At 72.1% G+C, this 54,387-nt stretch carries 58 protein-coding genes (1 of these 58 running past the window's edge); 33 read left to right on the top strand and 25 right to left on the bottom strand.

The features are described 5' to 3' along the window. Positions 1–1,069: the 5' portion of a nicotinate-nucleotide--dimethylbenzimidazole phosphoribosyltransferase gene (gene cobT / locus AB0M30_RS11075; RefSeq protein ID WP_364582569.1), read on the bottom strand. It extends 8 nt beyond the left edge of the window; 1,069 of the gene's 1,077 nt are visible here — the first part of the coding sequence; its start codon is at positions 1,067–1,069; its stop codon lies beyond the left edge, outside the window. A gap of 176 nt (positions 1,070–1,245) precedes the next feature. Between cobT and AB0M30_RS11070 the strand changes: the two genes are divergently transcribed. Beyond that, positions 1,246–1,923 (top strand): IspD/TarI family cytidylyltransferase, encoded by a 678-nt coding sequence (locus tag AB0M30_RS11070; RefSeq protein WP_364582567.1) that lies wholly within the window; start codon positions 1,246–1,248, stop codon positions 1,921–1,923. Here AB0M30_RS11070 and AB0M30_RS11065 read toward each other — a convergent pair. Continuing rightward, a complete protein-coding gene (locus tag AB0M30_RS11065) occupies positions 1,920–2,366 on the bottom strand; it encodes a hypothetical protein (RefSeq protein ID WP_364582564.1) in 447 nt (148 codons plus the stop codon). The genes AB0M30_RS11070 and AB0M30_RS11065 overlap by 4 nt on opposite strands. 138 nt (positions 2,367–2,504) lie before the next feature. Between AB0M30_RS11065 and AB0M30_RS11060 the strand changes: the two genes are divergently transcribed. From AB0M30_RS11060 to AB0M30_RS11050, 3 genes are read left to right on the top strand one after another with little or no spacing between them, the layout of a single operon-like run. Further along, positions 2,505–3,254 (top strand): GntR family transcriptional regulator, encoded by a 750-nt coding sequence (locus tag AB0M30_RS11060; protein ID WP_364582561.1) that lies wholly within the window; start codon positions 2,505–2,507, stop codon positions 3,252–3,254. Further along, entirely contained in the window at positions 3,251–4,093 is an 843-nt protein-coding gene (locus AB0M30_RS11055; protein WP_364582558.1) for a phosphoribosylaminoimidazolesuccinocarboxamide synthase, read from the top strand. The genes AB0M30_RS11060 and AB0M30_RS11055 overlap by 4 nt, the downstream gene beginning before the upstream one ends. Continuing rightward, entirely contained in the window at positions 4,086–4,298 is a 213-nt protein-coding gene (locus tag AB0M30_RS11050) for a hypothetical protein (protein WP_364582557.1), read from the top strand. Before AB0M30_RS11055 ends, AB0M30_RS11050 begins: the two co-directional genes overlap by 8 nt. On the opposite strand, the gene AB0M30_RS11045 is transcribed toward AB0M30_RS11050, so the two are convergent. The 3 genes from AB0M30_RS11045 to AB0M30_RS11035 all read right to left on the bottom strand — a co-directional run bounded on the left by AB0M30_RS11045 (position 4,295) and on the right by AB0M30_RS11035 (position 6,449). Next, positions 4,295–5,284 carry an aldo/keto reductase family protein gene (locus tag AB0M30_RS11045; protein ID WP_364582554.1) on the bottom strand — a complete coding sequence of 330 codons (990 nt, stop codon included), beginning with the start codon at positions 5,282–5,284 and terminating at the stop codon, positions 4,295–4,297. The two genes, AB0M30_RS11050 and AB0M30_RS11045, sit on opposite strands and share 4 nt — an antisense overlap. Before the next feature lie 58 nt (positions 5,285–5,342). Then, a complete protein-coding gene (locus AB0M30_RS11040) occupies positions 5,343–5,558 on the bottom strand; it encodes a hypothetical protein (RefSeq protein WP_364582551.1) in 216 nt (71 codons plus the stop codon). 243 nt (positions 5,559–5,801) lie between these two features. Further along, positions 5,802–6,449, bottom strand: coding sequence for a DUF3043 domain-containing protein (locus tag AB0M30_RS11035; RefSeq protein ID WP_360182932.1), 648 nt, complete (start codon positions 6,447–6,449; stop codon positions 5,802–5,804). Positions 6,450–6,596: 147 nt separating this feature from the next. Here AB0M30_RS11035 and AB0M30_RS11030 point away from each other — a divergent pair, with 147 nt between their 5' ends. Next, positions 6,597–6,974, top strand: coding sequence for an iron-sulfur cluster assembly accessory protein (locus AB0M30_RS11030; protein WP_103342340.1), 378 nt, complete (start codon positions 6,597–6,599; stop codon positions 6,972–6,974). Between the two features lie 72 nt (positions 6,975–7,046). Here the strand turns inward: AB0M30_RS11030 and AB0M30_RS11025 are convergent, their stop codons facing one another. Continuing rightward, positions 7,047–7,217, bottom strand: a complete 171-nt coding sequence (locus tag AB0M30_RS11025; RefSeq protein WP_020644663.1) for a hypothetical protein — start codon at positions 7,215–7,217, stop codon at positions 7,047–7,049. A gap of 148 nt (positions 7,218–7,365) precedes the next feature. Between AB0M30_RS11025 and AB0M30_RS11020 the strand changes: the two genes are divergently transcribed. Next, on the top strand, positions 7,366–8,358 hold the full coding sequence (locus AB0M30_RS11020) for a carbohydrate kinase family protein (protein WP_364582548.1): 993 nt from the start codon (positions 7,366–7,368) through the stop codon (positions 8,356–8,358). Between the two features lie 58 nt (positions 8,359–8,416). Here the strand turns inward: AB0M30_RS11020 and asnB are convergent, their stop codons facing one another. Beyond that, positions 8,417–10,351, bottom strand: coding sequence for an asparagine synthase (glutamine-hydrolyzing) (gene asnB / locus AB0M30_RS11015; protein WP_364582547.1), 1,935 nt, complete (start codon positions 10,349–10,351; stop codon positions 8,417–8,419). A gap of 184 nt (positions 10,352–10,535) precedes the next feature. Here asnB and coxB point away from each other — a divergent pair, with 184 nt between their 5' ends. Next, entirely contained in the window at positions 10,536–11,480 is a 945-nt protein-coding gene (gene coxB / locus AB0M30_RS11010) for a cytochrome c oxidase subunit II (RefSeq protein ID WP_360182924.1), read from the top strand. 32 nt (positions 11,481–11,512) lie between these two features. Next, entirely contained in the window at positions 11,513–11,932 is a 420-nt protein-coding gene (locus AB0M30_RS11005; RefSeq protein ID WP_103342336.1) for a cytochrome c oxidase subunit 4, read from the top strand. Between the two features lie 123 nt (positions 11,933–12,055). Here AB0M30_RS11005 and AB0M30_RS11000 read toward each other — a convergent pair whose 3' ends face one another. Continuing rightward, on the bottom strand, positions 12,056–13,015 hold the full coding sequence (locus AB0M30_RS11000) for a helix-turn-helix domain-containing protein (RefSeq protein ID WP_103342335.1): 960 nt from the start codon (positions 13,013–13,015) through the stop codon (positions 12,056–12,058). An 82-nt stretch (positions 13,016–13,097) separates the two neighbouring features. On the opposite strand from AB0M30_RS11000, the gene AB0M30_RS10995 reads away from it, so the two are divergent. Beyond that, entirely contained in the window at positions 13,098–14,027 is a 930-nt protein-coding gene (locus AB0M30_RS10995) for a DMT family transporter (RefSeq protein ID WP_364582543.1), read from the top strand. On the opposite strand, the gene trpD is transcribed toward AB0M30_RS10995, so the two are convergent. From trpD to AB0M30_RS10980, 3 genes are all read right to left on the bottom strand, one after another. Continuing rightward, positions 14,020–15,054 (bottom strand): anthranilate phosphoribosyltransferase, encoded by a 1,035-nt coding sequence (trpD, locus tag AB0M30_RS10990; protein ID WP_364582541.1) that lies wholly within the window; start codon positions 15,052–15,054, stop codon positions 14,020–14,022. The two genes, AB0M30_RS10995 and trpD, sit on opposite strands and share 8 nt — an antisense overlap. Positions 15,055–15,059: 5 nt before the next feature. After that, entirely contained in the window at positions 15,060–15,470 is a 411-nt protein-coding gene (locus AB0M30_RS10985) for a hypothetical protein (RefSeq protein ID WP_363998388.1), read from the bottom strand. Positions 15,471–15,531: 61 nt separating this feature from the next. Further along, complete coding sequence (locus tag AB0M30_RS10980) at positions 15,532–15,945, bottom strand: hypothetical protein (RefSeq protein ID WP_364582538.1); 414 nt, start codon at positions 15,943–15,945, stop codon at positions 15,532–15,534. Between the two features lie 95 nt (positions 15,946–16,040). Between AB0M30_RS10980 and AB0M30_RS10975 the strand changes: the two genes are divergently transcribed. The 4 genes from AB0M30_RS10975 to AB0M30_RS10960 all read left to right on the top strand — a co-directional run bounded on the left by AB0M30_RS10975 (position 16,041) and on the right by AB0M30_RS10960 (position 20,387). Continuing rightward, positions 16,041–16,664, top strand: a complete 624-nt coding sequence (locus AB0M30_RS10975) for a heme-copper oxidase subunit III (RefSeq protein ID WP_364582535.1) — start codon at positions 16,041–16,043, stop codon at positions 16,662–16,664. Positions 16,665–16,726: 62 nt separating this feature from the next. Continuing rightward, entirely contained in the window at positions 16,727–17,545 is an 819-nt protein-coding gene (locus tag AB0M30_RS10970; RefSeq protein ID WP_364582533.1) for a c-type cytochrome, read from the top strand. Further along, on the top strand, positions 17,542–18,708 hold the full coding sequence (locus AB0M30_RS10965) for a ubiquinol-cytochrome c reductase iron-sulfur subunit (RefSeq protein WP_364582530.1): 1,167 nt from the start codon (positions 17,542–17,544) through the stop codon (positions 18,706–18,708). The genes AB0M30_RS10970 and AB0M30_RS10965 overlap by 4 nt, the downstream gene beginning before the upstream one ends. Beyond that, positions 18,705–20,387 carry a cytochrome bc complex cytochrome b subunit gene (locus AB0M30_RS10960; protein ID WP_364582527.1) on the top strand — a complete coding sequence of 561 codons (1,683 nt, stop codon included), beginning with the start codon at positions 18,705–18,707 and terminating at the stop codon, positions 20,385–20,387. The genes AB0M30_RS10965 and AB0M30_RS10960 overlap by 4 nt, the downstream gene beginning before the upstream one ends. A gap of 56 nt (positions 20,388–20,443) precedes the next feature. Here AB0M30_RS10960 and AB0M30_RS10955 read toward each other — a convergent pair whose 3' ends face one another. From AB0M30_RS10955 to AB0M30_RS10940, 4 genes are all read right to left on the bottom strand, one after another. Beyond that, on the bottom strand, positions 20,444–20,632 hold the full coding sequence (locus tag AB0M30_RS10955) for a YdeI/OmpD-associated family protein (protein ID WP_364582524.1): 189 nt from the start codon (positions 20,630–20,632) through the stop codon (positions 20,444–20,446). Continuing rightward, positions 20,629–20,910, bottom strand: coding sequence for an Lrp/AsnC ligand binding domain-containing protein (locus AB0M30_RS10950; RefSeq protein ID WP_285989461.1), 282 nt, complete (start codon positions 20,908–20,910; stop codon positions 20,629–20,631). The genes AB0M30_RS10955 and AB0M30_RS10950 overlap by 4 nt, the downstream gene beginning before the upstream one ends. Before the next feature lie 45 nt (positions 20,911–20,955). Then, entirely contained in the window at positions 20,956–21,141 is a 186-nt protein-coding gene (locus AB0M30_RS10945) for a hypothetical protein (RefSeq protein ID WP_364582522.1), read from the bottom strand. Positions 21,142–21,600: 459 nt separating this feature from the next. After that, positions 21,601–23,304, bottom strand: a complete 1,704-nt coding sequence (locus AB0M30_RS10940) for a DEDD exonuclease domain-containing protein (RefSeq protein ID WP_364582521.1) — start codon at positions 23,302–23,304, stop codon at positions 21,601–21,603. A 153-nt stretch (positions 23,305–23,457) separates the two neighbouring features. Here AB0M30_RS10940 and AB0M30_RS10935 point away from each other — a divergent pair, with 153 nt between their 5' ends. From AB0M30_RS10935 to AB0M30_RS10920, 4 genes are all read left to right on the top strand, one after another. Beyond that, a complete protein-coding gene (locus AB0M30_RS10935) occupies positions 23,458–24,855 on the top strand; it encodes an NYN domain-containing protein (protein WP_364582518.1) in 1,398 nt (465 codons plus the stop codon). A gap of 65 nt (positions 24,856–24,920) precedes the next feature. Beyond that, positions 24,921–25,178: a hypothetical protein gene (locus tag AB0M30_RS10930; protein WP_103339845.1), complete on the top strand. Its 258-nt coding sequence runs from the start codon at positions 24,921–24,923 to the stop codon at positions 25,176–25,178. Between the two features lie 443 nt (positions 25,179–25,621). Continuing rightward, positions 25,622–26,677: an NlpC/P60 family protein gene (locus tag AB0M30_RS10925; protein WP_364582515.1), complete on the top strand. Its 1,056-nt coding sequence runs from the start codon at positions 25,622–25,624 to the stop codon at positions 26,675–26,677. Between the two features lie 84 nt (positions 26,678–26,761). Further along, a complete protein-coding gene (locus tag AB0M30_RS10920; protein ID WP_103339843.1) occupies positions 26,762–27,919 on the top strand; it encodes a glycosyltransferase family 4 protein in 1,158 nt (385 codons plus the stop codon). Positions 27,920–27,945: 26 nt separating this feature from the next. Here AB0M30_RS10920 and AB0M30_RS10915 read toward each other — a convergent pair whose 3' ends face one another. Next, positions 27,946–28,560 carry a uridine kinase gene (locus tag AB0M30_RS10915; RefSeq protein WP_364582512.1) on the bottom strand — a complete coding sequence of 205 codons (615 nt, stop codon included), beginning with the start codon at positions 28,558–28,560 and terminating at the stop codon, positions 27,946–27,948. A 64-nt stretch (positions 28,561–28,624) separates the two neighbouring features. On the opposite strand from AB0M30_RS10915, the gene AB0M30_RS10910 reads away from it, so the two are divergent. From AB0M30_RS10910 to AB0M30_RS10865, 10 genes are all read left to right on the top strand, one after another. Continuing rightward, the gene (locus AB0M30_RS10910; protein ID WP_364582509.1) at positions 28,625–29,038 is read left to right on the top strand and encodes an SRPBCC domain-containing protein; all 414 of its coding nucleotides are present in this window, start codon (positions 28,625–28,627) and stop codon (positions 29,036–29,038) included. A gap of 23 nt (positions 29,039–29,061) precedes the next feature. Then, positions 29,062–30,273: a cytochrome P450 gene (locus AB0M30_RS10905; protein WP_364582506.1), complete on the top strand. Its 1,212-nt coding sequence runs from the start codon at positions 29,062–29,064 to the stop codon at positions 30,271–30,273. Between the two features lie 125 nt (positions 30,274–30,398). Further along, positions 30,399–31,679 carry an adenosylmethionine--8-amino-7-oxononanoate transaminase gene (locus AB0M30_RS10900; RefSeq protein WP_364582503.1) on the top strand — a complete coding sequence of 427 codons (1,281 nt, stop codon included), beginning with the start codon at positions 30,399–30,401 and terminating at the stop codon, positions 31,677–31,679. 207 nt (positions 31,680–31,886) lie between these two features. After that, entirely contained in the window at positions 31,887–34,118 is a 2,232-nt protein-coding gene (locus AB0M30_RS10895) for a SulP family inorganic anion transporter (protein WP_364582501.1), read from the top strand. A gap of 212 nt (positions 34,119–34,330) precedes the next feature. Next, complete coding sequence (locus AB0M30_RS10890) at positions 34,331–36,514, top strand: SulP family inorganic anion transporter (RefSeq protein ID WP_364582498.1); 2,184 nt, start codon at positions 34,331–34,333, stop codon at positions 36,512–36,514. A gap of 133 nt (positions 36,515–36,647) precedes the next feature. After that, a complete protein-coding gene (gene bioD, locus AB0M30_RS10885) occupies positions 36,648–37,367 on the top strand; it encodes a dethiobiotin synthase (RefSeq protein WP_364582650.1) in 720 nt (239 codons plus the stop codon). Between the two features lie 79 nt (positions 37,368–37,446). Beyond that, positions 37,447–38,460 carry a biotin synthase BioB gene (gene bioB / locus AB0M30_RS10880; protein ID WP_364582495.1) on the top strand — a complete coding sequence of 338 codons (1,014 nt, stop codon included), beginning with the start codon at positions 37,447–37,449 and terminating at the stop codon, positions 38,458–38,460. After that, on the top strand, positions 38,447–38,662 hold the full coding sequence (locus AB0M30_RS10875; protein ID WP_360182881.1) for a hypothetical protein: 216 nt from the start codon (positions 38,447–38,449) through the stop codon (positions 38,660–38,662). Before bioB ends, AB0M30_RS10875 begins: the two co-directional genes overlap by 14 nt. Before the next feature lie 305 nt (positions 38,663–38,967). After that, positions 38,968–39,564, top strand: a complete 597-nt coding sequence (locus tag AB0M30_RS10870; protein WP_364582493.1) for a DUF2567 domain-containing protein — start codon at positions 38,968–38,970, stop codon at positions 39,562–39,564. A gap of 48 nt (positions 39,565–39,612) precedes the next feature. Continuing rightward, positions 39,613–40,653: a M48 family metallopeptidase gene (locus AB0M30_RS10865; protein WP_103339833.1), complete on the top strand. Its 1,041-nt coding sequence runs from the start codon at positions 39,613–39,615 to the stop codon at positions 40,651–40,653. A gap of 1 nt (position 40,654) precedes the next feature. Here AB0M30_RS10865 and AB0M30_RS10860 read toward each other — a convergent pair whose 3' ends face one another. After that, positions 40,655–41,371 carry an LON peptidase substrate-binding domain-containing protein gene (locus AB0M30_RS10860; RefSeq protein ID WP_364582490.1) on the bottom strand — a complete coding sequence of 239 codons (717 nt, stop codon included), beginning with the start codon at positions 41,369–41,371 and terminating at the stop codon, positions 40,655–40,657. Positions 41,372–41,411: 40 nt separating this feature from the next. Continuing rightward, the gene (locus AB0M30_RS10855; protein WP_103339831.1) at positions 41,412–42,044 is read right to left on the bottom strand and encodes an NUDIX domain-containing protein; all 633 of its coding nucleotides are present in this window, start codon (positions 42,042–42,044) and stop codon (positions 41,412–41,414) included. A gap of 112 nt (positions 42,045–42,156) precedes the next feature. Here AB0M30_RS10855 and nadA point away from each other — a divergent pair, with 112 nt between their 5' ends. The 4 genes from nadA to AB0M30_RS10835 all read left to right on the top strand — a co-directional run bounded on the left by nadA (position 42,157) and on the right by AB0M30_RS10835 (position 46,919). Then, positions 42,157–43,167, top strand: a complete 1,011-nt coding sequence (gene nadA / locus AB0M30_RS10850) for a quinolinate synthase NadA (protein ID WP_364582487.1) — start codon at positions 42,157–42,159, stop codon at positions 43,165–43,167. Beyond that, on the top strand, positions 43,164–44,807 hold the full coding sequence (locus tag AB0M30_RS10845) for an L-aspartate oxidase (protein ID WP_364582485.1): 1,644 nt from the start codon (positions 43,164–43,166) through the stop codon (positions 44,805–44,807). The genes nadA and AB0M30_RS10845 overlap by 4 nt, the downstream gene beginning before the upstream one ends. After that, complete coding sequence (nadC, locus tag AB0M30_RS10840) at positions 44,804–45,697, top strand: carboxylating nicotinate-nucleotide diphosphorylase (protein WP_364582482.1); 894 nt, start codon at positions 44,804–44,806, stop codon at positions 45,695–45,697. The genes AB0M30_RS10845 and nadC overlap by 4 nt, the downstream gene beginning before the upstream one ends. Before the next feature lie 88 nt (positions 45,698–45,785). Beyond that, on the top strand, positions 45,786–46,919 hold the full coding sequence (locus AB0M30_RS10835) for a S8 family serine peptidase (RefSeq protein ID WP_364582648.1): 1,134 nt from the start codon (positions 45,786–45,788) through the stop codon (positions 46,917–46,919). A gap of 199 nt (positions 46,920–47,118) precedes the next feature. Here the strand turns inward: AB0M30_RS10835 and AB0M30_RS10830 are convergent, their stop codons facing one another. From AB0M30_RS10830 to AB0M30_RS10805, 6 genes are all read right to left on the bottom strand, one after another. Beyond that, positions 47,119–47,472, bottom strand: coding sequence for a hypothetical protein (locus AB0M30_RS10830; protein ID WP_364582479.1), 354 nt, complete (start codon positions 47,470–47,472; stop codon positions 47,119–47,121). Then, positions 47,469–48,740 (bottom strand): alpha/beta hydrolase, encoded by a 1,272-nt coding sequence (locus AB0M30_RS10825; protein WP_364582476.1) that lies wholly within the window; start codon positions 48,738–48,740, stop codon positions 47,469–47,471. Before AB0M30_RS10825 ends, AB0M30_RS10830 begins: the two co-directional genes overlap by 4 nt. Next, a complete protein-coding gene (locus AB0M30_RS10820) occupies positions 48,740–50,044 on the bottom strand; it encodes a WXG100 family type VII secretion target (protein WP_364582474.1) in 1,305 nt (434 codons plus the stop codon). The genes AB0M30_RS10825 and AB0M30_RS10820 overlap by 1 nt, the downstream gene beginning before the upstream one ends. Then, the gene (locus AB0M30_RS10815; RefSeq protein ID WP_360182861.1) at positions 50,041–50,427 is read right to left on the bottom strand and encodes a hypothetical protein; all 387 of its coding nucleotides are present in this window, start codon (positions 50,425–50,427) and stop codon (positions 50,041–50,043) included. The genes AB0M30_RS10820 and AB0M30_RS10815 overlap by 4 nt, the downstream gene beginning before the upstream one ends. 103 nt (positions 50,428–50,530) lie before the next feature. Next, positions 50,531–50,833, bottom strand: a complete 303-nt coding sequence (locus tag AB0M30_RS10810) for a hypothetical protein (RefSeq protein WP_003057455.1) — start codon at positions 50,831–50,833, stop codon at positions 50,531–50,533. An 18-nt stretch (positions 50,834–50,851) separates the two neighbouring features. Further along, positions 50,852–51,196 carry a WXG100 family type VII secretion target gene (locus AB0M30_RS10805; RefSeq protein ID WP_071831485.1) on the bottom strand — a complete coding sequence of 115 codons (345 nt, stop codon included), beginning with the start codon at positions 51,194–51,196 and terminating at the stop codon, positions 50,852–50,854. 216 nt (positions 51,197–51,412) lie between these two features. On the opposite strand from AB0M30_RS10805, the gene AB0M30_RS10800 reads away from it, so the two are divergent. Together AB0M30_RS10800 and AB0M30_RS10795 are read left to right on the top strand one after the other, a co-directional pair. Then, positions 51,413–52,405: a hypothetical protein gene (locus AB0M30_RS10800; RefSeq protein ID WP_364582471.1), complete on the top strand. Its 993-nt coding sequence runs from the start codon at positions 51,413–51,415 to the stop codon at positions 52,403–52,405. 31 nt (positions 52,406–52,436) lie between these two features. Then, positions 52,437–53,849 (top strand): AMP-binding protein, encoded by a 1,413-nt coding sequence (locus tag AB0M30_RS10795; RefSeq protein WP_364582468.1) that lies wholly within the window; start codon positions 52,437–52,439, stop codon positions 53,847–53,849. On the opposite strand, the gene AB0M30_RS10790 is transcribed toward AB0M30_RS10795, so the two are convergent. After that, positions 53,850–54,293 (bottom strand): YdeI/OmpD-associated family protein, encoded by a 444-nt coding sequence (locus AB0M30_RS10790; RefSeq protein WP_364582465.1) that lies wholly within the window; start codon positions 54,291–54,293, stop codon positions 53,850–53,852. Positions 54,294–54,387: the final 94 nt, after the last annotated feature.

Here is a 54,387-nt window from a genome sequence, read left to right as displayed (position 1 = left end):
CGGGCGCGGCGATCAGCGGGCCGGAGACGCCGGCCTGCTCGTGGGTGGCCGTCTCGGCGAGGACGCGGGCGGCCATCATCAGCAGCGGCAACGCGGTCACGGCGCCGGTGCCTTCGCCGAGCCGGACGTCCAGTTCCAGCAGCGGGCCCAGGTCGAGGTGCTCCAGCGCGAGGCCGTGCGCCGGTTCGGCCGTCCGCTGGCCCGCGACCCACCAGCGCCGCGCGCCCGGGGCGAGGTCCTCGGCGACGAGCGCGGCGGCGCAGGCCACCAGGCCGTCCAGCACCACCGGCGTCCGGCGGACCGCGGCCTGGGCGAGGAATCCGGCCATCGCGGCGATGTCCGCACCGGCCGTGGTGCGCAGCAGGCCGACCGGGTCGGCCAGCACCGCGCGGGCCCGGCGCAGGGCGTCGCGAACGGCGGTGGCCTTGCGCATCCACGCGTCGTCGTCGATGCCGGAGCCGCGGCCGACGACGGCGACCGGCTCGGTGCCGGTCAGGGCCGCCACCAGCACCGACGCCGGCGTGCTGTTGCCGATCCCGAGGTCGCCGGGGATGAGCAGGTCGGCCCCGCCGTCGACTTCGGCGTCGGCGATCGCGATCCCGGCGCGGACAGCGGCCTTGGCTTCGTCGGCGGTCAGCGCGTCTTCGACGTCGATGGAGCCCGAGCCGCGGCGGACCTTGAACTCGCCGATCGAGCGCGTCGCGGGGGCTTCGGTGTCGACGGCCAGGTCGACGACGCGCACGCTCGCGCCCGCGGCGGCGGCCAGCACGTTGATCGCGGCGCCGCCGGTGAGCATGGTGCCCAGCAGCTGCGCGGTGACCTCGGTGGGATAGGCGGAGACGCCCTTCGCGGCAATGCCGTGGTCCCCGGCGAAGACGACGACGCGCGGCCGGGTGAACGGCCGCGGCGGCGACTGCCCCTGGCAGGCGGCGATCCAGACACCCAGCTCTTCCAGCCTGCCCAGCGACCCGGCGGGTTTGACCAGCTTGTCGTGCAGCGCGATGGCGGCGGACCGGGCGTGCTCATCGGGCGGGGTGATCTCGGCGAACTCGATGTTTTCCGGCTCCACACCAGGCCCTTTCTTCGGCACGGCAACGCTGTGGCCAACCTACCGGGCACGGGCGGCGGGCGGTTGTGCGGCCGGTGGGGCGCGGCTCCGGTCCGGGTTCGGCTCGGTCTTGGGTCGCCCGAAAACCGGCCCGCGCGTCCGGCCGTGCTCACCGGCGCCCAGTAGTCTCGCGGCTCGTGGAGACGACGGCGGCCGCGGTGGTGCTGGCCAGCGGCGCGGGGACCCGCGTCGGCGCGAAGGTGAACAAGGTCTACCTGCCCCTGGCCGGGCGGCGGGTGGTCGCGTGGTCGCTGGACGCCTTCCAGCGCGTGCCGGGGATCGGCGTGCTCGTGCTGGTGATCCGGCCGCAGGACCGCGAACTCGCCGAAGAAGTCGCCGGCGAAGACGTCGAGATCGTGTACGGCGGCGACACTCGCCAAGCCTCCGAGCTCAACGCGCTGCGTCACCTCGCCGAGCGCATAAGAGGCGGCCGGGTCGACGCCGTGCTCTTGCACGACGCGGCCCGGCCGCTGGTCCACCCCGAACTGGTCGGTGCGGTTTTGACCCGGACACGCGAGGACGGGGGGGCTGTGCCGGGCCTGGCCGCGGACGACGTCGTCGAGGTGGATGCCGGGCACCTGGTCGCCCAGGTGCCCGGCGCGATCCGCGTCCAGACGCCTCAGGGCTTCCGGGCCGGACCGCTGCTCGAGGCCTACGAGAAGGCCGAGCGCGAAGGTTTCGTGGGGACGGACACTTCGTCGTGCATGGAGCGGTTCTCCTCCCTGCCGATCCGCTGGGTCCCGGGCGCTCCCGAGAACCTCAAGATCACCTACCCCCACGACCTCGTCGTCGCGGAGCGGCTGCTCGCCCGCTAGGCGCACGCGGGCGGGCCACCGTCGTCTCCCTCCCCGTGCGTCCCGGTCGGCCGGATGGTGACGTCGCTGCGCAGTTCGGGCGGGATCCGGCAATCCGGCTGTGGCCGGAGTGCCTGCAGCGGGGCGCCCGGGGTGCCGGGCTCCGCCAGGGTGAGCACCGCCCGCAGCGTCCACACCGGGGTGGCGTGGTACTGCCAGGTGACGACCCGCGGGCTGAACACGTCGGTGCCCGGGAAGGTCGGCACGCGGTACGCGCTGGCCCGGTGCTCGTCGCGGAGGATGATGACGTCCGCGCAGGTCGGCCAGCGGTGTACCGCCGCGTAGATCTCCGGCGCCTCGCGGCCACCGAACAGGTGCAGCACCCATTTGCGGCGCCGGAGTTCCTCGAGGAGTTCCTCGAGGCCCTGGCCGCTGGAGCCGGAATGCGGTGTGGGCGGAGACACACTTTAGAGGGTAACTTGCGTACTAGAGCGCAGTCCAGTGCGTGTACTAGTACACCTGGGTGGTTCTGAACAGGCCTTTGTGTGTCACCCTCCGGCGTGCTAGAACACTTGTGCGTGTTGTCCTCGTGAGGAGCCGCCTTGCCCACCCTCGATCGCCCCGAGCCGCCGTACCTGCAGATCGCGGGCCGGATCCGTGACGACATCCTGTCCGGCCGGCTGCAGGAGGGCGACGCGGTGCCGTCCGCCCGCGAGATCGCGCGCACCTGGACCGTCGCCATGGCGACGGCCACCAAGGTGCTGGCCACGCTCCGCTCGCAGGGCCTCGTGCGGCCCGTGCGCGGGGTCGGCACGGTCGTCGACCGCGGCGGCCTGCACCGCACGGCCCGCGACCGCACCACCTCCTCGGTGCGGACGGGCCGGATCTACCCGCCGGGCCACTACGCGGTGATCCGCTCGGCCGGTCTCGAGCCGGCCTCCGAACGCGCCGCGGCCGCACTCGGCCTGGAGGAGGGCGCCCCGGTGATCCGCCGTCGCCGTACCACCTACGGTCCCGACTCGCGGCCGCTGTCGACCTCGACGTCGTGGTTCGACGGCGTGCTGTCGGCCAAGGCGCCGGCGCTGCTGGTGGCGGAGCGGATCGTCGAGGGCACCGCGGCCCACGCGGCCGCCCGGCTCGGCACGAAGATCGCGACGACGCAGGAACGGCACGCGGCGGGCCGCGCGGGCGAAGAGGAGGCGGCCGAGCTGGGGCTGCCCGCCGGGTCGCCGGTGCTGCTCGGCCGGAGCACCTTCGTGGCGGCCGACGGGACGGTCGTCGAGTACGGTGAATCCGCCGCCTTGCCCGACCACTGGGTTTTCTACGAGTACACGACTGAGGACGGCGAATGAAGCACATCCACGCGGGCAAGGTCCGTGACCTGTACGAACTCGACGGCGGGGACATCCTGCTGGTCGCGTCCGACCGCGTCTCGGTCTACGACGTCTCGCTGCCGACGCCGATCCCGGACAAGGGCAAGCTGCTCAACCAGCTCTCCGCCTGGTGGTTCGACCGGATGGCCGGCGTCGTCCCGAACCACGTCGTGTCGACCACCGACGTGCCGGCCGAGTTCGCCGGCCGCGCGATGCGCTGCAAGCCGCTGAAGATGGTCCAGGTCGAGTGCATCGCGCGCGGCTACCTGGCCGGGCTCGGCCTGCGCGAGTACCAGCGCGACGGCAAGATCTCCGGCGTCGCGCTGCCGCCGGGCCTGGTCGAGGGCGACAAGCTGCCGGAGCCGATCTTCACGCCGACGACGAAGATCTCCGACACCGGCCACGACGAGTTCATGACCTTCGACGAGGTCCTGAACGAGATCGGCGAAGACACCGCGAAGCGGCTTCGCGAGCTGACGCTGGAGATCTACACGAAGGGCGCCGAGCACGCGGCGAAGCAGGGCGTCATCATCGCCGACACGAAGCTGGAGTTCGGCTTCGACGCCGACGGCACGCTGACCCTCGGCGACGAGGTCCTGACGTCGGACTCGTCGCGGTTCTGGCCGGCCGACGAGTGGGAGCCGGGCCGCCCGCAGCACGCGTTCGACAAGCAGTTCGTCCGCGACTGGTCGCGGTCGACGGGCTGGGACCAGACCCCGCCCGGGCCGGAGATCCCCGCGGACATCGTGGAGCAGACGCGCCAGCGCTACACCGAGGTCTACGAGCGGATCACGGGGAAGACCTGGGTCCGTGGGTGAGTACGACCCGTACCGCCTGATCGACGACGTCGAGACCTTGCTCGTCTCGCACGGTCTCACGCCGTCCCGCGTGCCCGGCCGCGGCGGCGACCGGCTCGCCGGGGCCGGCCGCCTCCTGCGTGGGTTCGGCCTGGAGCCCCGGATGGCCCCCGAGGACGCGTTCGGCCTCGGGGTGCCGTTCCAGGGCCGGATCAACCAGGACTAGGGGCTCTTGGTCAGGCTCGCGTCGCGCTCGACGACGTCGCCGAGGACGTCGTCGATGGCTTTGAGGAGATCGGCGTCGAGCTTCTGGCCGGCGGCCTTGACGTTCTCGTGCACCTGCTCCGGCCGCGAAGCCCCGATGATCGCGGAGGCGACGTTCGGGTTCTGCAGCACCCAGGCGACGGCCAGCTGGGCGAGGCTGAGGCCGGCCTGCTTGGCCAGCGGCTCGAGCTGGGCGACGCGCTCGAGGACGTTGTCGTCGAGGAAGCGGGCGACCATGTCGGCGCCACCCTTCTCGTCGGTGGCGCGCGAGCCTTCGGGGTAGGCCTGGCCCGGCTTGTACTTGCCGGTGAGCACGCCCTGGGCGATCGGCGACCAGACGATCTGGCTCAGGCCTTCGCGCTCGGAGGCCGGGATGACCTCCGCTTCGATGACGCGCCAGAGCATGTTGTACTGCGGCTGGTTCGACACGAGCGGGACGTGCAACTCGCGGGCGAGGGCGGCACCGCGGGTGATCTGCTCGGCGGTCCATTCCGAGACACCGACGTAGAGCACCTTGCCCTGGCGCACGAGGTCGGCGAAGGCGGTCATGGTCTCTTCGAGCGGGGTGTGCCGGTCGAACCGGTGCGCCTGGTAGAGGTCGACGTAGTCGGTGCCGAGCCGCTTCAGGCTGGCGTGCGCCGACTCCATGATGTGCTTGCGGGACAGGCCCTTGTCGTTGGGGCCCTTGGGACCGGTGGGCCAGAAGACCTTGGTGAAGATCTCCAGGCTTTCCCGCCGCTGGCCCTTGAGGCCGCGCCCGAGCACGGACTCGGCGGCGGTGTTGGCGTAGGCATCGGCGGTGTCGAAGGTGGTGATGCCGACGTCGAGGGCGGCCTGGATGCAGGCGTGGGCCTGGTCCTCTTCGACCTGGGAACCGTGGGTGAGCCAGTTCCCGTACGAGATCTCACTGACGTTGAGGCCACTGCGGCCGAGACGACGAAACTCCATGGCCGTGAGCTTAGGCGGTAATCGTTTACTTTGCTAACGACCTGGAGTGGCTCCAGCCTCACTTCGGCCGGTCGTCGTCGGCTGGGGGCCCGGTCTCGATCTCGAAGAACGGCATCTTGAGGCGGAAGCGCTCGCCGTCCTGGCGCTTGGCGAGGTGGAGCCGGTAGAGCAGCCAGGCACCGAGGAAGACGATGACGAGGATGGCGGCGATCGCCCAGAGGCTCGCGGCGGACATCCCGGCGATGCGGGACAAGACGACTTCGAACGACGACACGCGCAGCCCTCACCGCCGGCAAGCCCGGAACTTCTTCGCTGGCTGGCTCGGGGTGCAACGCGGTGGAAGGCGGCTCTTGCCGACGCGTGCTTTCGGCGTCCGGTCCCGGGTGGCCTGGTCACGATCAAGCCAGACAAACGCCGGATCAGCCGGTGCGACGGCCAATCCGTTACGGAGGGTACCGCAGTCGCGGACAGCAAGAAGCCGGGCGAGCATCGCTCCACCCGGCTTCTCGAAACCAGCTCAGTTCGGGATCGCGTCCCCGGGCTTCAGCCGCGGCTTCGGCATCCGCAGCCGGCGGATCTGGGACGCCCGGACGAACGCGTACCAGCCGATCGACCGGCCGTTCACCGCTTCCTTCGGGAACTTCTCCCGGACCAGCTTCGCGATCTTCCGGCCGTTCACGAAGCCCTCGATCGCCATCACCAGCAGCATCGCCGTGCACAGGAGCGTGATGTACGACTGGACCTGGGGCATCGGCACCAGCAGCGCCAGGAACACCACGATGGCCAGCGGCATGAACAGGCCGAGCAGGTTGCGGCGGCTGTCGACCAGGTCGCGGACGTACGCCTTGACCGGCCCGCGGTCGCGGGGGAGTAGGGCCTTGTCGTCGCCGCGCATCATCGCCTCGCGGCGGGCCTTCGCCGCCGCGCGGCGGTCTTCCTTGGTCTGCGGGTTCGCCTTGCGCAGCTCTTTGTTGCGCTTCATCGCCTCACGCATGGTGGTGGGCGGCGGCGCCACCGGACCCCGCCGCTTCGCCTCCGCTTCGCGGCGCTTCGGCGTAGCTTTGCCCTTACCGGGCGTGTACGCCTTGCCGGCGACGTCGACGGCTTCGGCCGACTCCGGCTCGTCGGCGGCGGTGTCTGTGGTGCTTCGGCGCAGGAACCTCACGTCATCAGGGTATTGCAGGCGTCACGCCGCCGGTAACCAGGGCGATCCATGTGCGACGATGGTGGGGGAACAGATCGGACGCTCCGGGTGTTGAACACGTCAGCACGAGGAGTATCCGCAGCGAGTTCGACTTTATGAGGGAGTGCCATGACGACCGCTGAGCACGCCGGCGCGACGCAGGCCGAGACCGCCGAGGAGACCCACGGGGTCACGTTGACCGACACCGCGGCCGCCAAGGCGAAGGCTCTGCTCGAGCAGGAGGGCCGCGACGACATGCACCTGCGTATCGCCGTCCAGCCCGGTGGCTGCGCGGGCCTGCGCTATCAGCTGTTCTTCGACGAGCGCACGCTCGACGGCGACCTGTTCCGCGACTTCGACGGCCTCAAGGTCGCCGTGGACCGGATGAGCGCGCCGTACGTGTCGGAAGCCGTCATCGACTTCGTGGACACGATCGAGAAGCAGGGCTTCACGATCGACAACCCGAACGCCACCGGCTCCTGCGCCTGCGGCGACTCGTTCCACTGAGCCGTCCGCGAGAACACGCGAAGAAGGCCCCGTCTCCCGGTGGGAGGCGGGGCCTTCTTCGTCGCTGCGGACCTACACGTACGCGTCGAGCTCGGCCACCTGGGCGTGGCACGCCTCGTCGACCTGCCACGGCTTGGCCGTGACGCGGGGCAGCGGCAGGCTCTCGGCCTGCAACGTCGCCGGGATGAGCGCGCAGTCGGCGATCAGCTCGGACAGGGTCTCGGGTTCGGTGACGGCGTTCACGATTCGTAACGCTATTGATCCGCTCTCGACTGGAGAAGGAGTACCAGCCGGTAGTGTCGGCTGGGCGCGCGCGAACTACCCGGATGGGTCATGACCCGGAGGTAACTTCGCGCCTTTTGCCGTGAGGTCGAACACGAAGGAGCAGCCGGTGGCAGACAGGGCCAGGATCGCGGTGTCCGGCAGTATCGCGACCGACCACCTCATGCATTTCCCGGGCAGGTTCGCCGAGCAGCTGGTCGCCGAGCAGCTGCACCGCGTCTCGCTGAGCTTCCTCGCCGACGACCTCGTGGTCCGGCGCGGCGGCATCGGCGCGAACATCGCCTTCGGCCTGGGGGTGCTCGGCGTGCAGCCGGTCCTCGTGGGTGCCGTGGGCGCCGACTTCGCCGACTACCGGTCCTGGCTGGAGCGGCACGGGGTGGACACCTCGGGCGTGCACGTGTCCGAGGTCGCGCACACCGCGCGGTTCGTCTGCACCACCGACGAAGACCTCTGCCAGATCGCGACGTTCTACGCCGGCGCGATGGCCGAGTCCCGCAACATCGAGCTGCTGCCGATCGCCGAGCGGGCCGGCGCGCTGAGCCTGGTGCTGATCAGCCCGGACGACCCCGAGGGCATGATCCGCCGCGCCGCGGAGTGCCGGCAGCGCGGGTACGCCTTCGCCGTCGACCCCTCGCAGCAGCTGGCCCGGATGACCGGTGAGCAGGCGCGCGAGTTCGTCGCCGGCGCGAAGTACCTGTTCAGCAACGACTACGAGTGGGAGCTGCTGCTCCAGAAGACCGGCTGGACCGAGGCCGACGTCCTCGACCAGGTCGGCCTGCGGATCACGACGCTGGGGGAGAAGGGCGTCGAGATCGTCGGCAAGGACGGCGTCGCCCTGCAGATCGGCGCGGTCCCCGAGCGGGTGAAGGCCGACCCGACCGGCGTCGGCGACGGCTTCCGCGCGGGCTTCCTGGCCGCCCTCGACGGCGGCCTGAACGTGGAGCGCGCCGCCCAGCTCGGCTCGCTGATCGCGGTGCTGGTGCTGGAGACGGTCGGCACGCAGGAGTGGACGTTCGACCGCGCGGAGGCGCTGGCCCGCATCGGCGAGGCCTTCGGCCCGGACGCGGCGGAGGAGATCTCGGTGGTCCTGCCCGCCGCCTGACGCTTCGACGGCGAAGGCCCCGCACCGGATCGGTGCGGGGCCTTCGCCGTGAAGAGCGTCAGAGCTTGACCGGGTACACCGGCTCCGGGATCTCGGGCTTGATCCGGTGCTCGACGAAGATCCCGTGCCACAGCATGAACACGATCAGCGCCCACAGCTGGCGGCTGCGGTCCAGCTGGCCCGCCTTGTGCTCCTCCAGCAGCGCCAGGATCGCCTTCTTGTCCAGCAGCTCCTCGGTCTTCGAGTCGGTGATGATGCCCTTCGCCCAGTCGTACATCTCGTTGCGCAGCCACAGCCGGATCGGGACCGGGAAGCCGAGCTTGCGGCGGTTGAGCACGTGCGCCGGGATGATCTTCGCCAGCGCCTGGCGCAGCGCGTACTTCGTCGTCCCGTGGGCGAGCTTCTGGTCCAGCGGGATCGACGCCGCGACCTTGAACACCTCGGCGTCGAGGAACGGCACCCGCAGTTCCAGCGAGTTCGCCATGGTCACCTTGTCCGCCTTGACCAGGATGTCGCCGCGCAGCCACGTGTAGAGGTCGACGTGCTGCATGCGGGCCACCGGGTCCCAGCCGCGCGAGACGTCGTACCAGGGCGCCGTGACGTCCTTGAAGCCCACGCCTTCCTGGTACGTGCGCAGGACGTTGCGCAGCTGGTCGTCGCGGAAGTTGCGGGCGTTGCCGTAGTAGCGGTCCTCGAGCGGGAGCGCGCCGCGGCGCAGCAGGTCCTTGCCGCGGGTGCCCTCGGGGATCTTCGTCGACACCTTGCCGATGAGCTTCCGCATGCCGCCGGGGATCTTTTCGAACGGCGCCAGCGAAATCGGCTCGTTGTAGATCGTGTAGCCGCCGAACAGCTCGTCCGCGCCCTCGCCGGACAGCACCGCCTTGACGTGCTTGCGGGCCTCGCGGGCGATGAACCACAGCGGGACCAGCGCGGGGTCGGCCACCGGGTCGTCGAGGTACCAGACGATGAGCGGCAGCGCCTCCATCATCTCGTCCGCCGACACCGTGCGGACCACGTGCTTCACGCCGATCGCGGCGGCCGACTCGGCGGCGACGTCCACCTCGGAGTAGCCCTCGCGCTCGAACCCGGTGGTGAACGCGATCAGGTTCGGGTTGTGCTCCTTGGCCAGCGTGGCGGTGGCGGTGGAGTCGATGCCGCCGGACAGGAACGCGCCGACGGTGACGTCGGGGTCGGAGATCATGTGCTTGCCGACCGAGTCGCGCATCACGTCGGCGATGCGCTGGTGCAGCTCTTCGGCTTCGGCTTGCGTGGTGACCGGCTTCGCGCTGAACTGCGGGTGGAAGTAGCGGGTGAACTTCACCTCACCGCCGGGCACGACCTCGAACGAGGTGCCGGACTCGACGCGGCGGATCGCGGTGTGCAGCGACTCGGGCTCGGGCACGTACTGCAGGACCAGGTAGTGCTGCAGGGCCTTCCGGTCCAGCTCCTGCGCGACGCCGAGGACGTCCGACAGCTCCAGCAGGCTCTTCTTCTCGCTGGAGAACGCCACCCCGCCGGGGCCGGCCGAGTAGAACAGCGGCTTGATGCCGAACGGGTCGCGGGCGCCGAAGACGCGCTTCTCCTGGGAGTCCCAGATCATGAAGGCGAACATCCCGCGCAGGCGCTTCACCCAGTCCGCGCCGAGGTAGTGGAAGCCGGCGACGATGGCCTCGCCGTCACCCTCGGTCTCGAACTTCGCGCCGTGCTTCTCGGCGAGCTCCGCCCGCAGCTCCAGGTAGTTGTAGATCTCCCCGTTGAAGTTCATCGTGTAGCGGCCCGGCGCCTCGGGCGGGCCCCACACCAGCGGCTGGTGCGCGTGCTCGACGTCGATGAAAGCGAGCCGGTTGAAGCCGTAGACGACCTCGGCGTCGGCCCAGGTGTCCTGCTCGTCCGGGCCGCGGTGGCGCTGGCAGCGCATGGCCGCGCCGACGGCGTCACGCGCGTTCGCCGCGCCGGTCTCGGTCGCGCAGATCAGTCCAAGCAGGCCGCACACGGGTACTCACACACCTTTAGGGTCTTCTTCGGGCTGGGAAGGTGCCCAGTATGCCGGGGCCGCCGTGGCGAGTACCACGCGCGTCGATGGTTACCCCTTGGTCAGCGGAGCGCGCCAACTCGGCTAGGCTCCGCCTGTCACGAAGATCGGTCGTAGGAGGCTCTGGGTGAAAGGGCGAGGCGCAGTGGGACAACCCGAGCGCACCCTGGGGAAGCGGACCGTGCGGATCGCCGCGCTGGCCGTGCTGGTCGCGCTGACCGCGACGGGCTGCTCCGGCGACGAGATCCTGCGGTTCGGCTGGCCGGTCGGTGTCACCGAGCAGGCGAACCAGATGCGCACGCTGTGGACCTGGGCCGTGGTGGCCGCGCTGGTCGTCGGCGTCATCGTGTGGGCGCTGATCTTCTGGACCGCGACGTTCCACCGCAAGAAGAAGACCGCCGACGGCGAGCCGGAGGAGCTGCCCCGGCAGTTCCAGTACAACATCCCGCTGGAGCTGTTCACGGTCGTCGTCCCGACGATCATGGTCTGCGTCCTGTTCTTCTTCACCGCGACGACGGAATCGAAGGTCCTCGACAAGATCCCCAACCCGGACGTCAAGGTCCAGGTCGTGGCCTTCCAGTGGAACTGGGAGTTCAAGTACGAGGACGCCAACGCGGCGAGGCCCGACGGCAGCGGCCAGGTCAGCACCGTCGGCTCGTCCGGCGAGATCCCGCTGCTGGTGCTGCCGGTCGGCAAGACCATCCAGTACGACCTGGTCTCCACGGACGTCATCCACTCCTTCTGGGTGCCGGAGTTCCACTTCAAGCGGGACGTCTTCCCGAACCCCGAGAAGAACAACCAGGACAGTTCCTTCCAGAACAAGATCGACCGCGAAGGCTCCTTCGTCGGCCGGTGCGCGGAACTGTGCGGTACCTACCACTCGGTGATGAACTTCGAGGTCCGCGCGCTCTCGGCGGACAAGTTCGACCAGTACATCTCGCTGCGCAAGCAGGTGAACCCGGCGACGGGCCAGGCGTTCACCGCGGCCGAAGCGCTGGCGAAGATGAACTGTGGCGAGCTGTGCACCCCGCACGCGGTGACCACCCAGCCGTTCAACACCGACCGCACGGCGCGGACCGCGTCCAACTGATCTCCCAGGAACAACAGGAGTAGAGGAAGACCATGAAGGTCGAAGCCCGCATCTTCTTCATCGTGGCGATCTTCGCCGTGTTCATGGCGGGGGTCTACTGGGTGTGGACCGCGCTGGCCGCGACCCACGGTGCCGAGCCGGTGGGCATCGTCGCGCTGTTCCTCACCGGCGGTCTCGCGTTCCTGGCCGGCAGCTACATGCAGTTCGTCGCCCGCCGCATCGAACCGCGCCCGGAAGACCGCGAGGACGCCGAAATCAGCGACGGCGCGGGCGAGCTGGGCTTCTTCAGCCCGGGCAGCTACTGGCCGATCGGCATGGCGGCCACCGCGGCGCTCGCTGCCCTGGCGCTGGCGTTCTTCCACATCTGGCTGCTGGTCATCGCGCTGGTCGCGCTGCTCATCACGATCGGTGGCCTGGTGTTCGAGTACCACACGGGCCCGTCGCACGACTGAGCCTTTCCGAAGCCGGCCGTCACGCACCCGCGTGGCGGCCGTTTTCGTGTCTGCCGCAGCTCTCGTGAGTGGTAAGGCGGGTTAGAACCCGCCTTGCCACTCACGACCGGTGCGGCAGGGTGCTCAGCCCCGGAACGCCGTCCGGTAGGACGACGGGCTCGTTCCCCGCAGGCGGCTGAACTGGTGCCGCAGCGCCGCGGCCGACGCGTACCCGCACGCCGTCGCGATGTCCTCCACCGACAGGCCGCCCTCCTCCAGCAGGGCCTGGGCGCGGTCCAGCCGCCGTTCGGTCAGCCAGCGGTGCGGGGTGGTGCCCGTCGCCGCCGAGAAGCGGCGCAGGAACGTCCGCTCGCCCAAGCCGCTGCGCCGGGCCAGCTCCGCCACCGTGAACGGCTGGTCCAGCCGCCGCTCCACCCACTCCAGGGCTTCCGCGACCACGGCGTCGTCACCCGCCGCCGTCGCCGGGACGGGCGCCTGGACGAACTGCGCCTGGCCGCCCGCGCGGTGCGGTGCCGCCACCATCCGCCGGGCCAGCGTCGTGGCCGCGGCGACCCCGCGCAGCCGCCGGACCAGGTGCAGGCACAGGTCGACCGCCGCGACCGTGCCCGCGCTGGTCAGGATGCCGCCGTCGTCGGCGTAAAGCGCCTGCGGATCCACCTCGGCGGCCGGGAACCGCCGCCGGAACTCCGCCTCGTACACCCAGTGGACCGTGCAGCGGCGGCCGTCGAGCAAGCCCGCGTACCCCAGCGAGAACACGCCCGCGCAGAACCCCGCCACCCACGCGCCCCGCCCGGCCGCGTCGCGCAGGACGTCCAGCACCGGTTCGGGCGGCGGTGCGGTCCGGGGCGCGCACGTCGGCACGATCAGCAGGTCCGCCGACGCCGCGAAGTCCAGGTCCCGCAGGCCGGACAGCCCGAAGCCGGACCAGCTCCCGACCGGGGCGCCACCGGGGGAGCAGACGCCGAAGTCCCAGCCCTCGATGCCGTCGGCGCTGCGGTCGGTGCCGAACACCTCGCACGCGACGCCCAGCTCGAACGGCGAAACGTGGTCGGCGAGCACCACGGCGACCCGGTTGACGTCCATGGCGGCCAGTGTGTCACAAGTTTTGCGGTCATTGTCATCTCTGACACTGGTTGGCCGGTCCGCGGACGGCGAACCTGGGCGCATGACGAATTCGGAAACCCGCCCGCTGCTCCAGTGGTCCGCGGCGATGGCGATGTCGGGCACGATCGGCGCCGTCGTCCTCGAGAGCGGCGCGGCCGCCCCCGCCGTGGCCTTCGCCCGCTGCTTCGTCGGCGGCGCCCTGCTCGTGCTCTGGTGCCTCTCCCGCGGCTGGCTGCAGGCCTGGCGGCCGTCGCGCCGCGACCTCGGCCTCGCCGTGCTGGGCGGGCTGTTCCTGGTCGGCAACTGGGTGCTGCTGTTCGCCTCGTACGCGCTGTCGTCGATCTCGGTCAGCACGGTCGTCTACCACACCCAGCCGCTGATCCTGGTCGGCCTGGCGGCGGCCTTCCTCGGTGAGAAGGTCGCCAAGAGCCACCTGGCCCGGGCCGCCATCGCGTTCGGCGGCGTGGCGTTGATCTCACTCTCCGCTCACGGCGAGGACGGCAAGCCCGTCCAGCTCGCCGGGATCGCCCTGGCCCTCGGCGCGGCGTTCCTCTACGCCGGCGCGTCCTTCATCGCGAAGCAGCTGAAGCACATCCGCCCGCACCTCCTAGCCGCCGTGCAGACGACCGTGGGCGCGCTGGTGCTGGCGCCCGCGCTGCTGATCACGCCGCTGCCGTCGACGACTTCGGGGCTGCTCTGGCTGGTGCTGCTGGGCACGGTGCACACGGCCCTGATGTACGTGCTGATCTACGCGAGCATCGGCAAGCTGCCGACCACGAAGGTGGCGCTGCTGTCCTACGTCTACCCGGTGGTCGCGGTCCTGGTCGACATCGCCTTCTACGGCCACCGCCCGACCTGGCCGGAGGCGCTGGGCATGCTCGCGGTCCTGGCCGCGGCGCTGGCGCCCCAGCGCGGCCGCAAGCCCGCGGCCACGCCGGAGGAGGCGTCCGGTGCGGTGGCCGGACCGGTCGCCCCCCAACGGCTCAGCTGAAGGCGATCCAGCGGTCCAGCAGCGCGGCCGCGGCGCCCGAATCGATCGCCTCGGCCGCCCGGGTCAGCCCCGCGCGGAGGTCGTCTTCCAGGGACGCCGAGAAGCCCGTGAAGGCGGTCAACGCGGCGGCCGCGTTGATCAGGACGGCGTCGCGGACCGGGCCCGGCTTGCCGCCCACCAGGTCGCGGACCACCTCGGCGTTCGCCGCCGCGTCGCCGCCGCGCAGGTCGTCCGCCGTCGCCCGGGCGATGCCCACGGAAGCCGGGTCGAAGCTGCGCTCGGTGACCTCGCCGTCCGAAACCACCCACACGGTCGACGTCGTCGTCGTGGTGATCTCGTCGAGGCCGTCGTCGCCGCGGACCACCAGGGCGCGGGTGCCGCGGCGGGCGAACGTCTCCGCCAGCACCCGCGTCTTGTCGGCGTACGCGCAGCCGATCAGCGCGGCACCGGGCTGGGCCGGGTTCGTCAGCGGGCCGAGCAGGTTGAACGTCGTCGGGATGCCGAGCTCGCTGCGCACCGGGCCGGCGTGGCGCAGCGCCGGGTGGAACGCCGAAGCCAGGAAGAACCCGATGCCGACCTCGGCGAGGCTGCGCTGGACGTCTTCCGGCGGCAGGCTGATCCGGACGCCGAGCGCTTCGAGGACGTCCGCCGCGCCGGACTTCGACGACGCGCTGCGGTTGCCGTGCTTGGCCACCGGCGCGCCCGCCGCCGCCGTGACGATCGTCGCCATCGTGGAGATGTTCACCGAGTTGGAGCCGTCGCCGCCGGTACCGACGATGTCGACCGCCGGGCGGTCCAGCTCGACCCGCCGGGCGTGCGCCAGCATCGTGGCCGCCATGCCGGCGATCTCCTCGGGCGTCTCGCCCTTGGCGCGCAGCGCCACCGCGAACCCGGCGATCCGGGCCGGGCTCGCCGCGCCGCTCATGATCTGGTCCATCGCCCACGCCGTGTCCTCCGCGGAGAGGTCGACGCCCGCGACGAGCTGCTTGAGCAGGGGTGGCCAGGTGCGGGGGACCGGCGTGGTCACCGGGCTCAGCCGTTCACGACGGGGACCCGTCGCGCGCGCAGCACGTCGGCGACGGTCTCCGCGGCGGTCAGCGGGTCCAGCGGGTGCACCAGCACGGCGTCCGCCTGCGACCACGTCGCCAGCCACCGGTCGTCCCGGCGCCGCACGGCGACCACGATCGGGGGACAGTCGGTGATTTCGTTCTTGAGCTGGCGGCAGAGGCCGATGCCGCCGGTCGGCTGCGCCTCGCCGTCGAGGATCGCCAGGTCGACGTTCCCCGCGTCCACCTCGGACAGCACATCGGCGATGCCGGCCGCCTCGACGTAGTCCACGCGCGCCAGATCGGCGGCGGGCCGCCGGCCGACCGCGTTCACGATCGCCTCGCGCACCTCCGCCTTGTGGCTGAACACCAGGACCCGCATCGACCGCTCGCCCATCAGGCACGCCTCCATACTCGTCACCGCACGTCTCCCGCGATCGTATCGGCCGAGACGGACATCACGCGGGCGCCTCCGGCTGGAGCGCGTCCCAGCCCAGCGCGTCGCCGCCCAGCCGCTGCGCCAGGCCCGCCATCCGGGACCGTTCCTGGGCGCAGTGCAGGGCGTCCAGCACCTGCACCCGGACCGCGAGCACGCGCGCCGGATCCGCCGACGGGGACTGTTCCCGCAGCTCGTAGCCGTCCTGGGCGAGGATCGCCGCGGCCTCGGCGAGCCGGTCCGGCGGGAGCAGCAGGTGGTGCCGCAGGACGGCCGGTGCCGTGCTGACCCAGGCGGGTGAACCGGCGAGGACGGCGGAGTCCGCGACGACCGGGTCGAAGGCCTCGGCGACGATCTTCAGGCCGGGCGCGCCGGCGCTCAGACCGGGCGTTTCCCGCTTCTTGACCAGGTCAAGCAGGCGGTCGAGTAAACCCATGAGTAGCTCTCACCTTCCCGGGCATCCGGTGTGATCGGTTACGCAGACGGCTCGCCGTGGACCCACCCGGCGGAGCGGCGGTGCGAGAGGACATAATGCGACGCGTGACAACGGCAGCTCCCACCATCAGTCAGCGGGTCCACTCGCTGAACCGGCCGAACATGGTCAGTGTCGGCACCATCGTGTGGCTGTCCAGCGAGCTGATGTTCTTCGCCGGACTGTTCGCGATGTTCTTCACCGTCAAGGCGCAGAACTCGTCCGGCCAGTGGCCGCCGCCGCTGCACGGCGAGGAGTTCAAGCTCAACGTGGCGTACGCGATCCCGTTCACGGTGATCCTCGTGCTGTCCTCGCTGACCTGCCAGTTCGGCGTGTTCGCCGCCGAGCGCGGCGACGTCTACGGGCTGCGCCGCTGGTACATCATCACGTTGATCATGGGCGCGATCTTCGTCGGTGGCCAGGCCAACGAGTACCACAACCTGGTCGAAGAGGGGATGACGATCCCGTCCGGCCCGTTCGGCACGGTCTTCTACCTCGCGACCGGTTTCCACGGCCTGCACGTCATCGGCGGGCTCATCGCCTTCGTGTACCTGCTCATCCGCACGAAACTGAGCAAGTTCACGCCCGCCCAGGCCACGTCGGCGATCGTCGTGTCCTACTACTGGCACTTCGTCGACATCGTGTGGGTCGGCCTCTTCGGTGTGATCTACCTCCTTCCGTAGGTCCGCCTCAGCCGCCACCACCTTCACCATCGGCCTGAACTGACAGCAAGGGTTGCCGCAAGATGACCACCAGCACGAAATCCTCGGAGCGCCGCTACCGCGCGCGGTCGAAGCTGCGGAGGCGGTTCGCCGGCCTGCTCGCGCTCGGCATCGCGCTGGTGGGCGCCGGCGCCCTGTACGCCGTGTTCGCCCCGGAGCCGCAGACCGCGCAGGCCCAGGGCACGCCGGCGCAGCTGCGCCTCGGCGAGCAGGTCTACAACAACACCTGCATCGCCTGCCACGGCGCGAACCTCGAGGGCGTGCAGGACCGCGGGCCGAGCCTGATCGGCATCGGCGACGCCGCGGTGTACTTCCAGACTTCTTCGGGCCGGATGCCCGCCGCGCGCCAGGAGGCGCAGATCGAGCGGAAGCCGCCGAAGCTGACCGAGGCCGAGATCGACGCCGTCGGCGCCTACATCCAGGCGCATGGCGGCGGCGTCCAGCGTCCCGCCGAGAAGGGCGAGGCCCTGCGCGGCGACGACCCGGCCCGCGGTGGCGAACTGTTCCGCCTCAACTGCGCGTCGTGCCACAACTTCACCGGCCGCGGTGGCGCGCTGTCCGCCGGCAAGTACGCGCCGAACCTGGACCCGGCGAGCGAAGAGCAGATCTACACGGCCATGCTCACCGGCCCGCAGAACATGCCGAAGTTCTCCGACCGGCAGCTGTCGCCGGAGGAGAAGAAGGACATCGTCGCCTACGTGAAGTCGGTGTCGGACGGCAACAACAACCCGGGTGGTAACGGCCTCGGCGGGGTCGGCCCCGCTTCGGAGGGCGTCATCGCCTTCATCGTCGGGATCGCCGCGCTGATCGGCGTGACGTTGTGGATTGGATCGAAGGCATGAGTGCCGAGGGGCCGAAGCCGCCGTCGGAGGCGGAGCTGGCTGAGATGGACCGTGACCAGCTGGTGAAGCTGGGCGGTGCGCTCGACGGCGTCGAGATCGTCGAGTACCCGACTCCGTGGCCCGTGGAGGGCACCCGCGCGGAGAAGCGGGCCGAGCGCCTGGTCGCGTTCTGGTTCGGCCTGTCCGCGCTGGCCGGGATCGGGTTCGTCGTTTCGCTGATCTGGTGGCCGTGGCAGTACGAGGCGCCGGACAACGAGAGCGGCCACTTCTGGTACAGCCTCTACACCCCGATGCTCGGCCTCACGCTCGGCCTGGCCATCCTCGGCCTGGGCATCGGCGTGATCCTGTACACGAAGAAGTTCGTGCCCGCCGAGGTCGCGGTGCAGCAGCGCAGCGACTCGGGCGGCGAAGGGTCGCCCGAGGTCGACCGCGCGACGATCCTCGCGCACCTGGCCGACGCCGGGAGCCGCAGCACCATCGCCCGCCGGTCGCTGGTCAAGCGCTCGGCGATCGCCGGGGCGGGTGCGCTCGGTCTCGCGGCCGCGGCGCTGCCGATCGCGTCCTTCATCAAGGACCCCTGGAAGAACACCGAGACCCGGGATTCGCTGTGGCACACCGGCTGGCAGCCGAACTTCCCCGGTGAGAAGGTCTACCTGCGCCGCAACACCGGCAAGCCGGTCGAGGTGGAGCACGGCAAGGAGACCGAGATCTCCCTGGTCAAGGCCGAGGACCTCGACGCGGGCGCGATGGAGACGGTGTTCCCGTTCCGCGAGTCCGAGCGGAACGACGCGGAGGCGCTGGCCAAGGCGCTGACCCGCGTCGACAACCCGGTCATGCTGATCCGCCTGCGCTCGACCGACGCCGCCAAGGTGGTCAAGCGGGCCGGCCAGGAGGACTACAACTTCGGCGACTACTACGCGTACACGAAGATCTGCAGCCACGTCGGCTGCCCGACCTCCCTGTACGAGCAGCGGACCAACCGGATCCTGTGCCCGTGCCACCAGTCGCAGTTCGACGCGCTCCACTACGCCAAGCCGATCTTCGGCCCGGCGACCCGTCCGCTGGCCCAGCTACCGATCACGGTGGACGAAGAGGGATACTTGATCGCGCGAGGCGATTTCAACGAGGCCATCGGTCCGGCCTTTTGGGAGCGTAAGTCATGAGTTCACTCACCACGCCGACCAAGGGGTCGAGCCCGGTCGAGAAGGCGCTGGGCGACGCCGCGAACAACGCCGACCAGCGGTACCACCTGGCCAAGGGCCTGCGGCACCAGCTGAACAAGGTGTTCCCGACCCACTGGTCGTTCCTGCTGGGCGAGATCGCGCTCTACAGCTTCATCATCCTGCTGCTCACCGGTGTGTACCTGACGCTGTTCTTCGACCCCTCCATGCAGGAGGTCGTCTACCACGGCAGCTTCAAGAACATGCAGGGCCTGGAGATGTCGCAGGCGTTCCGCACGACGCTGGACATCTCGTTCGACGTCCGCGGCGGCCTGTTCATGCGCCAGCTGCACCACTGGGCCGCGCTGATCTTCGTCGCGTCCATGGCCGTCCACATGCTCCGGATCTTCTTCACCGGCGCGTTCCGGCGGCCGCGTGAGGCGAACTGGGTGATCGGCGGCCTGCTGCTGATCCTGGGGTGCTTCGAAGGCTTCTTCGGCTACTCGCTCCCGGACGACCTGCTGTCCGGTACCGGTATCCGCGCGACGCTGTCGGGCATCGTGCTCTCGGTGCCGGTGGCCGGCACCTGGATCCACTGGGCGCTGTTCGGCGGGGAGTTCCCCGGCGACCAGATCATCCCGCGCCTGTACACGCTGCACATCCTGCTGCTGCCGGGCATCATGCTCGCGCTGGTCGGGGCGCACCTGGCGCTGGTCTGGTACCAGAAGCACACGCAGTTCCCCGGCGTGCGCCGCAAGGAGACCAACGTCGTCGGCGTCCGGATCATGCCGTACTTCGCGCTGAAGGGCGGGGCGTTCTTCACGCTGGTCATCGGCGTGCTGGCGCTGATGTCGGGCCTGTTCCAGATCAACCCGGTGTGGAACTTCGGCCCGTACAACCCGGCGCAGGTGTCCGCGGGCTCGCAGCCCGACTGGTACATGGCCTGGGCCGACGGCATGCTCCGGATCTGGCCGGCGTGGGAGGTCTACCTCGGGAACTACACGATCCCGGCGGTGTTCTTCCCCGGCGCGGTCGGCATGCCGGTCCTGATCGGGCTGCTGCTGGCCTACCCGTTCCTCGAGCGGAAGCTGTCCAAGGACACCGCGCACCACAACCTGCTCCAGCGGCCCCGGGACGTCCCGGTCCGCACGGCGCTGGGCGCGATGGCGCTGGGCTTCTTCATGGTGATCGAGCTGTCGGGCTTCAACGACATCATCGCCGACCAGTTCGACATCTCCCTGAACGCGACGACGTGGGCGGGCCGCATCGGCGTGCTCCTCGTGCCGCCGGTCGCCTACTACCTGACCTACCGGCTCTGCCTGGGTCTGCAGCGGGCCGACCGCGAGGTGCTGGAGCACGGCGTCGAGACGGGCATCATCAAGCGGCTGCCGCACGGTGAGTTCATCGAGATCCACCAGCCGCTGGCCGGCGTGGACAGCCACGGGCACGCCATCCCGCTCGAGTACCAGGGCGCGTCGGTGCCGAAGAAGATGAACAAGCTGGGTTCGGCCGGCCACGCGGTGCCGGGCACGTTCTGGTCCCCGGACCCGGCCGAGGAGACCGCGGCGCTGCAGCGGGCCAACGGCAACGGTCACGGGAACGGGCACTCGATCACCCAGGGTGAACCGGGCGAGTTCGAGAGCATCGAGACGGCCGAAGCCGCCAAGCGCTCCGAGCACTAGTCGTCACCGACGTCGAAGGCCCACCTCGCGAGAGGTGGGCCTTCGGTGTTTCCGGGCTACTCCTGGCCGGCGCGGAGCCGGGAGACGGCCTTCTCCGCCCTCGAGACGCGCGTCTCGGGCTTCTTGGCCTCGGCAACCCAGCGGACGTACTCACGCCGGTGGGAGGGCGGCAGCGCCTCGAACAGCGCCACGGCGTCCGGGGCGGCCGCGAGGGCAGCGGCCAGCTCCGCGGGGAGCTCGCTCAATCCTCCACGCCGATCGAGAAGGCCGATTCGGTGTCGGCGCGGCTGTAGGACCGGAACGCGATGTGCGTGACGGTGTCCAGCACGCCCGGCACCTTCCCGATCCGGCCGGGGATCAGGTCGGCCAGCTCCTCGTGCGTGGACACCTTCACGGTGGCGATGAGGTCGACGTCCCCGGCGCACGAGTAGACCTCGCCGACACCGTCGATGTCGGCGATCGCCTGCGCCGCGTCCGGGATCGCGTCCGCCTCTACCTGGATCAACACGATCGCGGTGATCACCTGGGTCCTCCAAGACTCGTGTGCGGGTGTCGCCCGCGATCCTAGCTACGCCGCGGTGTGGGCCAGCCAGTGCGCGGAGAGTGCATCGTCGCCGGTGACGGTGACGCGGTCCGCGGGCAGGCGCCGGGTCAGCACGAGCAGGAGGTCCTGGACGGGCCGGCCAGCGTCACGTCCGCGGTGCCGGTCTCCCGCGTCCACCGGACGCCGCCGGGGTGGCGGGTCGCCTCCCATGCCTGGACGGGCCGCCTCGCGTACCTGGACGGTCGCCTCCCGTACCTGGACGGTCGGCTGGCGTATCCGGCCGAGCTGCTCGTGTGCGTGGCGGGTCGGCTCGCGTACCGGGGAGGGTCGCCTCGCGTACCCGGGCGGTCGGCTTGCGTACCCACACGGTCGGCTTGCGTGCCTGGAGGGTCGGTTCGCGTGTTGGGCGGTCGGTTCGCGTGCGCGGATGGTCGGCCACGGACCGGCCTTCCCGGTTGCGGCGGCCAACCCTCCGGGTACGCCAGTCGACCGGCTGGGTACGCGACCGGCTGGGTACGCGAGCCGACCTGCTGGGTGCGCCGGCCGACCGTCCGGGTACGCCAGCCGACCCTCCGGGTACGCCAGCCGACTCCCTGGGTACGTGGGCCGACTGGCTGGGTACGCGGGCCGACCGGGTAGGCCAGGCGGGGCGCGGGGGAGGCGGGGGCGTCAGTCGGCGTGTTCCAGGGTGTGTGCGTTTGCCACCAGGTCCAGCCAACCTCGCCAGCCCGCCACCGCGGCCGGCTCGGACCAGGGGCGGGTCGTGCGGACCAGGCGTACCCCCGGGCGGGCCAGCCAGCGCAGCAGCACCCCCACCTCCTCCGGGGGCGCGCCGTGGAGGGGGCCCGGGTCCGGGAGCACCGTCTCGGCCGAGGCCACCAGTGCCTCCACCACCGGCATCGGCGGCACTCCGCGGCGGGCCACGCCGGCCGAGGCCAGGCGGCCGTAGCGGATCACCGACAGCTCCCAGCCGCCCTCGCCGTCCGGGGCCGCCGCGATCAGCTCGGCGATCGAGGCCAGGGCTCCCTGCCGGTGGGCGCGGCCCAGCGCCCGGATCAGGCCCGCCAGCTCGTCGCGGTGGCGGGCCGCCTGCTCGAAGTGCCGGCCCGCCGCCAGGTGCTCCACGTGCGCGGCCGCCGTGTGCAGGGGACGGCCGTCCAGGCCCGCGATGAGCCCCGACACCGACTCGACCGCCGGGCTGTACGCCTCCACGCTCTGGCGTCCCGCGCACGGCGCTCCGCACCGCCCCAGCTCCGCCAGCACGCACGGTGTCCCGTTCGCCGACCGCGGCGAGATCCGCTGCGTGCACGTCCGCAGGCCCGACGCCCCGGCCAGGGTGTCCGCCGTCGTGCGGGCGTCCGCCTGGTTGCGGAACGGGCCCAGCACCCCCGGCCGCGGCAGCCGCACCACCGACAGCCGGGGGAACGCCTCGTCCGTCAAGCCGATCCACCAGCCCTGGTGCCGGTTCTTCGACCGCCGGTTGTACGCGGGCCGGTGCGCCGAAATCAGCCGCAGCTCCCGCACCTCCGCCTCCAGCGCGTGCGCGCACACGACGTGGTCGACGCGCTCGGCCAGCGCGACCATCTCCCGGATCCGGCTGCGGTTCTCCGAGCCCGTGAAGTAACTCCGCACCCGCCGCCGCAGGTCCTTCGCCGTGCCGACGTACAGGACCTCCTCCTTCGGCCCCTTGAAGAGGTAGACGCCCGGGGCCGACGGCAGGTCCGCCGCCAGGTGCCGTTTCGCCCGCTGGGCGACGGTCACCTCCGGCAGGTACCCCATCAGCTCCTCGAGCGAGTGCACGCCCACGTTCCCGACCCGCTCCAGCAGGCCGTGCAGGACGTCGACGGTCGCCCGCGCGTCGTCCAGCGCCCGGTGCGTCGGCCGCGTCCGCGCGCCGAACAGCAGCGCCAGCGCCGTCAGGTTGTAGCGCCCGACCTCGTCCCGCGGCACCACCCGCCGCGCCAGGCGGACCGTGCACACCACCGTCAGCTTCGGCCACACGTACCCGTGCCCCTCGCACGCCGCCCGCATGTGGGAGGTGTCGAAGCCGGAGTTGTGCGCCACCAGCACCGCACCCCCGATGAACTCGAGGAACGCCGGCAGCACCTCCTCGATCGGCGGCGCGTCGTAGACCATGGCCTGCGTGATCCCGGTCAATGAGACGATCTGCGGCGGGATCGGCGAGCCCGGGTTCACCAGCGTCGCGAACTCGCCCAGCACCTCGCCGGCGCGCACCTTCACCGCCCCGATCTCGGTGATCACCGACGGACCCGGCGGAGCCCCGGTGGTCTCGAGGTCGAAGACGACGAAAGTGGTGTCCCGCAAGGGAGTTCCGAGCTCGTCGAACGCGAGCTGAGCCTGGACCGGACGCATGGGCGGGACTCTAGGCGCGACCCCCGACAGTTTTGCCGGTGCAGTGCCGGTGCAGTGCCCGGTGCAGTGGCCGGCGCGGTGCCCGCGCCGGCCCCCGGCGCGGTCCGTGTGGCGCGCGGGGCGGGATGCGGGGGCGGGGCCTACCCTGGACCAATGCACCCGCAGCCGCTCGTGCCGGAGCCACCCGGGGACCCCGTCGGTCCCTCGGGTGTCGCGTCGCGCACCGAGCCGGCCGAGGAGCCCGCTGACCAGGCCGGACATCCCGAACCCGCCACCTGGCCGGCGCTGCCCGAACCGGTGCGCGACCGCATCGCCGAGCTCGCCGCGGCCGCCGTCGCCAAGCTGCCCGCCACCGACGTGCCCCGCCAGCTGCGGCCGGTCGCCAAGTTCGCCCCGGCCAAGCGCGCCAAGCTCGGCGGCGCCGCCCTGCTCGCGGCCCTCGGCGACTCCTCCCAGTTCCGGACCGCCGTCATCGAGTGGCTGCGCGAGCACCGCACCGACGCCCTCGACCCCAACGCCACCGAATCCGTCGCCGCGGCGGCCGCCGCCGTCCTGCTCGGCGAGTCCGGGGCCGCCGGGCGCGTCCGGCTGGTCGCCCGGAACGCCGAGGAAAACGCCCTGCGCGCCGAACGCGACGCCGCGCTCGCCCGCACCCAGCGGCTCGAGACCGAGCTCGCCCAGGTCCGCGCCGAACTCGCCGAGGCGAAACAAGCCGCCGAGAACGCCCGGGGCGAGCGCGAGGGCGAAGTCGAGAAGCTCCTGAAGCGCCTTCGCGAACAAGGCGTCCAGTTGCGCCAGGCCCGGGACGCGACCGAAGCGGCCGCCGCCGACGCCGAACGCGGTTCCGCCGCGCGCAACGCCGAGATCGCCGCCCTCACCGCCCAGCTCGAGCGCGAACGCCAGCGCGTCGCCGGCGAGCGCGCCCGCGCCGAACGCGCGGTCACCGACGCCGAGATCGCCCGCCAATCCGCGCGCGAGGCCCGGCAGGCCGACGAGGTGCGGCTCGCCCTGCTCATCGACACCATCGACGGCGCCGTCACCGGCCTGCGCCGCGAGCTCGCCCTCGGCGCGCGCGGCGCCCGCCCGGCGGACATGGTCCGCGGCGCGAGCGCCGGCACCGGCCAGGGCGGCAAGATCGCCGACGTGACGGCCTTGGACCGCTACCTCGCGCTGCCCAACGTGCACCTGATCGTCGACGGCTACAACGTCACCAAGACCGGCTACCCGGAACTCGCCCTCGCCGACCAGCGCGACCGGCTGATCCACCAGCTCTCCGCGCTGGCCGCGCGCACCGCCGCCGAGGTCACCGTCGTGTTCGACGGCGCCGGCGTGCTGTCCGTCCCCGCCTCGGTGCCCCGCGGGGTGCGGGTGCTGTTCTCCGACCGCGGGGTGCTGGCCGACGACGTCATCCGCAACCTCGTGGCGGCCGAGCCCGCCGGGCGGCCGATGGTCGTCGCGACGTCCGACCGTGCGGTGGCGGACTCCGTGCGCGGCCGCGGCGCCCATCCCGCGCCGTCATCGGTGCTGGTCAGCCGGCTCTCCCGGGTTTGACCGCCCGAAACTGTCGGTGGTGGCCCCTACCGTGTGGAGCAGCAGTTCCCACGTGAGGAGGACACATGACCGGCATCCCCGAGCTGTCCGAAGTGGACGTCTCGCACATCGCCGTTTCGGACATCGAGAACCTGGTGGTCGATTGTGACCGCTGCGCCGTGCGCGGCATCTCGTGCCACGACTGCGTCGTGAGCGTGCTGCTCGGCGCGCCACCCGCCGTGGTGTGGGACGCCGACGAGCGGCGCGCGGTCGACGCGCTGGCCGAGGCCGGGATGGTGCCACACCTCCGGTTGATCGAAGAACCGATCCGGCACACCGCCTGATTTCCACCGTTTCGTGGCGGCGCGCCGAATGGTCGATTGAATCGGTGAACGGTCGGTAGTCGAAAAGCGCCGCGGAGAAACCCCAGCGTGTAACGCCCATCACATGTTTATCCTTGCCCTGGTCCGATGGTGGTCCGCGGCGTCACTCAGCGTTTTTGGCGATGAGGTGGTGGACGTGGTGGCGCTCTTTTCGTAACCTGTCCGAGATCTCGTGGCCCCCGGCCGTCTGTGGAGGCGGCGACACGGGATCGCCGCCGGACGCAGCTTTGTCGGGAAGCTGGGAACCGGAACCACCACCGCGTGCTTCACCTGTTGCGGCTCGTGCATGGCTAAAGTGCACGGCTCGGGCGCGTGGTGGCGGGACAGCGGCGAAGAGGAACTCCCCGACCTCTTCGTGCCCCGGTCCCTTCGGCGGCCGAGACGCAAAGGAGACCCGCGCGACCGTGCAGTCGCATTCCCTCAGGCGCGTGGTTTCAGGTGCCCTCGCGGCGGCCTCGGTGATCACCCTCGTCACCGTGGCCCAGCCGATGGCCACCGCCGCCCCCGTCCCCGTTCTCCAGACCCCGCCCACCGGCTCCGACGCCCTCAACAAGTACCGCGACCTCGCGGCGCAGGCCGAGAAGCTCAACGAAGACCTGCTTTCGGCTCAGGACGACCTGAAGAAGAAGCAGGGCGAGCTCGACAAGGCCACCGGCGACGTCAACGCGGCGAAGCAGCAGGCTGCCCAGGCGTCCGAAAGCCAGAAGAAGTACCAGACCGAGGTCGACAAGTTCGCCGGCGCGTCGTTCACCAGCGGTGTCCAGCTCAACAAGCTGTCGGCGCTGCTGGCCGGCACGTCCACGCAGGACTTCCTCGACCGCTCTTCGGCCCTCGAGGTCATCGCGACCGGCAAGAACGCCGCGATGGGCAACCTCACCGGTGCCGTCCAGCAAGCCACCGACGCCGCCGCCAAGGCCGGCGACGCGGCGAAGCGCGCGCAGGACGCGCGGGACACGGCAGCCAAGCTGACCGAGGACATCAAGGCCAAGCAGAAGACGCTGCAGGATCAGCTCGGCCAGCTCGAGGTGGCCAACAAGAGCCTCAGCACGCAGGACAAGGCCGCCCGGAAGGACACCGGCGGGGCCGCGCCCACCAACATCCAGGCGCCCACCGCGGCCGCCCAGGCGGCGGTCAACGCCGCGCTGGGCAAGCTCGGCAGCGCGTACGTCTACGGGGCCACCGGCCCGACCAACTTCGACTGCTCGGGCCTGACGCGGTGGGCCTACGGGCAGGCCGGGATCACCCTGCCGCGGACCAGCCGCGAGCAGTCGACCTTCGGCACCGCGGTGCCGCGGGACCAGCTCCAGCCGGGCGACCTCGTGTTCTTCTACTCGCCGGTTTCGCACGTCGGCATGTACATCGGCGACGGCAAGATGGTGCACGCGCCCGACACGGGTGACGTCGTGAAGATCTCGCCGCTGCAGAGCCAGTACTCGGGAGCGCGCCGCCCGACGGCGTGACCCTCGATCAGCGGCACGGAGGGGCGGTACCGCACACGCGGTGCCGCCCCTCCGGCGTCGGTGACCCCCGCTAGCCTCTGGGGCGTGCTCAAGACCCTGCTCGTGACCAACGACTTCCCGCCCCGGCCCGGGGGGATCCAGAACTACCTGAACTCCCTCGCCACCCGGCTGCCGGCGGACGACCTGGTCGTCTACGCGCCGTCGTGGGAGTCGCGGACGGGGTCGCACGAGGAGTTCGACGCCGAGGCGCCGTTCGAGGTCGTCCGGCACCCGACGTCGCTGATGCTGCCGACGCCGGACGTGCTCCGCCGGGCGAAGCAGATCATGCGGGCGCGGGACTGCGAAGCCGTCTGGTTCGGTGCCGCGGCGCCGCTCGCACTGCTGGGACACCCGCTGCGCCGGGCCGGGGCGCGCCGCGTCGTCGCGTCGACGCACGGCCACGAGGTCGGCTGGTCGATGCTCCCGGCTTCGCGGCAGGCGCTGCGGCGGATCGGCGACACCGCCGACGTCGTCACCTACGTCAGCCGGTACACCCGCGCCCGCTTCGCCGCGGCGTTCGGCGCGATGGCCGGGCTGGAGCTGCTGCCCTCCGGCGTCGACACCGAGGTGTTCCGGCCGGATCCGGCCGCGCGCGCGGAGATCCGCGCCCGCCACGGCCTCGGCGACCGGCCGACCGTCGTCTGCGTGTCGCGGCTGGTCCCGCGCAAGGGCCAGGACCAGCTGATCCGCGCGCTGCCGGCGATCCGCGAGCGCGTCCCGGACGCGGCCCTGCTGCTCGTCGGCGGCGGCCCCTACCGCAAGAAGCTCACCGAACTGGTCACCGAGCTGGGCCTGGAGCGCGACGTCGTGCTCACCGGCTCGGTGCCGTGGGCCGAGCTCCCGGCGCACTACACCGCCGGTGACGTCTTCGCGATGCCCGCGCGCACCCGGGGCAAGGGCCTCGACGTCGAAGGCCTCGGGATCGTCTACCTGGAGGCCTCGGCGACCGGGCTGCCGGTGGTCGCCGGCAACTCCGGCGGGGCGCCCGAAGCGGTGCTCGACGAGGTCACCGGGCACGTCGTCGAAGGCCGGGACGTCGTCCAGCTGAGCGAGACCCTGACCAGCCTGCTGGCCGACCCGGTGCGCGCGCGCCGGATGGGCCAGGCCGGCCGGGAGTGGGTGACGGCGAACTGGCGCTGGGACGTCATGGCGCGACGGCTGTCCGGCCTGCTCGACGGCGATCCGGTGGCCGCGGTCCGCTGAGCCGTGGTTCGCTGAGCCGTGGCCCGCTAAGGCGTGTAGAGCGCCGGGTGCCGGGGATCGTCGACGCGCACCACGACGTCGGCGAGCGAGCTCGGATCCACCTCCTCCTCGTAGCGCTCGTAGGCCGGGATCGCCCAGACGTCCGGCACGCGGCGGCGCAGGGCGGCTGGGGAGAGCCACAGGTGCACGGCCAGGTCGACGGCCAGCCCGGCGCCGAGTAGCAGTTCACCGTCGAGGAGCACGACCCCGCCTTCGGGCAGCGGCACCCGTTCGGCGCGGGTGGCGCGGTCGCGTTCGGCGTCCCACAGCGACGGCAGGACCTCGCCGGAACCCTTCAGCGGCTCCAGGACTTCGCGGCGGAGGGCGCCGAGGTCGAGCCAGTCCGTGTAGCGGGCGTCGGGGTTCGTGCGGCCGTGTTCGAAGCGCAGGGACGCGGGGCGCAGGAAGTCGCGGGCCGACACTCGCAGCGTCGCGCGGCCGCGCAGACGCAGCGGATCGACCAGGGCGTCGGCGAGTTCCGCGGTGCCGGTGGCGCCCGCCGCGCCGTCGACGGCCACCGCGATCCGCGGCGAGGTCAGTGCGTCGATGCGGTCGGTGAGTTCTTCGGCGAGGACGGCGGGGGAGATCGGGCGATAGCGCACGGGTTCCCATCCTCCACCCGGGCCGCCCGGCGTTTTTGTCGTACCCCGGTGGGAGGATGAGGACATGACTTCTTCAGTGGGGAAGACGGCCGATGTCGGGTGGAACATCGGCGTTTCGCGCACCTTGCCGTACCCGGCCGAGGTGGTGTGGGACTTCCTGGTCAGCCGCGAGGGCGTCACGATCTGGCTCGGCCCCGGTGTCGAACTGCCCCGGGAACCGGGCGCGGAGTACGAAACGGCGAACGGCACGGTCGGCGAAATCCGCGGCTTCGCCGAAGGCGACCGCGTCCGGCTCACGTGGCGGCCGAGCGACTGGGACCACGACTCGACCGTGCAGGTGCGGCTGAGCGGCGCGGGAGCCAAGACCACGCTGCGGTTCCACCAGGAATGGCTCGCGGACGCGGAAGAGCGCGAGCAACAGCGGGCATACTGGCAGGACGTGACCGAGCGCGTCGTGGCGGCACTCGCCGAACGCTGACGCCGTGAGTGCTGGGGGCTGAGATGACGACCGGCGAAACCGTCGAGGTGGCCGAAGACTTCGCGCAGGACGCGCACCTGTTCGCGGAACTGCTGCGCGGCGGCGGCCCGGTCCGCCGGGTGCGGCTGCCACCGCGGGGGCTGCCGTGCTACCTGGTCACCGGGTTCGCGGAGGCGCGGGCGCTGCTGGCCGATCCGCGGCTGCGGAAGAACAGCCAGGGCATCCGCGAGGTGTTCGAACGCAAGCTGCCGCCGGAGCTGCTGCAGAACGGTCTCGGGCAGGATTTGAGCTGGCACATGCTGAACTCGGACCCGCCGGACCACACGCGGCTGCGGAAGCTGGTGAACAAGGCGTTCACCGCGCGGACGGTGTCGCGGCTGCGGCCGCGGGTCGAGGAGATCACCGCGGAGCTGCTCGACGCGCTGGCCGGGCAGGAGCGGGCCGACCTGGTGGCGTCGTTCGCCGCGCCGCTGCCGATCACGGTGATCTGCGAGCTGCTGGGCGTGCGCGAAGAGGACCGCGCGGAGTTTTCCGGCTGGTCCAAGACGCTGCTGAGCGCGTCGGTCCGGCCGGAGCCGGTGCAGGCCGCGGCGGCGAGCATGTTCGCCTACCTGACCGGCCTGATCGCCCAGAAGCGCGCCGAACCGGCCGAAGACCTGCTGTCGGACCTGGTGCACGCGAGCGACGACGGCGATTCGCTGTCTGAGCCCGAGCTGGTGTCGATGGCGTTCCTGCTGCTGGTGGCGGGCCACGAGACCACGGTCAACCTGATCGCGAACGCCGTGCTGGCGCTGCTGCGCGAGCCGGAGCAGCTCGCCCGGCTGCGCGCGGAGCCGGCGCTGCTGCCGGGCGCGGTGGAGGAGTTCCTGCGGTTCGACGGCCCGATCCACCTGGCGACGCTGCGGTTCACCGCGGAGCCGGTGGAGGTGGCCGGGGTGACGATCCCGGAGGGCGAGTTCGTCCTGGTTTCCCTGCTGGGCGCCAACCGCGACGCGGAACGGTATCCGGAGCCCGACAAGCTGGACATCACGCGCGCGGCCGGGGGACACCTGGCGTTCGGGCACGGGATCCACTACTGCGTGGGGGCGCCGCTGGCCCGGCTGGAGGCGGAGATCGCGCTCGGCGGGCTGCTGGAGCGGTTCCCGGGGCTGGCGCTGGACGCGAAGGCGGACGAACTGGTCTACCGGCCGAGTTCGCTGGTGCACGGGTTGGAGACGCTGCCGGTCCGGTTGTGAGGGCGCTTCGGGCCGGGAGCGAGGGTTAGGCCAGGGCGGGGGAGCGAGGGACGGGGCGGCCCGGCCGGTTCCACCCGCCGCCGAGGCGGGGGAACCCGGCTGAGGCGGTGTCGTAGGGTCGGCGGATGGACTCCGCCGACCTGCTCGCCTTGGACGCCCAGCACGTCTGGCACCCCTACGCGCCGATGCCGGCGAAGGTGCCGGCCCTGCTGGTGACCGAGGCGAGCGGCGTCCGGCTGAAGCTCTCCGACGGCCGGGAACTCGTCGACGGCATGTCTTCGTGGTGGTCGGCCATCCACGGCTACCGGCACCCCGTGCTCGACGCCGCCCTCACCGCGCAAGCCGGGCGGATGAGCCACGTCATGTTCGGGGGCCTCACCCACGAACCCGCCATCACCCTCGCGAAGACCTTGGCCGACCTCAGCCCCGACGGCCTCGAGCACGTCTTCCTCTGCGACTCCGGGTCCGTCTCGGTCGAAGTCGCCGCGAAGATGTGCCTGCAGTACCAACGCTCTCGCGGGCTCCCCGGGAAACGGCGGCTGCTCACCTGGCGCGGCGGCTACCACGGGGACACCTTCACCCCGATGAGCGTCTGCGACCCCGACGGCGGCATGCACTCCCTGTGGCGCGGGGTGCTGCCCGAACAGGTCTTCGTGCCCGCGCCGCCGTCCGGCTTCGACACCCCGCCCGATCAGTCCTATGTGGACCTCCTGGCCGCGGAAATCGAGCGGCACGAGGAGGAACTCGCCGCGGTGATCGTCGAACCCGTGGTGCAGGGCGCCGGCGGGATGCGGTTCCACCACCCCGCCTACCTGCGCGCCCTGCGGGAACTCACCGAAGCGCACGACGTGCTGCTGATCTTCGACGAGATCGCGACCGGCTTCGGCCGCACCGGCGTGCTGTTCGCCGCCGAGCACGCCGGTGTCACGCCGGACGTCATGTGCGTCGGCAAGGCGCTCACCGGGGGCTACCTGAGCATGGCGGCCGCCCTGTGCACCCCGGAGGTCGCCGCCGGCATCGCGCGCGGCGAACTGCCCGTGCTCGCGCACGGCCCGACCTTCATGGGCAACCCGCTCGCCTCGGCCGTCGCCAACGCCTCCCTCGGCCTGCTGGCCGGCGGCGGCTGGCGCACCGACGTCACCCGGCTCGAGAAAGGCCTGCTCGACGGCCTGGCCCCGGCGCGCGACCTGCCCGCCGTCACCGACGTGCGGGTGCTGGGCGGGATCGGCGTGCTGCAGCTCGACCACCCCGTCGACATGGCCGTCGCCACGGACGTCGTCACCGCGCACGGGGCTTGGCTGCGGCCGTTCCGGGACCTCGTCTACGCCATGCCGCCGTACGTTTCGACTGACGACGACCTGGCCGTGATCACCCGCGCGATGCTCGCGGTCGCCGAAAAGGCCTGAATTCAGCACATCGGGTGTGACCACCGGCACACCGAGACCCGAAGGTGCCTCACCGTCGCGCTGCGTGGCAGAGCATGATCGAAACCACGCGAACGGCGGAGGGGTAAGTGTGACGAGACAGCTCCCGCCGGTCCATCCTGTGCCCGGCCGAACGCGAGAAATGCTTGCGTAGCAGACATTTCGCGTGGTTTCGGCGATCCTGCCCCCATGATCGAGATCGTTCGTGGCGAGCACGACACCGGACCCCCGAAGCACTCCGAGCACCTGGAGAACCTCAAGCACGATTTCCTCGCGTCGATAGTCGTCTTCCTCGTCGCCGTCCCCCTGTCCCTGGGCGTGGCCTTCGCGGCCGGGGCACCGCTGCTCTCGGGCCTCATCTCCGCCGTCGTCGGCGGGCTGGTCGCGAGCCTCTTCGGCGGATCGCCGCTGCAGGTCAGCGGCCCCTCCGCCGCCCTCACCGTGGTGCTGGCCGACACGATCGCCACCCACGGCTGGCCGGTCACCTGCGCGATCACCGTCGCCGCGGGCCTGCTCCAGATCCTCTTCGGCCTCACCCGGGCCGCCCGCGCCGCGCTCGCCGTGTCCCCGGCGATCGTGCACGGCTTGCTCGCCGGCATCGGCGTCACGCTCGTGCTCGGCCAGCTGCACGTCGTCCTCGGCGGCTCGGCCCAGGGTTCCGCGCTGGCCAACGTCCTGGCGCTGCCCGGCCAGGTCGCCGCGCACCACGACCAGGCCGTGCTGATCGGCGTCGTCACCCTCGGCGTCCTGCTGGCCTGGCCGCGGCTGCCGAACCTCGTCCGCCGCGTGCCCGCCCCGCTGGCCGCCGTCGCGCTGGCCACCGGCCTCTCCATCGCGACCGGCATGAGCCTGCCGCGCGTCGACCTCCCCGCCGGGCTGCCCTCGCTGCACCTCGTGCCGCGGCTGCCGGACGGCGGCTGGAGCGGCTTCGCCGTCGCCGCGGTCACCATCGCGCTCATCGCCGGCCTGGAGAGCCTGCTGTCCGCGGTCTCGGTGGACAAGCTCCGCGGCGGCCCGCGCACCGACCTCGACCGCGAACTCATCGGGCAGGGCGCGGCGAACGTCGCCGCCGGCGCGCTCGGCGGCTTCCCTGTCACCGGCGTCATCGTGCGCAGCATGACCAACTTCGAGGCCGGCGCGCGCACCCGGGCGTCGGCGATCCTGCACTGCGGCTGGATCCTCGCCGCCTGCCTGCTGCTCACCGGCGTGCTGCGGCTGATCCCGCTGGCGGCGCTGGCCGCGCTGCTGGTGTACGTCGGGACGAAGCTGGTGAACCTCCACGGGCTCAAGGAGGTGCGGCGCCACGGCGACCTGCCGGTGTACGCCGTCACCCTGGCCGGTGCGGTGGCCGTCAACCTGCTCACCGGGGTCGCGGCGGGGGTCCTGCTGGCCCTGGCGATGATGCTGCGCCGGATGATCTTCTCCGGCATCCACGTCGAACGGGCGGGTGACCGGCACCGCGTCGTCATCGAAGGCGCGCTGACGTTCCTGTCCGTGCCGCGGCTGACCCGGGTGCTCGCCGAGGTGCCCCCGCACGCCGAGGTCACCCTCGAACTGCACGTCGACTACCTCGACCACGCCGCGTTCGACTGCCTGCGCGGCTGGCAGCAGGCGCACGCCGGGTGCGTCACGGTCGACGAGATCGGGCACCCGTGGTTCGGCCGCGGCCGCGCGGGGGAGCCGACCGTGCGCCGCAGCGTCGCCGCGCGCGTCGTGCCGCGGTGGCTCGCGCCGTGGTCGGAGTGGCAGGCCGAGCACGTCGTGCTGCCCGCCCAGCGCACCGCCAGTTCCCTGCTGTGCCGCGGTGCTTCGGAGTTCCAGCGCCGCACGGCGCCGCTGCTGCGCGACACGTGGAGCGGGCTGGCGCACGGTCAGCAGCCGCACACGCTGTTCATCACCTGCGGCGACGCGCGGATCGTGCCGAACCTGATCACCACCAGCGGGCCGGGCGACCTGTTCACGGTGCGGAACATCGGCAACCTCGTGCCGCCGGCCGACGGCACGGACTCGTCGGTCGGCGCGGCGATCGAGTACGCCGTCGGGGTGCTCGAGGTCGCCGAAATCGTGGTGTGCGGCCATTCCGGCTGCGGCGCGATGAAAGCGCTGCTCGGCCGGGCCCCGGCCGGGCTCGACCAGCTCGGCAGCTGGCTGCGCCACGGCGAAGCGACGCTCCGGCGCCGCAGCCGCGAGGCGCCGCTGCTGCTCGGTGGCGAGCGGCCGGCCGCCGAGGCCGACCAGCTGGCCCTGCAGAACGTGGTGCAGCAGCTGGAAATGCTGCGCGGCTACCCGGTGGTCGCGGCGGCCCTGGAGCGGGGTGCGCTGCGGCTGACCGGGATGTACTTCGACGTCGGCGCGGCGCAAGTGTCCCTTTTGGACGAAGCCGCGCGCGGGTTCGTCCCCGCGGGGGCGCTGGAGCACTGACGCACCGCCGGCGGCCACCTCCGTTGCCCACGGGGGTGGCCACCGGCGCGCAAAGCCTTGTGTCGTACGAAATTCAACTGTCACGTGACAGGCGGCCGCGCGTGAACGGCGTGTTAACCAGCTGCCCGATTTGTGACATCCGGGCTAATTATGGCGATTTATTCACTCGATCGGGTGGAACATAGCGGACATTTCACTCGATTTCCGGTTGCATGGTGATCATGAGACCCCTCGCCGTGCTCCGACACGACCTGCCGGCCTCACTGGTCGTCTTCCTCGTAGCCGTCCCCTTGTCCCTCGGCATCGCCCTCGCTTCGGGCGCCCCGGTCGCCGCCGGGCTGGTGGCCGCCGTCGTCGGCGGCGTGGTCGCCGGCGCCCTCGGCGGCTCCGCGCTGCAAGTCAGCGGGCCCGCCGCCGGCCTGACCGTGGTCATGGCCGAAACCATCCAGACGTTCGGCTGGGTCGTCACCTGCGCGATCACCGTCGCTGCCGGGGCGCTCCAGATCCTGCTGGGGCTGAGCCGCATCGCCCGCGCCGCGTTGGCCATCTCGCCGGCGATCGTGCACGGCATGCTGGCCGGCATCGGCGTCACGATCGTGCTCGGCCAGCTGCACGTCATCCTCGGCGGCAAAGCCCAGAGCTCGGCCGTGGAGAACGTCGCCGAGCTGCCCGCCCAGATCATCGCCCACCACGACTCCGCCACCATCGTCGGCCTGCTCACCATCGGCCTCCTGCTGATCTGGCCGAAGCTGCCGGCGGCGGTCCGCAAGGTGCCGGGGCCGCTGGCCGCGATCGCGGTGGCCACGGTGGTGTCGGTCGCGTTCGGGATGACGCTCCCGCGCGTCGAACTGCCCGGTGACCTGCTGAACATCCACCTCGTCCCGCAGCTGCCGGACGGCGGCTGGAGCGGGTTCGCCCTGGCCGTCGTCACGATCGCGCTGATCGCCAGCGTGGAGAGCCTGCTCTCGGCGGTGGCGGTCGACCGCATGCACACCGGGCCGCGCGCCAACCTCGACCGCGAACTGGTCGGCCAGGGCGCGGCCAACATGCTCTCCGGAGCGCTGGGCGGCCTGCCCGTCACCGGCGTCATCGTCCGCAGCTCCACCAACGTCACCGCCGGGGCGAAGTCCCGGGCGTCGGCGGTGCTGCACGGCCTCTGGGTGCTGCTGTTCGTCGTCCTGCTCGCCGGGCTGATCCAGAGCATCCCGCTGGCCGCGCTGGCCGGGCTGCTCGTGCACGTCGGCGCGAAGCTGGTCAACCCCGGGCACATGAAGACCGTGCTGGCCCACGGCGACCTGCCCGTGTACCTGCTCACCCTCGCCGGCGTCGTCGTGTTCGACCTGCTCACCGGCGTGCTGGCGGGCATCGGGCTGGCGGTGGTGCTGATGCTGCGCCGCACGGTCTGGTCGGGCATCCACATCGAACGGGAGGGTGACGACTGGCGCGTCGTCGTCGAAGGCGTCCTGACGTTCCTGTCGGTGCCGCGGCTGTCGAAGGTGCTCGGGACCGTCCCGGGCGGCGTCACCGTGCGGCTGGAGCTGGTCGTCGACTACCTCGACCACGCCGCGTTCGAGAGCCTGCACACCTGGCAGCAGGCGTACGAGCGCGCCGGCGGCACGGTGGAGGTCGACGAGGTCGGCCACCCCTGGTTCGGCGAGGGCAAGGCGGGCCGCCCGACGCGGTCCCGGGTCGCCGCCAGCCGGGCGGTGCCGCGCTGGCTAGCGCCGTGGTCGGAGTGGCAGGCGGCGGAAGGGGTCGAGATCCCGGCCCAGCAGACCCGCCGCGGCGCCACGGAGTTCCACCGCCGCGCGGCCCCGCTGCTGCGCGACACGTTGTCCGGCCTGGCCGACGGCCAGCGGCCGCGCACCCTGTTCATCACCTGCGGCGATTCCCGGATCGTGCCGAACCTGATCACGACGAGCGGGCCGGGCGACCTGTTCACCATCCGCAACATCGGCAACCTGGTCCCGCCGGGCCAGGCGGACGCGTCGATGAACGCGTCCATCGAGTACGCGGTGGGCGTCCTCGGGGTCGAGGAGATCGTGGTGTGCGGCCACTCGAGCTGCGGCGCGATGGCCGCACTGGCCGACGGCCCGCCGCCGGGGCCGCTGTCGGCCTGGCTGCACCATGCCGAACCGAGCGCGCACCGGCTGGGCTCGGCCACCCTCGACGGCGGCGTCCCGGACCGGGAAGGCGATCGGCTGGCGCTGCACAACGTGCTCCAGCAGCTGGAGCACCTGCGCGAGTACCCGGCGGTGGCGGCGGCCGAGTCGGCCGGGAAGCTGCAGCTGACGGCGATGTACTTCCACGTCGGCGACGCCCAGGTGTACTTGTTCGACGCGGCCGAGCGGACGTTCCGCCCGGCCGGGGCGCCGGTGGTGGTGCCGGGCGCCTGACCCGCCGTCCGGCTCGTGAGTGGTAAGGCGGGTTCTAACCCGCTTTACCACTCACGATGGGCTGTGGCAGGGCTTTGACCACGGCCCGCGTGCGCACCCGGGCCCGGAGTCACTATGTTGATGGCCCGTGACCATGCTGGTGATGACGGGGACCGGGACCGGGGTCGGCAAGACGATCACCACGGCGGCGATCGCGGCCGTGGCGGTGGCCGGGGGACAGCGGGTGGCCGTGCTGAAGCCGGCCCAGACCGGGGTGCGGCTCGATGAGCCCGGTGACCTCCAGGACGTCGTCCGGCTCGCCGGGCCCGACGTCACCACGCGCGAACTGCGCCGCTACCCGGATCCGCTGTCCCCGGAAGCCGCCGCCCGGCGCAGCGGGCTGCCGGCGCTCGACCCCGGCGAAATCGCCCAGGCCGCCTCCGACCTCGACACCGCGCACGACCTCACCCTCATCGAGGGCGCCGGCGGCCTGCTCGTGCGCTTCGACCGCACGGGCGCGAGCCTCGCCGACGTCGCCTGGTCACTCGGCTCGCTCGTGATCATCGTGGCCGAGGCCGGTCTCGGGACGCTCAACGCCACCGCGCTCACCGCCGAGGTCGCCGGCAAGCGCGGGCTGACCGTCGCCGGCGTGATCATCGGCGCGTGGCCGGCCGAACCGGACCTCGCGGCGCTGTCCAACCTCGAAGACCTGCCGGTCGCGGCCGGGGCGCCCCTGCTCGGCGTGCTGCCCGCCGGCCTCGGCCAGTCCTCCCGGGAAGACTTCCTGGCCGCGGCCCGGGCCGGGCTCTCGCCGTGGTTCGGCGGCGAATTCGACCCGGAGCTTTTCGCCGGTTGCGCTTCTGCCGGGAAGTGACCTGCATCGCTGTCGCCTCGACGTACCTTCGTGCACGATGAGGGACGCTTTCCGCACCACCTCGATCAAGGAGCCGCCCGTGACCGCAGTCCCGGACACCGATGTCCTCGCCCTCGCGCGCGAGCAGGTTTTGGAAAACGGCGTCGGCCTCGGTGAACAGCAGGTCCTCGACGTGCTCCGGCTGCCCGACGACCGGCTGCCGGACCTCCTCGCCCTGGCGCACGAGGTGCGGATGCGCTGGTGCGGGCCGGAGGTCGAGGTCGAAGGCATCATCAGCCTGAAGACCGGCGGCTGCCCCGAGGACTGCCACTTCTGCTCCCAGTCCGGCCGCTTCCCGACGCCGGTGCGCTCGGCGTGGCTCGACATCCCGAACCTGGTCAAGGCCGCCCGGCAGACCGCCGAAACCGGCGCGACGGAGTTCTGCATCGTCGCCGCCGTCCGCGGCCCGGACCAGCGGCTGCTCTCGCAGGTCCGGGAGGGCGTTCGCGCGATCCGCGAGGACGGGAACGACATCCAGATCGCCTGCTCGCTGGGCATGCTGACGCAGGAGCAGGTCGACGAGCTCGTCGAGATGGGCGTCCACCGCTACAACCACAACCTCGAGACGGCGCGCTCGCACTTCCCGTCGGTGGTCACGACGCACACGTGGGAAGAGCGCTGGGACACCCTGCGCATGGTCGCCGACGCGGGCATGGAGGTCTGCTGCGGCGGGATCATCGGCATGGGGGAGACGGTCGAGCAGCGCGCGGAGTTCGCCGTGCAGCTGGCGTCGCTGAACCCGGACGAAGTGCCGATGAACTTCCTCATCCCGCAGCCGGGCACGCCGTACGAGCACTACGAGATCGTCGAAGGGCGCGACGCGCTGCGGACGGTGGCGGCGTTCCGGCTCGCGATGCCGCGCACGATGCTGCGCTTCGCCGGCGGCCGCGAGCTCACGCTGGGCGACCTCGGCGCGGAGCAGGGCATGCTCGGCGGGATCAACGCGATCATCGTCGGCAACTACCTGACCAACCTGGGCCGGCCGGCTTCGGCGGACCTGGAGATGCTGGACGAGCTCAAGATGCCCATCAAGGCGCTCAGTGACAGCCTCTGACGCTGCGACAGCCGCTGCCTTTTGTGTCCATTGTGGACAGGAGTCGCCGGGTGGGGCGGACCACCCGGCGTGCCACAACCCCCGGACGGCGCTGGAACCGCCGCGGTACTGCACGTTCTGCGCGCGCCGGTTGGTGGTTCAGGTGAGCCCGCTCGGCTGGACGGCCCGCTGCAGCCGGCACGGCGAGACCGCGAGCGGCTGACGGCCGAGTGGGGTAACGAACCAGATCGTTCATTGGGTTGGCCGGGCGCGGCGCGGTAACGGACCGGATCGTTCATTGGCTTGCGTCGCTGCGAGGCAGTAACGAACCAGACCGTTCATTGGACCGGCTGGCGCAGCGGGGGTAACGGACCGGATAGTTCATTTGCTCGCGCCGCCGCGAGGACGTAACTAACCAGATCGTTCACTACGGCCCGCACCGCCCGCCCGGCCGACACGGCGAGCAGCTCACCGCGTCCCCGCATCGACCGGTTACGCTCGGTGGCACTGTCGCAGGAGGGAGTCCGGGTGAGTGAGTCGTCGGGGCCCGCGCACCGGCCGTCGGCCGTTGCCGGCCCGTGGTCCGTGCCCGTGCTGTTCCGGGAGCGGCGGCCGCGCGTCGTCGTGAAGGCCGACCTGCTGCCCGCCATCAGCGTGCTCGGCACCCTGAGCCTGCTGAGCTTCCCGCTCGCCTTCGCGTGGTCGCGGCTCGCCCCGCCGGAACGCGTGCGCATCGTCGCCGCCGACGGCACCCAGGGTGCCCTGGAGCTGGAAAGCTGGCACCGGTTCGACGACTTGGCCGTCTTCGGGTTCCTCACGCTCGGGCTGGGGATCGTCGTCGGCGTCGTCTGCTGGCTGCTGCGCGAACGGCGCGGGCCGGTGGTGTTCCTCGCCGCGGTGCTCGGCGTCGCGCTCGCCGGCGCGCTCGCGATGCTGCTCGGCGTCGGCTGGGCGAACAGCCACTACGCCATCTCCAGCCCGCCCGCGCTGGGGTCGGTGATCGAGCTGGCGCCGCGCCTGGAGTCGTGGTGGGTGCTGCTGACCGGCCCGCTCGGCGTGTCGATCGCCTACAGCCTGCTGGCCACCTGGAACGGGTGCGACGACCTGGGCCGCCGCCTCGGCTGACCGGTTTCCCCTAAGGTGGTGTCCGTCACCTACAGGGGGGAACCAGCAGTGACCGAGGACATCGAGGTTTCGCGGCACAACGCCGTCCGCTTTCCCGGCATCAGCCCACGCGCTTACGAGCACCCGGTGGACCGCGGCGCGCTCGCCACGCTGCGCGCGGTGCCGGGCTTCGCCCAGGTCGTGAAGGCGGTTTCGGGCTTCTACAACGAGCGCGGCGAGCGGCTGATGGCGCTGGCGTCGTCGATCCGCGTCGGGCCGAAGCAGTACCCGGAGCTCGACCGGCTGCGCCACGAATGCGCCGAGACGCTGGACCTGCCCGCGGTGCCGAACGTGTTCGTCTTCCAGAACGCGCAGATCCAGGCGCAGACGGTCGGCATGGACGAGCCGTTCATCGCGATCAGCACCGGGCTCGTCGAGCTGATGAACCAGGAGTCCCTGCGGTTCGTGCTCGGCCACGAGATGGGGCACGTGCTCTCCGGGCACGCGGTCTACCGCACGATCATGGTGCGGCTGATCAGCCTGCAGCTGGCGATGTCCTGGACGCCGGTCAGCGCGCTGGGCATCCGGGCGATCATCGCGGCGCTGCGCGAGTGGTTCCGCAAGGCCGAGCTGTCGTGCGACCGTGCCGGCCTGCTGTGCAGCCAGAACCCGACGGCGGCGCTGCGCGCCCAGATCCAGGTGGCGGGCGGCATCGACCCGGCGCGCATCGACGTCCCGTCGTTCCTGCAGCAGGCCGCGGAATACGAGTCGGTCGAGGACATCCGCGACAGCTTCCTCAAGCTGAGGTCGGTCGAGACGGAGTCGCACCCGTTCGCGGTGGTCCGCGCGGCGCAGCTGCAGAAGTGGGCGGCATCGGAGAACTACCGCGCGATCCTGGCCGGCGACTACCTGCGCCGGGACGCCGAAAGCCCGTCGTCGGACTGGAAGGACGACCTGAAGTCGGCGGCCCAGTCGTACAAGGAATCGTGGAACTCGTCGACGGACCCGCTGACGAAGGTGTTCAGCGACGTCGGTGAAGCGGTTTCGGGCGCCGCGGGCAAGGTGTGGAACAAGTTCGGCAACGGGAACGGGAACGGCGCCGCGGACTGAGTCAGTTCAAGCTGGCCGGTCGGCTCAGATCGGTCAGCTCGCCCGGGGGCAGCGGCACCGCGCCCAGCGTGTGCAGGAAGCCCGCCTCCCGCGTCAGCAGCCGGCACGCGATGCGCAGCCGGCGCAGCGGGTGGCGTTCTTCCAGCAACCGCTGGCGGTCCTCCAGCGGCAGCAGGCAGTCCGCCGCCAGCACGTAGGCCAGCTCGGTGATCGTCGTGTCCGCGTCCGGGGCGTGCCAGTCATCGCTGCGCCACGCCGTTTCGCAGTACCGCTGGTGCGCCGCGCGGGCGACCGTCGCCAGGCGCTCGGCCATGCCGCCGGCCGGGGTCACCGGGTCGTCGTCGACCCACTCAACCGAGGCGATCAGGTACGGCGCCGAAACACAGTCGAGGTCGCGCAGGCGGAAGCGGCGCTGGGCCTGCGTCACCACGTCGAACCGGCCGTCCGGCAGGCGTTTCGCCTCGCGCAGCACCGTGCTGCAGCCGATTTCGTACAACTGGTCCAGACCACGGACCTCGCGGGTCAGTGACGATCGCAGCGCGACCACGCCGAACTCGCGGCCCGGCACCGTGCCGCCCACCAGGTCCGCCATCAGCTGCCGGTACCGCGGTTCGAAGATGTGCAGCGGAAGATTGGTGCCGGGCAGCAGCACGGTCTGGAGCGGGAACAACGGCAGGATCGTCGTCGTCGCGTCACTATCCGATTCCGGCTCGGTCACGCGTCAACCGTACGGGCAGAACGCCTTCGCCGCAGGATGGTCACCGGTTGGGTGGTTTGAACACCGCAAAGGGGTCGGTGATCTGCATGCCCTTGCCGGCGAAGGAGAACAACGCCGCGGGACGGCCGCCCGCGCGGCCCGGCGGGGCCGTGTGGCCGGTCGGCACCAGCAGCCCGCGGCGGGACAGCACCCGCTGGAGGTTGGTCGCCGACACGCGGTAGCCCAGCGCCGCCGAATACAGGCCGCGCAGCGCCGAAATCGTGAACTCGTCGGGCGCCAGCGCGAAGCCGAGGTTCGTGTACGAAAGCTTCGACCGCAGCCGGTCGCGGGCGCGCAGCACGATCGCCTCGTGGTCGAACGCCGTGCGCGGCAGCTTCGCGACGTCGTGCCACTCGGTGTCTTCGGGCACCTCGGGGTCGACGTCGGACGGGACCAGGCCGAGGAACGCCGTCGCCACCACGCGCGGGCCCGGCACCCGGTCCGGATCGCTGAACACCGCGAGCTGCTCGACGTGCTTGAGCTGGCGGACGTCCACCTTCTCGGCGAGCTGGCGCCGGATCGACGTCTCGACGTCCTCGTCGGGCCGCAGCCGCCCGCCCGGCAGCGACCAGCGGCCGAGGTGCGGGTCGAGCGCGCGCCGCCACAACAGCACCCGCAGTGTGTCCGAGCGCACTTGAAGGACCGCGCCCAAAACCTCGTGGGCCAGGGGAGCCTGGGTGTTAAGATGACTTCGCACGGTTTTCGATTGTAAGGCGAAAACCGGAGACAGGTCCAGGAGGGCCAGCATGACTTCGACGCTCGAACAAGATCTCACCCCCTACGGCGGGGTCGAGGCGAACGCGGCCTGGGCGGAGGAGGTGCGGCGCCTGGCGAAGCAGCGCGACGCGGTCCTGCTCGCGCACAACTACCAGGTCCCGGAGATCCAGGACATCGCCGACCACACCGGCGACTCCCTCGCGCTCAGCCGGATCGCGGCGAGCAGTGACGCGTCCACCATCGTCTTCTGCGGCGTGCACTTCATGGCCGAAACCGCGAAGATCCTGGCGCCGGAAAAGACGGTCCTGATCCCGGACGCGCGGGCCGGCTGCTCGCTGGCCGACTCCATCACCGGCGCCGAGCTGCGCGCCTGGAAGGCCGAGCACCCGGGCGCGGTGGTCGTCTCCTACGTCAACACCACGGCCGAGGTCAAGGCCGAGACCGACATCTGCTGCACGTCCTCGAACGCCGTGGACGTCGTCGCGTCCATCCCCGCCGACCAGGAGGTTCTCTTCCTCCCGGACCAGTTCCTCGGTGCCCACGTCAAGCGCGTCACCGGCCGGGAGAACGTGCACGTCTGGGCCGGGGAGTGCCACGTCCACGCGGGCATCAACGGCGCCGAGCTGGCCGAGCGCGCGGCCGCGGAGCCGGACGCCGACCTGTTCATCCACCCCGAATGCGGCTGCGCGACGTCGGCGCTCTACCTGGCCGGCGAGGGCGCCGTGGCGCCGGAGCGGGTCAAGATCCTCTCCACCGGCGACATGGTCCACGAGGCGCGCGACACCAAGGCCAAGACCGTCCTGGTGGCCACCGAAATCGGCATGATCCACCAGCTCCGCAAGGCCGCGCCGGGCATCGACTTCCGGGCGGTGAACGACCGCGCGTCCTGCCGGTACATGAAGATGATCACGCCCGCGGCGCTGCTGCGCTGCCTGCGTGACGGCCTCGACGAGGTCCACGTCGACGTCGAGACGGCCGCTCGCGCGCGGGCCTCGGTGCAGCGGATGATCGAGATCCGGCAGCCCGGCGGCGGCGAATGACGCCGCCGGTTAGTGACCCACGGGCGAAAACCCCGGTTTGGGAAGCACGCGCCGACCTGGTCGTGATCGGCAGCGGCGTCGCGGGGCTGACCGCGGCGCTGCGGGCGCAGGCCCTCGGGCTGCACGTCCTGGTGATCACCAAGGCCGCCGTCGCGGACGGCAACACGCGCTGGGCCCAGGGCGGCGTCGCCGTGGTCCTGGAAGACCAGCACGACCTCGACGACTCCGTCGCCAAGCACGCGGAGGACACGTTCACCGCGGGCGCCGGCCTGTGCGACGAGGCGGCGGTGCGCTCGATCCTCGACGGCGGGCCGGCCGCGGTCGCCCGGCTGCGGGCCGACGGCGCGCGGTTCGACGCGTCCGGGAACGGCCTGCTCGCCCGGGCCCGCGAGGGCGGGCACAGCGCGTTCCGCGTGATCCACGCGGGTGGCGACGCGACCGGCGCCGAGGTCGAACGCGCCCTGGTCGCGCAGGCCGGGCAGGCGGGGGTGCCGGTGCTGGAGCACCACATCGCCGTCGACGCGCTGCGCACCCCCGGCGGGCGGGTGGCCGGGGTGACGGTGCTGGACCGCCACGGCGTGCCCGGCGTCGTCCGCGCTTCGGCCGTGCTGGTGGCCAGCGGCGGGATCGGGCAGCTCTACCAGGCGACGTCGAACCCGGAGATCGCCACCGGCGACGGGCTCGCGCTCGCGCTGCGGGCCGGCGCGACCGTCGCGGACATCGAGTTCGTGCAGTTCCACCCGACCGTGCTCTACACCCCGGGCGCGCGCGGCCGCTGCCCGCTGGTCACCGAGGCGGTGCGCGGGGAGGGCGCGACGCTGGTCGACGGCGCCGGCCTGCCGGTGATGCGGGGCGTGCACCCGCTCGGCGACCTCGCGCCGCGCGACGTCGTCTCGGCGGCGATCACGCGGCGGATGGCGACCGCGCCGGGCGGCGTCGACGACCACGTCTTCCTCGACGCGACTTCGATCGCGGGGTTCGCGCGGCGGTTCCCGACGGTGTTCGCGGCGTGCGCGGCGCTGGGGCTCGACCCCACCGTGGACCCGATCCCGGTGACCCCGGCGGCGCACTTCTCGTGCGGTGGGGTGGTGACCACTGTGGACGGACGTTCGTCGGTGGGCGGGCTGTACGCGGCCGGCGAGGTCGCGCGGACCGGGCTGCACGGCGCGAACCGGTTGGCGTCCAACAGCTTGCTCGAAGGCCTGGTCGTCGGGCAGCGCGTCGCGGAGGCCGTCGCGGCGGACCTCGCGGCCGGGCTGCTGGCCGATCCCGCGCGCGGCCGCCTGCCGTCGTCGGCCACCGCGGCGGCGGCGGACCGCGACTCGCTGCAGCGCGTGATGAGCCGGTACGCGGCGATCGGCCGTGACGCCGACGGGCTGGCGGCGGCCGGTTCGGTGCTCGATCTGTCGCTTTCGGACACTCCCTTGTGGACGCACGCGGCGGTCGAGGACGCAGCGTTGACGGTGGTGGCGCAGGCGTTGCTGGCCGCGGCCGTCCGGCGCACCGAGTCGCGGGGCTGCCACGTGCGGACCGACTTCCCGGGGCGCGACGACGGCTGGCGGCGCAGCCAGCACATCCGGCTCAGCCCGTCCGGCCAGCCCGTGCTGGCCGACCCGATCCCCTTGGAGGGCGTGGCATGACGTTCCCGATCTCCGAAGCCGTCCGGCGCCTGATCGCGGCGGCGGGCCTCGACGTCGACGACGTCACGCGCGTGGTCAGCACGGCGCTCGGCGAGGACCTGCGGTACGGGCCCGACGCGACGACGGCGTCGACCGTGCCCGCTTCGGCGGTGGCCGTCGCCGAGCTGACCCCGCGCGTCGACGGCGTGGTCGCCGGCCTGCCGGTGGCGCTCGCGGTGTTCGACATGGTGCTGGGCGACGGCTACGAGGTGCTGGCCCGGCGCGAAGACGGCGATCGGCTGGTCGCCGGCGAGCCGGCGCTGGTGCTGGCCGGCCCGGTGCGCGGGCTGCTCACCGCCGAGCGCACGGCGCTGAACCTGCTGTGCCACCTCTCCGGCGTCGCCACCGCGACCGCCGCCTGGGTGTCCGAAGTGGACGGTACCGGCTGCGCGATCCGGGACTCCCGCAAGACGTTGCCGGGGCTGCGGCTGCTGCAGAAGTACGCCGTCCGCTGCGGTGGTGGCGTCAACCACCGGCTGGGCCTCGGGGACGCGGTGCTGATCAAGGACAACCACGTCGTCGCCGCCGGTTCGGTCACGGCGGCGCTGGCCGCGGCCCGGGCGCACGCGCCGGAGCTGGCCTGCGAGGTCGAGGTGGACACGCTGGAGCAGCTCGAGGAGGCGCTGGCCGCCGGGGCGGACGAGGTGCTGCTGGACAACTTCACGCCCCAGGAGTGCCGCCGGGCGGTGGCGCGCCGCGACGAAGTCTCCCCGAAGACGCGGCTGGAATCCTCTGGTGGGCTGACCCTCGACCGTGGTAAGGCCTACGCACTGTCCGGTGTGGACTATCTGTCGGTGGGCGGGCTGACCCATTCGTCGCCCGCGCTGGATCTCGGCATGGACCTTCGCTGAGAGGGCGTTCCGGGCTAGACTGACGGTGGCGGACTTCCTTGTCCGCCACCGTCTTTCGGCTTCGGGGGTGCGGGTGCGGTTACCGGCGTTGCTCGCGGTGGCGGGCCTCGTGGCGGCGTCGGGCTATTGCGCGCCGGCCGCTTCGGCGCAGGGCTGTGCGAACCCGTCCGGCACCTACGCCGGCGAGGTCCCGTGGGGCCAGCGCCTGGTCGACCCGGCGCGGCTGTGGCCGCTGACGCGCGGCGGCGGCCAGCTGGTGGCCGTGGTCGGCACGGGCGTCGACGCGCAGAACACGCAGTTCGCCCCCGGCCAGCTCGACAGCGGCGCCGGCACCGAGCGCACCGACTGCGACGGCCGCGGCACGATCGCGGCCGGGATCGTCGGCGCCCAGCCGGATCCGTCGACGACGTTCGCCGGCGTCGCGCCCGGCGTACGGCTGCTGCCGATCCGGTACACCGCCGGCGACGGCGGTGATCCGGGCAAGCTCGCCGAGGCGATCGACCGGGCGGCGGACCGCCGGGCGGGCGTGATCCTGGTCGCCGTGCCCGCGACGGCCGACAGCCCGGCGTTGTCGGCGGCGGTTTCGCGGGCGCGCGCGAAAGGGGCGGTGGTCGTCTCGGCGGCGTCGGCGACCCAGCAGGGCGCGCGGACGTACCCGACGGCGACGTCCGGTGTCCTCGCCGTCGGCTCGGTGAACCGCGCGGGCGAGCCGGTGCAGACCGAAGCGGGCGACTACGTCGGCGTCGCGGCACCGGGCGCGGAGCTGGTGAGCACGTCGGCGGGAGCGGGCGGCGCGGTGGCGCACCGCTGGCCGGTGACCGACCCGGGCCTCGCGGCGGCCTACGTCGCCGGCGTCGCGGCGCTGGTGCGGGCGTACCACCCGTCGCTTTCCGGAGACCAGGTCGTCACGCGCTTGACGTTGACGGCCCACCGTCCGCCGTCCGGAGGCCACGACCCCCGGCTGGGCTGGGGAGTCCTGGACGCCTACGCGGCGGTGTCCTCGACCCTGCCCGCCGACGTCCCCCCGCCGGGCGCGGTTCCGCAGGCGGCCCCGGCACCGGCGGTGGTCCCGGCCGCAGCCCCGGCACCCCGCCCGCCGGACGTCCCCGCGGGCACGATCGCCCTGGCCGGGGTCGCCTTGGCCGCGGCCGCCGGAGTGACGGTGGCGGCGGTCCGCCGCGCCCGCCGCCGAGCCTGGCGCCCCACCCGCTTCACCCCGTAAGCCGTGTCGACCCCGCAATCACGAGTGATGCCCCTCCAATCACGGGTGATGCCCGCTCAATCACGCGAGAAGCCTTGCTCCGCCCGCGATTCGGTGTACCGGAACGGCGAACTCGCGTACCTGGAGGGTCGGTTCGCGTGTCTGGAGGGTCGGTTCGTGTGATTGGAGGGTCATCTCGCGTGATTGGGGGGTCGACACGTCAGGCGGGGACCGGGCGGGTGGAGCCGACGATCGTCACCGCGGTGGCGACGTGGATCGTGAAGTCCGTGCCGTGGCGGGTGAAGCGGGTGATCTGCTCGGCGGGGGTGCTGCGGTCGTGGGATTCCCAGCCGTCGGCGTGCAACGCCGGGAGGAGCGACGGCAGGCGGGTTTCCGGCGAAGCCGGGTGCTCCACGCGGACGCCGTACTGCCAGCACAGCAGCCGGCCCGGGGTGGTCGGGTCACAGTCCAGCTCGCCGTCCAACGTCCGGTCCGGGAGGCCGCCGAAGGACGCCGCGACAGAGTCGATCACCGTGGTCAGCTCGGCCGCGAGGCGGCGCAGTTCCGGGGTCACGGGGCCACGCTCCCACCGCCGGTGAGGACGCGGTAGATGTTCGTCCACGAATCGGACCCCGGCTTCAGCACGTCGTTGTGCGACGACACGCCCCACGACGGCGAGCCGTCCGCCTGGTCGCCGGTGCCCAGCTCGGTGACGCCCGGGAAGACGTCCGGGTCCGCGCCGTGGCCGATGCCGGTCCACTCCAGGCCCCACGCGTTGCCCTGCGCGAGCACGATCGGGTCGAGCGGAGCCGTCATCGAGAACCGCTGGACGCCCGCCTGGCTCGGCGGCAGGTCGGCCGGCGACCACACGCCGTGGCCCATGCCGGCCGACTCGACGTGCAGGACGCGGTCGACGTCGAGGCCGTGCGTCTCGGCGAGCCCGACCGTCGCGCCGCCGTAGCTGTGCCCGATCGCGGTCAGCGTGACGTCGGAGCCGGCGTGGCTCGCGATCTCGCCGCGCAGGTCGTCGGCGAAGTGCTTGAGGTCCGGCGCCATCGCCCGCGCGTACCCCGCGTCCGGCCCCTGCGCCACCGGGCCCTGCGGGAACACCCCGTCGGCCCAGACGACGACCGCCGTGCGCCCGGCCGGGTCCGCGGCCACCAGGCTGCGGCCGAGGCCGGCGTAGGCGTCGAAGTTCGACAGCTGCGTGTTGACGCCGGGCACGAACAGCCCGACGTTCCGCGTCCCCGGCTCGATGTGCCCGACCAGCTCGGCGATCCGGCCGTTTCCCGACGGGTCGAACCGCAGGATCTGCCGGTCGTGCGCGAGGATGTCTTCGTACAGCTTGACCCGCGCCTGCGACCGCGCGATCTCGCCGGGGTCGGTCAACGCGGCCAGCCGCGCACGCTCGGCCGTCAGCGCGTCGGCGACCTTCACGCGGTTGCCCGCGATCGCGCGCGCCCACGCCCCGGTGTCGGCCGCACCGCCGATCCCGGCGGGATTTCCCGCGCGGGGCAACGGATCCTCGGGCAGCAGCGCCCGGTACATCGCGGCGACCTGCGCGTCGGCCCGCCGGTATCCGGCCGCGCAAGCGACGAGTCCACTTTGGAGCCGCCGCAGAAGCTCCACGTGCGAGCCGAGCTCGCCGCCCAGCTCCGTCATGGTCTTCTCGAACGTCTTGGCCGCGGCGGCGGATTCGCTCACCTGGCCGAACGCGGTGGCGGGCAGCTTCTCGCCCGCCACCGCCGACTGCGCCGCGGCAAGCGCCTCGGCGCGGGAACCGGACTCGCCGGCCACCGCGTCGAGGCGCGCCGGGACCACGCGATAGCCCGCCGCCGTCATCAGGAGCCGTCTTCGCCGATGACCGGCGGTGCGACCGGCGCCGACTGGCCCCAGACGTTCTCCGTCTCCACCAGCCACGCCGGGATCCGCCGCCCGGACCCCATGTCCCCGCCGCCGCCCATGCCCATCGGCATCATGGGCATCATCGGCATCGCGCCCTTGGCGGCCGCCGCGCCCACGGCCCCGGCCGCGCCGCCGGCGAGCCCGCTCAGCGCGTTGCCCGCGCCGCCGTCGCCGGCCAGGCCGGAATGCGCCGCCGGCACGTCGCCGGGGCCGGTGAGCCCGCCGCCACCGACCGGGACACCGGCGCCGCCGCCGAGCGAAGGCGCGTCACCCCCGCCGATCGGGATGCCGCCACCGGAGCCGCCTTCGACGCCGGCGCCGCCCCCACCGAGCTTCGTGCCCGGCGGTTCTTCCTTGTCGTCCTTGGGATCCTTGCCCGTCGCCCACGACGGCACCTTCGGCATGATCGAGCCGAACCGGCCGAACGCGGCGGCCGAAGCCGCGGCGAGCCCGGCGGTGAACATGTCGCCGAACAGCGGGTTCGACGCCGGCACGGTCGTCCCCGGCGGCAGCGTCGTTCCGGTGCCCCCGGGCAGCGGGTGCCCGTCGGTGGGGGTGACGACGACCCCGGGACCGCTCAGGCCGTTGCCGACCAGCCCCGGCGACCCGGCGCTGCCCGCGCCCCCACCGGCCGGCGGGGTGGTGGGCGCCGGCACGGCGTTCGGCGAAGCCGGGATCGACTCCTCGGCGACGGTGTACTCCCCGGCGAGCTGGGTCATCACGACGATCGCCTTGCCGTGCGCCGATCCGGCGGCGTTCGCGGCGGCCTGCTGCGCTTCGACGTTCGCGATGGCCTGCTGACGCTGTTGCGCCGCGGCCTGCACGACGGCGGGCGAGGCGTCCGGCGGCAGCAGCGGCGGGTTCACCGCGAGCGCGACGTCGGCGGGAGCGACGTCCGGCACCGCGACCGGCGGCGGCATTTCCTTCTTGGCCTTCACCAGCGCGTCGGCGGCGTCGCCGAGCATCACGTTCATCGCCTCCGCGGTCTGCGCCACCTTCGAGATGCCGTTCGCGAGGTCGGTGATCATGTGCTGGTACTGGTCGGCCGCGCCGCCGGTCCACTGGTCCTTGAACTCGGTGAGCTCCGAGTCGAGGTTGTGGGCCTGCTCGTGCAGGTGCAGCGCGGCGGACTTCCACTTGTCGGCGGCGTGCCGCGCGCTGTTCGGGTCGCCGGCCTGCAGCATCGCGTACAGCTGCTGGTGGCTGTACGCGGCGAAGTTCGTGTGCGCGGTGTTCGTCATCCCTTGCGGCTCCCGTCCGTGTCTCCGCCGCCCAGCAGCCCCAGCACCGGGTCGAGCAGGCCGGTGACGGCGCCCGAAGCGTGCAGGTCCCCGGCCACCGACTGGTCGGCGCCGGCGTAACCGTCGGCGACCGTGGTGGTGACGTCCTGGGCGAACCCGATCGCGCTGCGGACCTGGTCGAGCAGGCCCTGCATCTCCGAGACGGCGGCGCGGTGGGCGTCGGCCAGCGACCCGGCCTCGCCGAACTCGCCGAACAGCAGCGGCTCCTCGCCGAGGGTGAGCAGGAAGTCGTTCGGTTTCGACATCGCGTGGATCTGGGTTTCCAGTTCCCGCACGAAGTCCTTCAGCGATTCCAGGTGGACGTAGTACGACTGGTCTGGCATCGGTCCCGGCTCTCTGGGCGCGACTGGCGGACAGGAGGAAAGCCGGTCGGCCGGTGCGAGCGGGGGGTTTCCCGCACCGGCCGACCGACGTCTGGTGCGCGGATCAGCCCGCGAACAGTCCCTGGTTGCGGTTCTCCAGCGACTGCTGGAGGTCGTGCGCCTCGCCGACCTTCCCGCCGAACTGCGCGATGATCGCGACGATGTCCGCGGTGGCCTGGCGCAGGCGCGTCTCGGCCTGGCGGGCGGCGTCACCGGCGGAGCTGCCGGAGGCGTACCAGGTCGCGGTGATCGGCTGCAGGTTCTGGTGCAGCTGCTCCAGCTGCGAGGTGAGCGCCTTGGCCTTGGCGGCCAGGGATGCCGAGCTGTGCTGCAGCGCGGCGAAGTTGATTTCGACGACGTCGGCCATGGTGGGCGTCCTCTCGGGTCAGGGGTTGAGGCGGGGGAGCACGCCCGAGCCCTCGAGGGTGTGGCCGACCCCCTGGAAGCTCTGGTGGACGTCGGCGTCGCCGCGGCCGTAGTTCGCGTGGCTGGTGTGCACGAGCTGCGACATCGTGTCGAGCTCCTTCACCGCGGCGGTCATCTTCTCCTGCAGCCGCCGCTGGAGGTCCCAGAAGGCCACGGCCTGGTCACCCTTGTAGTTGCGCAGGGCCTCGGTCAGCTCGGACTCCAAGCTGGCCATCGTGGACTTGGCGTTCGTCGCGGTTTCCTCGAAACCCTGGACGGCGCGCGTCATGGCAGCGGAATCTGCCTGGAATCCCGGACTGGACATCGACGGGCCACCTCCTTCCTGAAGCGAATTCCCCTGGCGCGGTGGTCCGCGCGTGTGAAAGTCACGCTAGGAAAGAGGCCAGTGTGGTCAAACGGCACAACTGCCGGTCGCGCTGACGGCACTATTACCCACGCGGGCGGAGGTAGGGCGTTCCCCACCCCGGGACGGTGGCGCGCTCCAGTGACCCCGGGCCGCCCCCACGCCAGGCTTGAAGGCATGGCAGACAAGGGAAATCCGCTGGTCACGCTCCGCGCGTGGCACCGCCCGCTGGTGGTGCTGGCCGGAGTGATGGGGGTGCTGTGCGCGGTCTCGCTGCTCGGACTCCTCTTCGATGATCGCACGCTGGTCAACGCGCCGATCTGGCTCAAGCCGTTCAAGTTCTCCGTCTCGATCGGGCTGTACGCGCTGACGCTGGCGTGGCTGCTGACGCACGTGCGCCGCGGCCGCCGCGCCGGCTGGTGGTTCGGGACGCTCTTCGCCGCCGGCATCGGCCTGGACTTCGCGCTGCTCGTGTGGCAGATCATCGTCCGCGGCCGCACGCTGCACTTCAACCAGTCGACGCCGGCCGACGCCATGATCAACAACCTGGTCGCCGGGGGTGCGTACACGGCGTGGTCGATGACCGCCGCCGTCGCCGTGCTGCTGCTGTTCCAGCGCATCCCGGACCGGGCGCTGAGGTCGGCCCTGCGCTGGGGCGCCGGCCTCGCCGTGGTGGGGATGTACGTCGCGACGCTGATGTTCACGGCCACACCGGCGCAGGAAGCGGTGCTCGAGGCGAACGGCAAGTTCTCGACGTTCGGTGCGCACTCGGTCGGCGTCGAGGACGGTGGCCCCGGGCTGCCGGTGGTCGGCTGGAGCACGGTCGGCGGGGACCTGCGGATCCCGCACTTCGTCGGCATCCACGCCCTGCAGGTGCTGCCGCTGGTGGCGTTCGGGCTGCTCCTGCTGGCCCGCCGCTACCGGGTGCTCGAATCCGACGTCGTCCGCCGCCGGCTGGTCCGGACCGCGGGCGCCGGCTACGCGGGCCTGATCGCGCTGCTCACCTGGCAGGCCGAGCGCGGCCAGTCCATCGTGCACCCGGACTTCTGGACCCTCGCCGCCGCCACCGGCCTGATCGCGGCGCTCGCCGTCGCGGGCACGCTGTCCCTGCGGTCGCTCCCGCGGGCGGAGCGGGTCGTTTCTGCCGAAATTCTGAGATCCGCCCGGTAGACCGGACGCCCCGGGCGAAAGGTGAGTCGCGATGGTGCACCCGCAGGCACTGCTGGACGAGCTGGAGCGCGCTCCGGAAGTCCCCGCGTTCGAACACGGCACCCGGGTGACCACCCGCGGCGAGCTGCGGGAACTGATCGGCCGGTTCACCGCGGGCCTGCAGGCGGCCGGGCTCGGCCCGGGCGACGGCGTCGGGCTGGCCACCGCCGTCACGCCGGAGGGGTTCGCCGCGCTCGTCGCGGTGCACGTGCTCGGCGCCCGCGCGGTCGCGGTGCGGCCCGGGTTGCCGGAGGCGCAGCTGCGGCACATCCTCCAGGACGTCGAAGCCCTGGTGACCGATGCGGAACCGGTGGCCGACGTCGGGGTGCCGGTGCTGCGGGTGGGGCCGTCCCTGCTGGCCCGCTACACCGAGCCGGTGCCGCAGGCACGGCTCGACGACATCGCGACGGTCGTGTTCACCAGCGGCAGCACCGGCGTCCCGAAGGGCGTGGCGTACCGCTACCGCGCGTTGACCGAAGGCCGGGTCTGGCGGCCGCCGGTGCCGGGCTCGGCGCACGAGCGGCTGGGCGCGGGGTTCGGCCGGTACCTGCTGTTCGGTTCCCTGGCCAGCGCGGTGATGGTCGAGCAGCTGGGGGTGTGCCTGTTCGCGGGCGGCACGGCGGTGATCCCCGAGGGGCTGCCGGACTTCCCGGGCGTGCTGCCGCGGCTGGGCATTTCGGCGGCGCTGACCACGGTGCCGCGGCTGCACCAGATGCTCGACGTGCTGCGGGATTCGGACGTCGACCTGAGCGGCCTGCGGAGGCTGATCGTGGCCGGTTCGCCGGTGCCGCCGCACAAGCTCGCCGAGGCGGCCGAGCGGATCGGGCCCGCGATGCACCACGCGTACGGGCAGACCGAGACGGGGATGCTGACGATCTGCCGCGCCGACGAAGGGCCGGGTTCGGTGGGGAAGGCCTGCGATACGGTGGAAATCGCGGTGCGGGAGGGCGAGGTCTGGGTGCGCACGCCGTCGGCGTTCGCCGGTTACTGGCGTGACGAGGTCACCACGGCCGAGGTGCTGCGTGACGGCTGGGTCCGCACGCAGGACCTGGGTTTCGTCGACGGCGAGGGCTACCTGCACCTGTCCGGCCGCGCGCGTGACGTGGTGATCGTGAACGCGATCATCCACTACACCGGCCCGATCGAGCGGGCGATCGCCGCGTGCCCGGACGTCGACCAGGCGTACGTCGTGGCGGTCCCGGACGCGCGGACCGGCGAGGCGGCGCACGCGTTCGTGGTCCCGGTGCCGGGTCGCTCGCCTGATCTGGGCGAGGTACGGAAAGCAGTGGCGGCCGAACTGGGGGAGGCGGCGGTCCCGGCGCGGTTCAGCTTCGTGGCGTCGGTTCCGGTGGCGCCGTCGGGGAAACCCGACAAGGCGGCGCTGCGGGCGTCCCTTGTGGAGTGACTACTTCCCGGCGCGCAGGTCCGTGATCACCTTGGCGACACGCCGGTGCCGGGTCTCTTCGGTCTTCGCCTGCCCGATCGGCAGGACGAACCGCTGCTTCGCGCTGTAGGAAAGGCTCTCGAACCGGGCTCGCGCGGTGTCGTCGGCGGCGAGCGCTTCGGCCAGGTCGGCGGGGATGTCGAGTTCACGGGGTGCGGTGTCGAGCGTGATCTCGACCTCGACGTCGTCCCCGGCGGCGACCCCGGCCTGCTCGCGGTTCTCGGCGCTGAGCGGCACCAGGAACTGCCCGCCGCGGCTCGCGACCGTCGTGCGGTACGCGTGCCCGCCGAGCGTCACGGTGACCGCGGGCTTCTTGCCGGCGCCGAGCGCCTCGACGACGTCGGCGGGCACCGGCAGGCCGGTCGCGGTCTTGCCGCCGAGCAGCACGGTCGTGCGGAACTTCATGCCGCGAGTATGCGCCGCGGGGGGGGCCCCCGGGCGGGGGGGCCCCCGGGGGGGCGGGGTGTGTCCGGGGGGGGGGGGGGGGGGGCACGGCGGC

Source organism: Amycolatopsis sp. NPDC051716, from assembly GCF_040681595.1.
In the GTDB taxonomy this organism is placed as follows: Bacteria; Actinomycetota; Actinomycetes; order Mycobacteriales; family Pseudonocardiaceae; genus Amycolatopsis.
The sequence above is the reverse complement of the archived record's forward strand: the minus strand, read 5'-3'. Positions and strand labels throughout refer to the sequence as shown.

What these genes read in the sequence shown, in the direction of transcription:
- AB0M30_RS10965 (WP_364582530.1), top strand. Translation starts at nt 17,542, where the DNA reads ATGAGTGCCGAGGGGCCGAAGCCGCCGTCGGAGGCGGAGCTGGCTGAG.
- AB0M30_RS11030 (WP_103342340.1), top strand. Translation starts at nt 6,597, where the DNA reads ATGACGACCGCTGAGCACGCCGGCGCGACGCAGGCCGAGACCGCCGAG.
- AB0M30_RS10905 (WP_364582506.1), top strand. Translation starts at nt 29,062, where the DNA reads ATGACGACCGGCGAAACCGTCGAGGTGGCCGAAGACTTCGCGCAGGAC.
- AB0M30_RS10845 (WP_364582485.1), top strand. Translation starts at nt 43,164, where the DNA reads ATGACGCCGCCGGTTAGTGACCCACGGGCGAAAACCCCGGTTTGGGAA.
- AB0M30_RS10890 (WP_364582498.1), top strand. Translation starts at nt 34,331, where the DNA reads ATGGTGATCATGAGACCCCTCGCCGTGCTCCGACACGACCTGCCGGCC.
- AB0M30_RS10790 (WP_364582465.1), bottom strand. Translation starts at nt 54,293, where the DNA reads ATGAAGTTCCGCACGACCGTGCTGCTCGGCGGCAAGACCGCGACCGGC.
- AB0M30_RS10985 (WP_363998388.1), bottom strand. Translation starts at nt 15,470, where the DNA reads ATGGGCGAGCGGTCGATGCGGGTCCTGGTGTTCAGCCACAAGGCGGAG.
- AB0M30_RS11000 (WP_103342335.1), bottom strand. Translation starts at nt 13,015, where the DNA reads ATGGACGTCAACCGGGTCGCCGTGGTGCTCGCCGACCACGTTTCGCCG.
- AB0M30_RS11055 (WP_364582558.1), top strand. Translation starts at nt 3,251, where the DNA reads ATGAAGCACATCCACGCGGGCAAGGTCCGTGACCTGTACGAACTCGAC.
- AB0M30_RS10945 (WP_364582522.1), bottom strand. Translation starts at nt 21,141, where the DNA reads ATGGGAGGCGACCCGCCACCCCGGCGGCGTCCGGTGGACGCGGGAGAC.
- AB0M30_RS10935 (WP_364582518.1), top strand. Translation starts at nt 23,458, where the DNA reads ATGCACCCGCAGCCGCTCGTGCCGGAGCCACCCGGGGACCCCGTCGGT.
- AB0M30_RS10980 (WP_364582538.1), bottom strand. Translation starts at nt 15,945, where the DNA reads ATGGGTTTACTCGACCGCCTGCTTGACCTGGTCAAGAAGCGGGAAACG.
- AB0M30_RS10895 (WP_364582501.1), top strand. Translation starts at nt 31,887, where the DNA reads ATGATCGAGATCGTTCGTGGCGAGCACGACACCGGACCCCCGAAGCAC.
- AB0M30_RS10820 (WP_364582474.1), bottom strand. Translation starts at nt 50,044, where the DNA reads ATGACGAACACCGCGCACACGAACTTCGCCGCGTACAGCCACCAGCAG.
- AB0M30_RS10975 (WP_364582535.1), top strand. Translation starts at nt 16,041, where the DNA reads ATGCGACGCGTGACAACGGCAGCTCCCACCATCAGTCAGCGGGTCCAC.
- AB0M30_RS10910 (WP_364582509.1), top strand. Translation starts at nt 28,625, where the DNA reads ATGACTTCTTCAGTGGGGAAGACGGCCGATGTCGGGTGGAACATCGGC.
- nadC (WP_364582482.1), top strand. Translation starts at nt 44,804, where the DNA reads ATGACGTTCCCGATCTCCGAAGCCGTCCGGCGCCTGATCGCGGCGGCG.
- AB0M30_RS10825 (WP_364582476.1), bottom strand. Translation starts at nt 48,740, where the DNA reads ATGACGGCGGCGGGCTATCGCGTGGTCCCGGCGCGCCTCGACGCGGTG.
- nadA (WP_364582487.1), top strand. Translation starts at nt 42,157, where the DNA reads ATGACTTCGACGCTCGAACAAGATCTCACCCCCTACGGCGGGGTCGAG.
- AB0M30_RS10795 (WP_364582468.1), top strand. Translation starts at nt 52,437, where the DNA reads ATGGTGCACCCGCAGGCACTGCTGGACGAGCTGGAGCGCGCTCCGGAA.
- AB0M30_RS10940 (WP_364582521.1), bottom strand. Translation starts at nt 23,304, where the DNA reads ATGCGTCCGGTCCAGGCTCAGCTCGCGTTCGACGAGCTCGGAACTCCC.
- AB0M30_RS10815 (WP_360182861.1), bottom strand. Translation starts at nt 50,427, where the DNA reads ATGCCAGACCAGTCGTACTACGTCCACCTGGAATCGCTGAAGGACTTC.
- AB0M30_RS10900 (WP_364582503.1), top strand. Translation starts at nt 30,399, where the DNA reads ATGGACTCCGCCGACCTGCTCGCCTTGGACGCCCAGCACGTCTGGCAC.
- AB0M30_RS10960 (WP_364582527.1), top strand. Translation starts at nt 18,705, where the DNA reads ATGAGTTCACTCACCACGCCGACCAAGGGGTCGAGCCCGGTCGAGAAG.
- AB0M30_RS10995 (WP_364582543.1), top strand. Translation starts at nt 13,098, where the DNA reads ATGACGAATTCGGAAACCCGCCCGCTGCTCCAGTGGTCCGCGGCGATG.
- bioD (WP_364582650.1), top strand. Translation starts at nt 36,648, where the DNA reads ATGCTGGTGATGACGGGGACCGGGACCGGGGTCGGCAAGACGATCACC.
- AB0M30_RS11045 (WP_364582554.1), bottom strand. Translation starts at nt 5,284, where the DNA reads ATGGAGTTTCGTCGTCTCGGCCGCAGTGGCCTCAACGTCAGTGAGATC.
- AB0M30_RS10810 (WP_003057455.1), bottom strand. Translation starts at nt 50,833, where the DNA reads ATGGCCGACGTCGTCGAAATCAACTTCGCCGCGCTGCAGCACAGCTCG.
- AB0M30_RS10800 (WP_364582471.1), top strand. Translation starts at nt 51,413, where the DNA reads ATGGCAGACAAGGGAAATCCGCTGGTCACGCTCCGCGCGTGGCACCGC.
- AB0M30_RS11005 (WP_103342336.1), top strand. Translation starts at nt 11,513, where the DNA reads ATGAAGGTCGAAGCCCGCATCTTCTTCATCGTGGCGATCTTCGCCGTG.
- AB0M30_RS10970 (WP_364582533.1), top strand. Translation starts at nt 16,727, where the DNA reads ATGACCACCAGCACGAAATCCTCGGAGCGCCGCTACCGCGCGCGGTCG.
- AB0M30_RS10805 (WP_071831485.1), bottom strand. Translation starts at nt 51,196, where the DNA reads ATGTCCAGTCCGGGATTCCAGGCAGATTCCGCTGCCATGACGCGCGCC.
- AB0M30_RS10930 (WP_103339845.1), top strand. Translation starts at nt 24,921, where the DNA reads ATGACCGGCATCCCCGAGCTGTCCGAAGTGGACGTCTCGCACATCGCC.